Source organism: Marinobacterium arenosum (assembly GCF_019795155.1).
Taxonomy (GTDB): domain Bacteria; phylum Pseudomonadota; class Gammaproteobacteria; order Pseudomonadales; family Balneatricaceae; genus Marinobacterium_C; species Marinobacterium_C arenosum.
In genome coordinates this window covers 1-56,449 of the sequence record NZ_JAILYN010000016.1, presented here as the reverse complement: position 1 = coordinate 56,449, position 56,449 = coordinate 1, and the positions used below count along the sequence as shown (strand labels likewise).

The following is a 56,449-nucleotide window of genomic DNA, read 5'->3' as shown; positions in this document are numbered from 1 at the left end:
TCCTGGACCTTGTGCTTCAGCTGCTGCAGCGGCGGCGTCTGCGCCTGCTTTTCGTACAGTTCGTAGACTGCTCGGTGCTGGTGCATGATCCAGACCACGTGCTGGTCATGCTGCACGCCGTAGGCGGGAAACTGCAGGCTGATCACCCGGTCGATCTCGACCCCGTTCAGCCGGTTGAGATCCAGGGTTTCGGTATAGGCCATCAGCTGCTCGATATCGGCCTCGGGCGAGAAGCGGAACGGAAAACGGATCAACTCGACCTCGTGCCCCGCCCGTTTCAGTTCGCGAGCCACACCGTTGATATGGTAGTCGGCCCCGCCCGGCATGAAGGGTACGATATTCGCCGTCACCAGCACCTTCATGCCTGCACCTCCGGCTTGACCGCCATGATGGCGTAATCCTGCGGACCGCAGAGGTGGCCGTTGACCCGTTCGGTGAGCGGATCGATACCGGCCACTTTCGCCTCCTCCGGATAGGGGTGCAGGCGGATGATTTCGGCGTCCACGAAGCCGTGGTAGCGGGCCAGAAACTCGACCGAGGTCGGCGTTACCGGATTGCGATGGGTCGGATCATGGTAGAAGGTATGGCTACCCACCAGCAGGTTTTCCGGGTTCGGCGTTTCGAACAGGATTCGGCCGCCCGGCGTCAGCACCCGCATCGCTTCATTGAACACCCCGAACAGGGTGGCGAACGGCAGGTGCTCGATAATATGGAAACCGCTGATCAAGTCTACGCTGGCCTCCGGCAGGCTCTGCAGGTGAGCCAGCGCGTCGGCCTGGCTGACCTCCAGCTCCGCTTCCTGGCACTGCTGCACCATTACCCGGTTCATATCGATGCCCTGCACCTGCCAGCCCTGCTCCCGCATCAGCTGCAGCCATTCGCCACGGCCGCAGCCCAGGTCCAGCAAACGGGTCTCGCCACGCTCGGTGAGCGCCTGCAGGTAAGGCAGGTAGACCTCCATCGCCGCGCGGATCTGCTCCCGCGTGCCCCGGCAGGCATCCTCGAACGCCACGTAGTAGGCGTCCATCTGGTCGTCGGCATGTGCGGTCGCGACCGCCTTGGCATGCTGCAGGTTTTCCGGCTGACGCAGCTCGTCCAACATCAGGTTCAGGTTGCGCTGCTGGTAGCGCAGCTCCTGGCGTACCAGGGCAACGTCGGAAGCCACTGCGCCGGCAGTGTCCAGCCGCCCTTCCAGCCGGTCGATGCGCGCCAGGATACGGCCCATCTCCTGCTGCAAGCCGGCCATCAGCCGCTGCTGGTTTTCCACCGCCGCCATCTCGACCGCACTGATATCGGATAGTTGCGGACCGTCCTTCTTCCACGGCTTTAGCAGCAGATCGATCCGGTCCAGTACCACCCGCAGTACCCGGGCCAGCGGACCGGTCTTCTTCAGCAGCTTGTGGCGGGCGATCGGCCACTCCAGGCCATTGATCTTGACGCCACGCTGCTGCCCCTCTTCCGACATCAGCAGGTCGGCCAGCAGATGTTCCTTGCTGCCGCCGTTACGTAGGTAGGCGGTATAACCGTCCAGACCGGCATCGTCCGGTTCCCGTTGCAGGATGCCGCGAAAGGCGTTGGCGACAAACTGCATATCGTCGAACCGCAGCAGCTCGTGCAGCTGGTATTCGGATTTGATCACAAAACGGTTCAGGCTGGACAGCTTGGGCTCCGGCAGGCTGACCGCTTGCGACAGGTCAACCGGAACAGCCGCCTGGTCGGACTGTACCAGCTCCAGTTCGGCGGCTTCCTTACGCACGTTGTCGAGGATCTGTTCAATGTCCAGTTGCGGGGCTTGCTTAGTCATAGAGGTTGGCCACTCTATCCATCTTGTTAGATTCTATTTCCAGGGTGGGGTGTAGCCGGCAGACACCGGAGAAGTTGGCGCCCAAGACCCCAGCCACTTCGAAGCGCAGCAGGTTGTCGCACCAGTGGTAGCAGTCATCGATATGGTTTTCCTGGCTGTGCAGCGCCGCCGTCACGGTATATTTCCCAGGCGCGATATCCATCGGCAGGGTAAAGGCTATGGTCTGCTCCTCACTTTCCTGCAACCTCATCACTTCGCCCAGGTGGTAGCTGTTGGTGCCGAAAATATCCTGGCCGAAGCGGTCCCGAACCAGAATGCCGACCGTCAGGTCATCCACCGGTTCGTTGGCACGAATCTTCAGTTCGATGCGGGTGTTTTCACCTGCGGCGACCACATTGCTGGCCGAACGCTCACCCAGCAGCTGCGAGTCGATGATCTCTGCACTCAGCGAACCATAGGTTTCGGCACCGTTGGCCGCCTTGACCAGCTGCTGTTCCTGCTCGTCCAGCTCGGCCATGATCCGGTTGTAGTGGTTGACCGCGTCTTCCGGCGAGCCTTCGCAGACCACCCCGCCCTGATCCAGCACGATGGCGCGATCACAGAGCATCTTTACCGCGTTAAGGTCATGGGAGACGAAGATGATGCCGCCGCCCTGTTCGCGGAACCGCTTGATCCGCCGCATGCATTTCTGCTGGAAGTGGCCATCGCCGACCGACAGCGCCTCGTCAACCAGGAAGCAACTTGGGTTGGCGTGTATCGCGATGGAGAACGCCAGCCGCATGGTCATGCCGGACGAGTAGGTGCGGATCGGCTCATGGATGAACTCACCGAGTTCGGAGAAGGCGATGATATCGTCCAGCGACTGTTCGATCTCCTCGCGGCTCATACCGATCAGCAGGCCATTGCCGTAGATGTTCTGCAAGCCGGTCAGGCTGGCATCGAAGCCGGTGCCCAGCTCGAGCAGGCCGGTGATCTTGCCCTCTTTGCGGATCTCGCCCGCATCCGGCAACAGTACGCCGGTCAGGATCTTCAGCAGGGTCGACTTACCGGCACCGTTTTTGCCAAGCACGCCGAGCGTTTCGCCCGCTTTCAGCTCGAACGAGATCCCCTTCAGGGCTTCGAAGCTCTGATGATAGGAGCGCCGCATCAGCATCTCCTTCAGACGGTCCGAGGGCTTCCTGTAGAGTTTGAAGCGCTTGTGCAGATTTGAAACCTGAATCATAGTCATAGCGTTTAAATAAAGTCGCGAATATCCCGCTCAAGTTTCCTGAACATCCATACCCCCAGCATCAGCAGCAGGGCCGAGGTGGCAAACAGTATCGACAGCGCGGTCCAATCCGGCATCCGCTGGTACATCACCAGGTCCCGGTAAGCGGTAACCAGATGGTAAGCCGGGTTGAGCATGAAGAATATCCTTACCTTCTCGGGCAGGATATTGACCACATAGACGATCGGCGTCAGCCAGAACCAGAGCTGCAGGATCACGCTGACGAACTCCCGGATATCACGGAAGAAGACGCTGAGCACCGCACAGATGAACCCCAGTGCGTAGGCCATCAGCTGCTGTACCACGAAAATCAGCGGAATCAGCAGAAAATGCCAACTGAGCGGAAAGCCGATCAGCAGGATGAAAAACATAAAGAACAGGTAGGAAATTGCAAAGATGATCGTTTCGGTCAGCACGATATACACCGGCATCACCACCAACGAGATGTTCACCTTACCGATCAGCGACGCCTTGTCGCTGAACACATTGGTTACCCGGGAGATGGTATTGGACAGCGCGTTCCAACCCAGAATCCCGGTCACTAGGAAAATGCTGTAGCTGTATTCGGCAAACTCGGCGCCCAGTATCTCCAGCCTGGCCCCCATGATCTTCGAAAAGATCAGTACGAAGATCAGGATGTTTACCAGCGGCATGACAAAGGACCAGGCGCCGCCCAGCAGGGAGCCAGAGTAGCGGTCGATCAGGTCCTGCCGGACAAAGTTGATCAGCAGTGCTTTATTCACGCATTACTCCTACGCATCAGATTGCCAGCGCCAACGGCCAGGCAAAGGCCATGCCCAGCAGGTTTGCCAGCATGTCGTACCAACAGAAGCCACTGCCCCGGTAGTGATCCCATATCTCTTTCGCCAACCCGACCAGGAAAGTGGTGGCCAACGCCAGCGGCAGCGGTACAACCAGGGAACAGCCCAGCAGGATAAAAAAGCTGTACCAGAAATGCTGCTGTTTATCTTCTTCTCTAAGCTTTGCGATCATAACTTCGAACGATTCAATCCGGCCCGCCACTCTTCAGGCTTGGGCCAGTCGCTTGAACTCCGTCAACAGGGTTTCGCCGGAACGTTGCCAGGTATATTGGCTGGCGATGTCACGCCCGCGCTGTTCCATCTCCCGGCGTAGCCGATCATCTTCGAGTACGGTCAACAGGGCTTGGCTGATGTCATCACAATCGCTTGGATCCACCAGCCGTGCTGCGCCGCCAGCGACTTCCGGCATCGAACTGGTGTTGGAGGTGATGACCGCCGTACCGGACGCCATCGCTTCGGCGATCGGCATGCCAAACCCCTCGAAATACGAGACGTATCCCATACAGCTGGCCGCCGCGTAGATCAACGGCAGGTCCTGCTGGGCAACGTAACCCAGCCGAATCACCTCGCCCCGCTTGAGCATCGGAGCCAGCAGCGCTTCAAGCTTCTCGGTCATCCAGCCCTTGGCGCCTACCAGCACCAGCGGGAACCCCTGCCGCAGAGCAGCCGGCAAGGCCGCGTAGGCCTGGATCAGCCCTTCGACATTCTTGCGCGGCTCCAGTGTACCGACAGATAGTACGTACTGATCAGGCAGGCCGTAGCGCTGCCGTGCACCAGCCAATGCCTCTGTCGAATGCGGCAGGCGAAACGGATCGCCGACCGCAGGCGGCACCAGGGCGATCTCCGCTGCCGGGATATCGAACGCCTGCTCAATTTGCAGGCGGGTATACTCGGATACCGCCACCACCCGTTTCGCCTGCCGCAAGCTGTTTCCCAGCTGCTGATCCAGCAGCTTTACCCGCTCTGCGGGGTGGAACTGCGGATAAACCATATGGGACAGGTCATGAACGGTGGTGATTGCCGGATTGCTCACCGGCAATAGCAGGTAGTTCGGTTCCCAATACAGATAGCCATCGCACTCGGCGGCACGGCGCCGGGCGGTACGCTCGGCCAGCAGCTGCTTGGCGCGCCGGGCGAACGGCACCCGCCGGGCGACCTTCACCAGCTGGCCACGGATCGATTGGCGCAATAATCGCTTGGCGGGTTCGCTGTCAGAACCGGCGCAGCTCGAATCAGGCTCCAGTAACGTCGCCAACTGTTCCCGTTCATACCATTTAACCGGCGACATCCCCCGAATATCCTCGACCTCCGGATGCGTAAGCAGGAACGAAAGCAGTTCCCGGGTGTAGTGTCCGATACCGGTCAACGGGGGCATAAGCGATGCCACGTTGGTAATGATCTTCATTTCACGTCAGTCATTCGGTCAAAGATGGAGCGGGAAACAATACTGATGAGTGCTCCATGACTCACCACTGAATTTCATTCGTCTGCCGAACGCCCAATCAGCTGCAGGTAGTGTTCTCTGTAGGCATCCCCCATCCGCTGAGCGGTGAAGAGCGCCTCGTAGCGCTTACGCGCCGACAGCGCGAAGCGCTCGGCCTGCACCGGCTCCCCGGCCAGCTGCCGCATCGCCTGCGCCAATGCTGCCGGATCATCCGGCGCCACCACCAACCCGGTCTCGTCGTGCTGATTCACGAAGTTGGTGCCGGTGCCGATATCGGTGCTGATCATCGGCTTGCCGTGCATCGCCGCCTCCAGAAGGCCGACGCCGAACGCTTCCGAGCGCAGATGCGAGGGGAACACGAAGGCACCGGACAGCCTGAACAGGGCCGCCTTATCCTCCTCGGACAGAAAGCCGGTCCAGTGGATATTATCCAGCCCCGCCGCCTGCTGGCGCAGATCCGACTCGATGCCGCCGGCACCACCGATCACCACCGGCAAACCGGTCTGGCGGGCCGCTTCGATCAGCACGTGCAACCCCTTGTAGTAACGCAACGCGCCGATAAAGAAGAAGAAACCCTGGCCAACCCGCTTGCGCCATTGCTCACCCCGTGACTCGTCGGGCCGCGGATAACTGGCTTCGTCGATGCCCAGCGGCACCACGTGGGTCTTGTCGCGATAACGTTGCAGCACCTCGCTGCTGGCCACGTAGTTGTCGGAGGTGGCCACGATCCGCTCCACCGAGCCCAGAAAGCGGTGCATCAGCGGCGCATACAGCCGCTTGGCGATCTTCTGCTTGACCACATCGCTGTGATAGGTCACCAGCGACGGCTTGCCCGAATTGAACAGGCAATGCGCCAGGTCGGCAAACGGATAGGGAAAGTGGTAGTGGATCAGGTCGGCCCGCCGGGCCAGCTGCCGATAGTGACGCAGATAGGCCCAGCTCATCGGCGTGGAGAGCAGGTCCAGGCTGGCCGGTACGCAGTGCACCCGGGCTTCGGGCCGCTGGTGCAGCTCGTATTCCGGGCCATCGTGCAGAATCAGCACCTCATGGCCGAATCCCTGCTGACAGGTGCTCAGCGCCAGCTGGTAGATAACCTGCTCGACGCCGCCGAACGATTTCGGATAGCCGGTCTTGAAGACGTGCAGAATCTGGGGCATCAGCGGCAGCTCACCCCTGCGCCTCAAGCCACTGGTTGACCATCCGGATATCGGCTTCGGTCAGGCTGCCGCTCTTCTGCAGCAACTGCATCCGATAGATAACGAAGTCGTACTGGGACTGCTTGAAATCGCGGGTAAAGCGGTACTGTTCACGCAGCGCGTCCAGTACATCGACCACGGTGACGGTGCCGTATTCGAAACCGCGCTGCATCGCTTCATGAGACTTGCGCGCCGACAGCACCGCCTTGTGCGCCGCCCGGGTCCGCGCCCAGCTGGCTTCGGTATTCAGGTAGGCCTCGCGGATCTCCTTCAGGAACTTGCGCTTCTCCTCTTCGTAGGTCTGCTGGCTGACCACCAACTGCCCGTGCATCTCGTCCACCCGGGCACTGGTACTGCCGCCGCTGTAGAGCGGCATCGAGAAGTTCAACGCGGCAACGTAGGTCTCGGTGCGTGGCGCCGAGGAGTTCTCAAAGCCGATATCGCTTTTCTGCGCGCTGAGCTGCATCGACAGTGTCGGCAGGTGTCCGGCGCGCGCCTGGCGTACGGAGGCACGGGCTGCCTCGATCTCCTGCTGGAGGGATGCCAGGGTCGGGTTGTTTTTCAGGCCGTCGGCAATCCACTGTTCCAGCGACATGCCGTTTTCGACGTAGTCGATCTGGTCCTGCAGCCGTTCCAGTTCGCCCTCGATCGGGTGGCCGACCAGCTCGGACAGCGCCTCGCGGGCGATGCTGACCTTGTTGCGGGCAGCGATCTCGTCGGCATCGATACCATCCAGCCGAGCCTCGACCTCCAGCACATCGGTCACCACCGCCAGCTGGCGCTCGTAACGGGAACGCAACTGGGCCAGCTGCTTGGCGGTGGCCTCCCGCTCGGCTCGAATCAGCTGCAGGTTATCCTGCGCGGCCAGCGTTTCCATGTAACGGGTGACCACGTCCACCGCCACCAGGGCCTTGGTCTCGTTGAACTGCTCGACACGCTGCTGCGCCAGGTAGTCGTAGCGTTCGTTGTTCTCCCACTTGCTCTTGTCGAACAGCGGCTGCTGGACCACCAGGCTGTACTTCTCGCCCTTGAAGCTGTCGGAGGAGCCGCTATCGATCACGTCACGCTTGGTGTCGGTCAGCGTGCCTTGCATCGAGACCTGCGGCAACAGAGCACCGAACGCCTGCTCGGACTGGGCTTCGCCCACGTTCACCTGGGCCGCCGACCTGAGCAGTCGCGGATCGGCATCGATGGTTTCGTTGTACAGTTCCAGCAGGCTGACCGCCTGTGCCGGCATCGAGATGAGTGCGGCACAAACGGCGGTAAACAGGGACTTACGCATGATGTCCTATCAGTCCTCGATCATCGAACGGGCAAAGGCATTGGTGGCAGGCTGTACCAGGTATTCCAGCAGGGTACGGGCACCGGTATTGATCAGCACCTCGGCCGGCATGCCCGGCACCAGCTTCAAGTCACCCAACAGCTGTCGGCCCTCTTCAGTCACTTCGACCCGGGCCAGGTAATACGGCATGCCGGTCTCCTCATTGACCAGCCGGTCGGCCGACAGGTTGAGCAGACGGCCCTCGATTACCGGGGTGGTCGCGCTCTTGAAGGCACTGAAGCGGATATCGGCGGTCAGGCCCGGCGCGACCCGGTCGATATCGTTCGGCGATACCTGGGCTTCGACGATCAATTCTTCGTTATCGGGCACGATATCCAGGATCGGCCGCCCCGGCGAGATAACGCCGCCCACGGTGTGGATCTCCATCCCCAGTACCATGCCGGCTACCGGCGCGGTCACTTCAGAGCGGCGAACTCGGTCGGAGATCGCCGCGATCCGCTCCTGCAGGTCAAAGACACGGGTCTGGGTCTCGGTCAGCTGGTTGACCACCTCGGAGCGGAACTCTTTGTTCAACTGCAGGATCTGCAAACGGGTTTCGCCGATCTTGACCTTGATGCCCGCCTGGGAGGACTGGTGCTCGGCGATCTCACCAATCAGTGTCGCTTTGCGACGTTCACCGTCGCGCAAACGCTGCTTGTCGACGTAACCCTGCGACAGCAGTGCCTTGTTGTCGCCAATCTCTTCATCATAGGAGGCAACCAGTTGGCGCTTACTGCGGATCAGCGCATCGAGACCACGGCTCTGGGTCTCCAGCTGGCCGACACGCTGTTCCAGCACCTCGATCTCGCCTTCACGCTGCTGTTTGCGGGCATTGAACTGCTGATTCTCGTTCTCCATCGCCTCACGGGCACGAGCGTCGTCAACCAGCAGCAGATCCGGATAGGCCACCGTTTCCAGTCCATCACGTTCCGCAATCAGCCGCGCTTCCAACGCCTTGGCAGCCATATGCTGGCCGCGCAGGATCTCCTGTTCCGCCCGCGCCTGGGTATCATCCAGCACCAGCAGCAGATCGCCGGCCTGCACCTGTACGCCGTCACGCACCAGGATCTCCTTAACGATCCCGCCCTCCAGGTGTTGTACCGTCTTGCGATAGTTCTTGACCGTCACCACACCCGGCGCCAGTGCGGCACTGTCCAGCGGTGCCAAGGCGGCCCAGCTGCCGAACACACCGAACACCAGGAACAGGATGGTGAAGCCGATCGCACGGATCGGCATATCATTGGTTTCAACGACTTGCGCTTGCGTCATCTGGTTACCCACTGCCTCTGTCACTCTCTGCTACCTCTCTGATCAGTTGGAGGTAGACTGCCTGGAGCCACGCTCGCCAGACGCCTGGTTATCTGTTTCATCGGCCGCCAGCGCTTCCTTGGGCTGGGAGACCGCCTTGGGCTGCGCAATCGCCTGCACCGGTACCGGCTGAACCTTCGGCGCAGCCTGACGGGCCTGGGCCTGGGCCTGGGCCTGTGCCTGTGCCTGTGCCTGTGCCTGTGCCTGTTGACCAGCTTGCGGCTGCTGCAGTTTTTTCAGCACCTCGTCGCGCGGCCCGTACATCTGCAGCTGCCCTTCACGCAGTACCAGCAACTTGTCGACCTGGGCCAAGACGCTGATCCGGTGAGTGATGATAAACACGCTGGCACCGCGCTGCTTCATGGTCTGAATCGCCTGGGCCAGTGCGCGCTCACCCTGGTCATCCAGGTTTGAGTTGGGCTCGTCCAGTACCAGCAGCACCGGCTTGCCATACAGTGCCCGGGCCAGGCCGATCCGCTGGCGCTGGCCGCCGGACAGGCCGCCGCCGTGGGCCGCGATCACGGTGTCATAACCGTTCGGCAGCGCCAGGACCAGCTCATGCACACCGGCCGCCCTGGCCGCTTCAACCACCTTTTCCGGATCGACTTCGCCAAAGCGGGCGATGTTTTCGCTGATGGTGCCTTCGAACAGTTCGATATCCTGCGGCAGGTAACCGATATGCGGCCCCAGCTCTTCACGGTCCCAGGCAAATACGTCGGCACCGTCGAGGCGGACCTTGCCGGACAGTGTCGGCCAGATACCCAGCAGCGCCCGCGCCAGGGTAGATTTACCGGCCGCACTCGGGCCGAGAATACCGATCACGTCGCCGGAGTTGGCCGTGAAGGTAACATTACGAACCACCGGGTTACGGCTGCCCGGCGGCGCCACCATCACCGCTTCGACGCTGACATTGCCCTTCGGCGCCGGCAGCGACATCCGTTCCGGCTCGGCCGGCATCTTGGTCAGCACTTCGTCCAGTCGCTTGTACTGGCTGCGTGCCGTAACGAAGCCTTTCCAGGCGCCGATCATCTGATCGATCGGCGCCAACGCCCGGCCCAACAGAATGGAACCGGCAATCATCAAGCCCGGCGTGATCTGATTCTGAATGGCAAGGTAGGCGCCGGTGCCGAGGATCAGCGACTGCACCAGCAATCGGGTGGTCTTGGAGATCGACGTCAGCGCGGCGGCCCGTTCGCTGGCCTGGGCCTGCCAGATCAATACCTTGTTGTGGCGTTCTTTCCAGCGCTCGCGCATGCTGCCGAGCATGCCCATCGATTCGATCACCTCGGCGTTACTGAGGTTCTTGCTGACCGAGCCGTTGGCCGCGCTGGCCTCCTTGTTGGCCTGCTGCAGCAGCTTGCCGGTCAGTTTTTCGTTAACCACCGCCATGATCGCCAGCAGGATCACACTGAACACCGCGATCCAGCCATACCAGGGGTGGAAGATAAACATCACCGCGATGTAGATCGGCATCCAGGGGGCGTCGAAGAATGCGAACAGGCCGTTGCCGGTCATGAACTGGCGCACGCCGGTCAGATCCTGGATCGGCTGACCGGTATTGGCCGCGCCGCCGCTGTACAGAGACTGCTTGAAACTGGCGTTGAAGATCCGGTCGTTGAGCAACGAGTCGAGCCGGGCACTGATTCTTACCAGCATCCGTGAGCGTACCCACTCCAGACCACCCATCGAGATCATCAGCATCGCCATGATCAGGGTCAGCATCAGCAGGGTGCTCTCACTGCCGCTGGTCACCACCCGGTCGTAGACCTGCAGCATGTAGATGGCGGGAACCAACATCAGGAAGTTGATAAACATACTGAAGAAACCCACCGCCATAAACGAGCCCCGACAGGCCCTCAGCGCTTTGCGTAGCAGGTTCTGTTCTTCAACTTTCATAAAGTATCTCGGTCGAGTTAACGTTCAGGTGCAGCCGGTTACAGCGACTTAAACCAAGGCGATTCGCGTATCCGTTGGCCGGGAGGCGGGTTGCGTCCGATGCATACAGATCACATTCCAGCTGGCTTCCTGCCAACAGATGCCCCTTAAAGGCCTGCGAAATCTATCAAAAAAACGGATCCTACACCACTTGTCCGGGTAAATCTGTGCGCCTGCGCACAGTTATCGGGACGGAAGTTATATGGGAAGCTGTAAGCGGAAAGTTTCAAGCGGCAGAGGTTAGCCGAACCGGATTGCCCAGTGTGATGGCAATTGATTGGTAGCAGTCCGCTTGGAATGCACCTTGGGTACCGAGGGGTGACAGCCGCGGACCGTGCCAAGTGGCGGTCGCGGTCGGAGCCCGCTGCTACAGGGTTCCGTGCGTCGTAGCAGCCCGCTCCGAGGGCGACAATCACGGACTTCGAAAGAACTAACGAAGGTCGCGGTCGGAGCCCGCTGCTACAGGGGCCGTGCATCGTGGCAGCCCGCTCCGAGGGCGACGCCTTCCGACCACGCCAAGACCTGTCGCGGTCGGAGCCCTATGCTACAGGGCTCAGTCCTGCTCGTTTAGCGGTCCCCGCTCAGCGACCACAAAAGCAATCACCAGCTGTTTTTCATCGCTGTAAGAGAGGTGTAGCCGGCGGATGCCGAGTTGGCCGGCACGCAGGGCAGCGCCGCCACTGAGGCTCAGTTGCGGCTGGCCGTCGCCGTTGTGGCCGATCTCCAGATGCTGCCAGCTGACGCCGCGACCGATGCCGGTACCCAGCGCCTTGGCGGCGGCTTCCTTGGCGGCGAACCGCTTGGCCAGGAAACGGGGCTGGTCTTTGCTGGTCTGGTAGCGCGGCAATTCAGCCGGGGTCAGGATGCGCTCCGGCAGGCGGGGGGTGCGCGCGATCGCCTTGGCGATGCGCGCAATCTCGATAATATCGGTGCCGACTCCGGCGATCATCGGATCCGGGCCTGGGCATCCAGCATCAGCTTGCGCATCTCGACCACCGCCTCTTTCAAGCCGACGAACAGCGCGCGGGCGATCAGGCCGTGGCCGATGTTCAATTCGTTGAGGTGCGGGATCTCGGCAATCTGCTCGACGTTGTGATAGTGCAGGCCGTGGCCAGCGTTGACGATCAGGTCGCGATCATGGGCGTAGCGGGCGGCATCACGGATCCGCTCCAGTTCGGCGATCTGCTCCTCGCTGCTCTCGGCATCGGCATAAGCACCGGTGTGCAGCTCGATCACCGGCGCACCGCAGCGCAGGGTGGCGTCGATCTGGGCCGGTTCCGGGTCGATGAACAGCGACACCTCGATGCCCGCCGCCGCCAGCCGGTCGCAGGCTTCGCGGATCTTGTCCTCATTGCCGACCACATCCAGACCGCCCTCGGTGGTCAGCTCTTCGCGCTTCTCTGGCACCAGGCAGCAGTGGGCCGGCTTGACCTGCTCGGCGATCGCCAGCATCTCTTCGGTGACTGCCATCTCCAGGTTCATCCGGGTCTGCAAGGTCTCCTTCAGCAGGAACACGTCGCGATCCAGGATATGGCGCCGGTCCTCACGCAGGTGGATGGTGATGCCGTCGGCGCCGGCCTCCTCGCAGATCGCTGCCGCCTGCACCGGATCCGGATAACGGGTTCCGCGGGCCTGACGCAACGTGGCGACATGGTCGATATTGACACCTAACAGCAGGCGACTCGGTTCAATCACGGCTTACTCCTTGAGCTTCAGGAACAGTTCTCGGCTGCGCAGCGGTTTATCGCCCAGCAGCTGTTCGATCGCCAGCCGCATCAGGCGCTTGGCGGCCCGGCGCACTTCGGCAGAAGCATAATGATCCTGCCCTATCGCCTGCAACTGGTTTCCGGTGAAATAGTACATATCGGGCTTCTGCGGCGGCCGGCCGAGCGGCACCAAGCCCTGGCCGGCCCGGTAGCGATAGTGGCCGGCCGGGTCGATGCGGTCGAGGTCCAGCCCGTAGCCCATCTCGCCGAGCAGCCGGTGCTCGAAGGTACGCAAGGCGCCTTCGATATCCTGCGCCGCCGCCAGTTCGGTGAGCACGTACTGGTAGTAAACAAACAGCTTGGGATGGGGTTCGAACGGCTGCAGCACCCGCTCCAGCAACTCGTTGACGTAGAGCCCGCAGATCAGCGCCGAGCCGGTCAGGAACAGCATCTGACCGACCGGCTCGGCGCCGCTCATGGTTTTCAGATCCTGGCGGCCGCGCCAGCCGATCTGCAGCGGCACGAACGGCTGGATGGTGGCGCGCAGCCGGGAGTTGGGCCGACGGGCGCCCTGCACCACCGCACTGCACTTGCCATGTTCGAGAGTGAAGAAATCGACCAGCAGGCTGGTATCGCGATAGGGGCGACTGTGCAGCACGTAGGCCGCCTGCCCCTCCATCCGGTAATCCATCGGGCCAACCCGCCGTCAGTCGAGGTCGTCGTACCCGAGGCTACGTAGTGCCCGCTCGTCGTCAGCCCAGCCGCGCCGCACCTTGACCCACAGGTTCAGCATCACCTGGGTATCGAACATCGCTTCCATGTCCTTACGGGCATCGCGGCCGATGGTCTTCATCCGGCTGCCCTTGTCGCCGATCACGATCCGCTTCTGGCTGTCGCGCTCGACCAGGATCAACGCGCTGATCACCAGCAGGCCGTCCTCGTCGTAGTAGAACTCCTCGATCTCGACGGTGGTACCGTAGGGCACCTCGTCGCCGAGGTTGCGCATCAGCTTCTCGCGCACGATCTCAGAGCAGACGAAGCGCGAGCTGCGGTCGGTCAGCTGATCCTCGTCGTACATGTGCACGCCCTGTGGCAGGTGCTGCTCCACCAGCGCTTCCAGCTGATCGACGTTGTGACCATGCTTGGCCGACATCGGCACGATGCCGGCAAACTCCCTCTTCTCGGCCAGCTTTTGCAGCTGCGGCAGCAGGCTGGCCTTGTCGGTCAGCTGATCGACCTTGTTGACCGCCAGGATCACCGGACAACTGGCAAACTTGAGCTTGTCCAGTACCAGCTGGTCCTCTTCGGTCCAGGCGGTACGGTCGATAATGAACACCACCAGGTCGACACCACGCAGTGCTTCGCTGGCCGCCCGGTTCATGTAGCGGTTCAGCGCCTTGGTTTCGGTCTTGTGCATCCCCGGGGTATCGACATAGATCGCCTGCAGATCGCCCTCGGTCTTGATACCGACAATCTGGTGACGGGTGGTCTGCGGCTTGCGCGAGGTGATACTCAGTTTCTGGCCGAGAATCCGGTTCAGCAGGGTCGACTTGCCGACATTGGGGCGGCCGACAATCGCTACGAAACCGCATTTCTGATCCGGGTTGTCCGGCGTCAGCAGGTGGGACAGGTCTTTGGCCATCAGTTCTTACCTACCTGCAGGCTCTGCAGCGCCGTGCGGGCCGCCTCCTGCTCCGCCTGGCGGCGACTGCTGCCGATGCCAACCGTCGCCTCGTCCAGCACCTCGACATGGCACTGGATATGGAAGGTCTGGGCATGCGCCTCACCTTCCACCTTGATCAGTTCGTAGTTCGGCAACGCCTTGTGGCGGGATTGCAGAAACTCCTGCAGCCGGGTCTTGGCATCCTTCAACGATTCGTTAAGGTCCAGCCCATCCAGCCGCTGCTGGTACCAGGAGAGAATAAAGCGTCGCGCGGTCGTCTGATCGCTGTCCAGATAGATTGCGCCGATCAGCGCTTCCACCGCATCGGCCAAAATCGAATCACGGCGATAACCGCCGCTCTTCAGCTCGCCGGAGCCCAGTCGCAGGTAATCCCCCAGATTCAGCTCGCGGGCGATCTCGGCCAGCGTCTCCCCCTTGACCAGCTGGGCGCGCAATCGGCTCATCTGACCTTCGCGGGCTTCCGGAAAGCGGCTGAACAGCTCCTCGGCAATAACGAAGTTCAGGATCGAGTCACCCAGAAACTCCAGCCGTTCATTATTGCGCTTGCCGCAGCTACGGTGAGTGAGCGCCAGCTCACAGCGCGATTCATCCTTAAATTGGTAACCCAGCCGGCGGGTCAGTTCTGCAATCGGTCGTATCAAGGTGCTATAGCTTCGTAATTCTTTTCAAATTTAACGAGCGCATCGACGTTGAAATACATCGGCACCCGCACTTCATATTTAAGATCAAACCGGATAATTCCGCGGTCCCGGCTCACTTTCAGTGCTTCGGGCTGCAACTTGATCTGGTTGATACGGAACTTCTTGGTCAAATCCAACCGGATTCCGGACAGCGGCTTACGCAGCTCGTTCGGGTCATTGCTGACCGCAGTCAGCACCGAATCGATGGTTCGGAACTCAAAATAGGCTGGCGACAGTTTCAGCGCCATCGACAACGCGATGCCGCCGACTATCAGAAACAGCAGGATCGACAGTAGCGAAGCGCCACGCTGGCCATCAGGATGTTTGCTCATCTCCCCCTCCAAGCGTTAGAGCATCTCGAAACTGTTTCGAGATCCCCGTCACTGAATAAAGCGCGCCTCGCTGAAATCCGGAATGCTGAAGCGCTCCGGCCAGTATACCCAAACTGCGAAGGCTTTCCCTACCAGCAGCTCATCCGGCACGAAGCCCCACATGCGACTGTCGTTGCTGTTATCGCGATTATCGCCCATGACAAAGTAATGTCCTTCTGGAACTTCCACTTCGCCATCGATCCGCGGCCGGAACAGGTCCTGATAGATGCGGTGCTTTACTCCCCCCAGGGTTTCATTCAACAGCAGTTGCTGGGGTTCGGCCGGCGGCAACTGGGCAACCAGTTGCTGAGGCTGAGCTTCGCCATTGATATAGAGCGTCTTGTCCATATAGCGGATTCGATCACCCGGCAGGCCGACGACCCTCTTAATATAGTTAACGCTTGGATCCTGCGGATAACGGAACACCGCGATATCACCCCTTTTAGGATCGTTGATCGGGATGATCTTGGTATTCGACACCGGCAACCGAATCCCGTAGTGGTACTTGTTGACCAGGATGAAGTCGCCGATATTCAGGGTCGGCAGCATCGAGCCGGACGGGATCTGGAACGGCTCGATCAGAAATGAGCGCAGTACCAGTACCACCGCCAGCACCGGAAACATCGATTTGCCGGTATCGACCCAGCCGGGCTCGCGATTGAGCTGTTCGACAGTCTCCTGCGGCAGATTTCCGCCGGCCTGGGCCTGGGCGGTTTCCAACCGCTGGCGCCGTTGCGGCGCCAGCCAGACGCGATCCAGCAACCAGACGGCCCCACAGAGACCGGTGGCGACCACCAGGATCAGCGCAAAATCAAAGTTCATGGCAGTTCCTTAGCTATCAACCTTCAACACGGCCAGGAAGGCATCCTGCGGAATCTCCACACTGCCGACCTGCTTCATCCGCTTCTTACCCTCTTTCTGCTTCTGCAGCAGTTTCTTCTTACGGCTGACGTCACCACCGTAACACTTGGCGGTTACGTTCTTGCGCAGCGCCTTGACGGTGGTACGGGCGATCACCTTGCCGCCCAGCGCCGCCTGGATAGCCACGTCGAACATCTGCCGCGGGATCAGCTCTTTCATCTTTTCACAGAGCAGACGGCCACGGTACTGGGCGTTGTCGCGGTGCAGGATCACCGCCAGCGCGTCTACCTTGTCGCCGTTGATCAGGATATCCATCCGCACCAGCTGGGCCGGTTCGAAGCGGATGAAGTTATACTCCAGCGAGGCGAAGCCGCGGCTGACCGACTTAAGCCGGTCGAAGAAATCCAGCACCACTTCGGCCATCGGCAGTTCGTAGGTGACCTGCACCTGATTGCCAACGAAGTTCATGTTCTTCTGCACGCCACGCTTCTCGACACAGAGACCGATCACCTGGCCCAGGTAGTCCTGCGGCACCAGGATATTGGCTTCCACGATCGGCTCGCGCATCTCGCGGATCGAGCCCGGGTCCGGCAGCTTGGACGGGCTGTCGATCTGAATCACTTCACCGTTGTTCAACTCGAGCTCATAGACCACGGTCGGTGCGGTGGTGACCAGATCGAGGTTGTATTCACGCTCCAGCCGCTCCTGGATGATCTCCATGTGCAGCATGCCGAGGAAGCCGCAGCGGAAACCGAAGCCCAGCGCGTCGGAGGTTTCCGGCTCGAAGAACAGCGAGGCGTCGTTCAGCGTCAGCTTGTCCAGCGCCTCGCGGAAATCCTCGTAATCATCCGAGCTGGTCGGGAACAGACCGGCGTAAACCTGCGGCTGCACTTTCTGGAAACCAGGCAGTGCCGCCACGTCCGGCGTCTTCTGGTGAGTCAGGGTGTCGCCCACCGGTGCGCCATGGATATCCTTGATGCCGGCCACCACGAAGCCCACTTCGCCGGCCTTGAGTTCACCGGTCTCCGTGCGCTTCGGCGTGAAGATGCCGACCGAATCGACACCATGGCTCTGGCCGGTGGATTTGACCACAATCTTGTCTTTCTTGCGCAACGTGCCCTGCTTGACCCGCACCAGGGACACCACGCCGAGGTAGTTGTCGAACCAGGAATCGATGATCAGCGCCTGCAGCGGGGCATCAATGTCGCCCTCCGGCGCCGGGATGCTCTTGATCAGCGCCTCCAGTACGTCATCGACCCCCATGCCGCTCTTGGCGGAACAGGCCACGGCATCGGTCGCTTCGATACCGATCACCTCTTCGATCTCCATGCGAACCCGCTCCGGCTCGGCCTGCGGCAGGTCCATCTTGTTCAGTACCGGCAGCACTTCCAGGCCCTGCTCCAACGCGGTGTAGCAGTTGGCCACCGACTGGGCTTCAACGCCCTGCGCGGCATCGACCACCAGCAACGCGCCTTCGCAGGCCGCCAGTGAGCGGGACACCTCGTACGAGAAGTCGACATGCCCCGGGGTATCGATGAAGTTCAGCTGGTAGGTTTTGCCGTCCTGGGCGGTGTAGTTCAACGTCACGCTCTGCGCCTTGATGGTGATGCCGCGCTCGCGTTCGAGATCCATCGAGTCGAGCACCTGCGCCGCCATCTCCCGATCGGTCAGGCCGCCACAGACCTGAATGAAGCGGTCCGCCAGGGTGGATTTACCGTGGTCGATATGGGCGATGATGGAGAAGTTGCGGATGTGATCGAGGTTGCTCACGTATTGACTACCACTCGGAGATACATTGGACGGAAAGGCGGCAAGTTTACCGTATTTCCCACAGCGGAGCTATCTCGCTCCATTAACCGATAAAAGGCTACAAGCGTACGTAAAAAGGGGCCTGCGGCCCCTTCTCCATAGCAGTGGCGGCGCCGCTGATTCGGTCCGCTAGCAGTTCCGTAGGGAGGGCACGCTTTGTGTGCCCTCTCGCATACAGTCTTAACTCGGCCGATCAGCCAGCCGATGCTCAATCATTCAGCTTCAGCGGCACGAACAACGGACTGCCCCGCCGCACGATCCGCATCGGCACCGCACGGCCACTGGGCAGTTCGGCAACCAGCTCGTTGAAGCGCTCGACCGAATCGACCTGCGCGCCGTTCAGCATGGTAATCACGTCGCCGACCATCAACCCGGCACTGGCGCCGGCACCCTTCTGCACCCGCTGTACCACCACGCCGCTGCGCACGTTCCACTTGGCCTTACGCTCGCCATCCAGCTCCGCGACCACCACATCCAGCCGGTTGCCATGCGGCTGATCACGGTGCTGCTGCTGACCGGACGCCAGCTTGGGCTGCTCCTCCGGCAGCTCGCCGATCTCCAGCTGCAACCGCTTGCGCTCGCCCGCCCGCACCACGTCGAGGTTAGCCATGGCACCCGGCTTCACCCGTCCGACCATGTGCGGCAGATCGGAGGAGAGCACCACCTCACGGCCATTGAAGCGGGTGATCACATCACCCTCCTGCAGGCCACCGCTCTCTGCCGGACTCTCCGGCAACACCTTGGCAACCAGGGCACCGGCCGGGCGCTCCAGGCCGAATGATTCAGCCAGGTCCTTGTTGACTTCCTGGATGATCACACCAAGCCAGCCACGGCTGACGAAGCCCTGCTCCTTCAGCTGCTCGGCCACCTCCATCGCCACATCGATCGGGATGGCGAACGACAGCCCCATGAAGCCACCTGAGCGGGTATAGATCTGCGAGTTGATACCCACCACTTCACCCTCCAGGTTGAACAGTGGCCCGCCGGAGTTGCCCGGGTTGATCGCCACATCGGTCTGGATAAAGGGTACGTAGGTCTCGTTTGCCAGCGCCCGCTCCTTGGCGCTGACAATACCTGCCGTCACCGAGTGATCGAAGCCGAACGGCGAACCGATCGCCAGTACCCACTCACCCACTTCCAGATCAGCGGAGCTGCCCAGCTCGACAGTCGGCAGGTTACGGGCATCCAGCTTCAGCAGCGCGATATCGGTGCGCTTGTCGGAGCCGATCACCTGAGCCACCAGTTCGCGGCGATCTGATAACCGCACAATCACCTCGTCGGCACCATCGATCACATGGTGGTTGGTCAGTACGTAGCCGTCCCGGGAGAGAATGAAGCCGGACCCCAGCGACTGCGGCGAGCGACGGCGCTCACGCGGCTTGATATCGGGCATCTGGAAGAAGTGGCGGAAAATCTCCGGCATATCTTCGTAGCCGGGCCCATTGAACGGATTGAGCGCCCGCTCCGTTTCGGTCGATTTCTGCACGGCGCTGATATTGACCACCGCCGGCGAGGCTTCCTTAACCAGCGACTTGAAATCGGGCAGGCTGGCCGCCTGCGCGACAGAGGCCCAGACAAACAGACAGAAAACCCATAGGGATGCTCTGATGCTACGCATTTGGTTAGATCCTTCCTTTACGGCTATTCGGGGTCAGACGACCCGCAACAGTATTGGATGATAGTCGTGCGAGCGCTGCCAACGGCGCCCGACCAGGCGCACCAGCCCGAGCCCGAGTAACAGCCCGACCAATGCGGCGAGAATCACGAAGCCTTCCGCCACCCCGGCCTGGCTGACCAGCCCGGCCAGCACGAACAACGCGATTAGAGGTATCAGATAGAGCAGTAGCGAGGCCTTCATGAAAGCGCCTTCGGCGATGCCGATCACCACCGAGTCTTCGACCGTCACCGGCCGCTGGTGCGGGTTCTCGACACAGATCACCACCCGCTTGCCGGCGGTCGCCTCCGCCACCAGGCGCTGGCCGCAGCCTGCTCGGGCGCTGCAACTGGCACAGGCGCTCTGCTTATGCACCTCCACCCAGACGCCATCGGCATCCACGTCCACCACCCGACCACGCTCTTCAATCATCTGATGCTTAACTTAACTGCTGTTAGTTGGTTTTAACCGATGCGGCGATCCGCTCGGCAATCATCAGCGGCACATCGCCCACCACGGTAACGAACTTGTTACCCTGGCGCTTGCCAACGGCGATCATGCCGCCCACCTGGGCCACGCCTTCAGGCACCGACTGCCGACCCAGCTCTTCGATACAGACCGACACCGCGTGTCTGCCATCGCTGAACATCATCACCTCCGCCTGCGGCATCACCTCGTGACGCACATTACGGAAGCCCTCGGGCAGCCACTTGGCACTCCAGGCCGGTTTCTGTTCACTCAAAAGATGCTGGTGCTGGGCGATATAGTGCGCCAACCCCTGTGACAGGCGGATCACCTCCGGCTCCTGACCTGTATTGCCGCCCAGCACGGTACGATTGCCGAACTGCGCGGGCATCAGGCTGTCGTTGCCACCGGTGGCCGACGGCAGCGTGTACTGCGGCCGGCTGTCCGCCAGTTGAGCCGGGCTCTGCTGGCCGAGATTCTGCACGCCAAGAATCACCATCGCGGTGACCGATGCCGCCACCGCCATGCTGGTCAGCGGCTTCAAGAAGCGGTTGTGCAGGCGACGCTCATCGCTGGCCGGCGCCTGTTCCCGTGGCGCCGGATCAACCTCTAGAGGCGCTTCCGCCTCCACCGCGGCCATCACCCCGGCACTGATATCCACACCCACCCCCTGTATTGGCTCGCCGCGCAGTGCGTTACGTGCGACATGGAAACGACGCCACTGCTCGCCTATTTCAGGCGACTGTTCCAGCTGCTCAAGTGTGCGGCGCAACTCAAACTCGCTCGCCTCGCCATCCATCACAGCAGACAGGCTTTCGACGGCTTGCTCATTCATAGCCCTACCTCGATGCATTCCCTAAAAGTCCCAAATTCAGTCTGTCGATGCCATTATCGGCATGATCTCTTTATCTATCGCTTCTCGTGCCCGGAAGATCCGGGAGCGGACGGTACCAACCGGGCAGTCCATAACATTGGCGATATCTTCATAACTCAATCCCTCGAATTCGCGCAGCGTCAGGGCGACACGCAGGTCCTCCGGCAGCCGGTCCAGCGTACGCTTGACCACCTGCTCCAGTTGATCCCGATACAGGCTAGCCTCGGGCGATTCGATGTTTTTCAGTTCCGCGGCACTTTCAAAGTGCTGGGCGTCACTGACATCCACATCCACATCCGGTGGTCGACGTCCCTTGGCCACCAGGTGATTCTTGGCCGTGTTGATCGCAATCCGGTACAGCCAGGTATAAAAGGCACTGTCACCGCGGAAATTCGGCAGTGCGCGGTAGGCCTTGATAAACGCTTCCTGGGCCACATCCAGCGCCTCGTGATGGTCGTAAACGTAGCGACCAATCAGGCCGATGATCTTATGCTGATACTTCTTGACCAGCAGATCGAAAGCCCGCTTATCGCCGGCCTGCACCCGCTGCACGAGTCGCTTGTCGATCTCGGCCTGGCTCTCGTTAGACACTCTGATTCCTTATTACCGTCCCTAAAATCATCGTACCCGAACCGGATACGCCACCGCATGAAGTATTCAACTGCCTCTACCCCATTGCAAGCTTCAACCAGCAGAGTGCCTCGAACTACAGTGTTCGACAGTCGCTTGAATGAAAGTTCCCGGGCTTACGGAAAATTAAGGGGCATCCTCATTTTTTTGGATGAGAACAAGGCGCTCACGCTGGCGGATTCGGGCTAAAGAGGCCTCGATAGAGCTGGCCGGATAACAGAGAACGCACGCTGCTGTCAGCGAATTCCATAATTGCCGGCCCGGCGGCATAATGTTGCGGTCCGATGAACGGTCGCACGACCAGAACAATAGTTAAGGAACGGGATGACCAGATCAAACAGCCATGACGTACTGATTATCGGCTCCGGCTCCGCCGGCCTGACTCTGGCGCTACAGCTGGCCGAACACCACCGGGTGGCGGTGCTCAGCAAGGGGGAGCTGAACGCCGGCTCCACCTGGCACGCCCAGGGCGGTATCGCCGCGGTACTGGATGAAGCGGACAGCATTGCCGAGCACGTTGCCGATACCATGACCGCCGGCGCGTCGCTGAGCCACGAGGATGCCGTGCGCTTTACCGTCAGCCACGGCCGCGAGGCGATTGACTGGCTGATCGGCCAGGGCGTCCCGTTCACCCGTAATGGCGACGATGCTGAGGAGAGCTACCACCTGACCAAGGAGGGTGGCCACTCACAGCGCCGTATCATCCACGCCGCCGACGCCACCGGCAAGGCGGTCCAGCGAACCCTGATCGAGCGTGCCCGGGAACATAGCCAGATCGACCTGTTCGAGCACCATGTGGCGGTCGACCTGATCACCCGCGACAAGCTGCGGCTGCCGAACAACCGCTGCGTCGGCGCCTACGTGCTAAACAACAAGAGCGGGCATGTTGAGGTGTTCCAGGCCCCGTTCGTGGTACTGGCCACCGGCGGCGCCTCCAAGGCCTACCTCTACACCAGCAACCCGGACGGCGCCAGCGGCGACGGCATCGCCATGGCCTGGCGTGCCGGCTGCCGGGTGGCCAATATGGAGTTCAACCAGTTCCACCCGACCTGCCTTTACCATCCGCAGGCCAAGTCCTACCTGATCACCGAAGCGGTGCGCGGCGAAGGCGGCAAGCTGCGACTGCCCAATGGCGAGCGCTTCATGGACCGCTACGATGAACGCGGCGAACTGGCGCCGCGTGATATCGTCGCCCGCGCCATCGACCACGAGATGAAACGGCTCGGCTGCGACTGCGTCTACCTGGATATCTCCCACAAACCGGCCGAGTTCATCCAGTCACACTTCCCGACCATCCACAAGCGCTGCCTGAAGTACGGCATCGATATCACCAAGGAGCCGATCCCGGTGGTACCGGCGGCCCACTATACCTGTGGCGGCGTAATGACCGATCAGTACGGCGCCACCGACGTGGCCGGCCTGTACGCGATCGGCGAGACCGCCTTCACCGGCCTGCACGGCGCCAACCGGCTGGCCAGCAACTCGCTGCTGGAATGCATCGTCTATGCCCGCTCGGCCGCCGAACAGATCAGCCGTGAACTGGCCGGCACACCGGAACAGCCGCAGATACCGGATTGGGACGAGTCGCTGGTGACCGACTCCGACGAGGATGTGATCATCTCCCACAACTGGGATGAACTGCGCCGTTTCATGTGGGACTACGTCGGCATCGTACGCACCACCAAGCGGCTGCAACGCGCCAAGCACCGGGTCGACATGCTGCAGCAGGAGATCACCGAGTACTACAGCAACTACAAAATCAGCCGCGACCTGCTGGAACTGCGCAACCTGGCGCTGGTTGCCGACCTGATCATCCGCTCGTCGATGCTGCGCCACGAAAGCCGCGGCCTGCATTACACGCTGGATTACCCGGAGCCAGGACCGGAGCTGCGCGATACCGTGCTGACCCCGGTCAACTACCAGTGGCCGCGCCGCTGAGCCATCGATATTGAGAGATCGCCCAGGGTTCGAGCTGCCAGCAAACGCAAAAACCTGTAGCAGCGGGCTTGGCATGCCCTTTGGGTACCGACCGCGACAGGTCTTGGCACGGTCCGAGGGTGTCGCTCTCGGAGCGAGCTGCTACGAAGTACGCCCCTGTAGCAGCTGGCTTGGCATACCCTTTGGGTACCGACCGCGACGGACTTGGCACGGTCCGCAGATACCGCCCTCGGAGCGGGCTGCTACGGCAGGGCCCTGTAGGGCGCCACCCGGGGCGCCACCGCCGCAGGCGGTTGAAAACGCCTGTCGGCGTTTGGCCGGCCAGGTCCGGCACCTACCTGGGATCGTTGGGATTCGTACCTCATCCCAACCTACGGATTACGAAGCACGGCCCGTGTAGGAGGGGCTTCAGCCGCGACAGGGCCTTGGCACAGTCCGCGATGTTTTCCCTCGGAGAGGCTGCTACGAAGTATGACTCCTGTGGGAGCGGCTTCAGCCGCGACCAACGGCGATTTCTAGCCTCCCCATAACCCGTCGCCCTCGGAGCGGACTGCTACGAAGCAGGAAACCCCGTAGCAGCGGGCTCTGACCGCGACAGATCTTGGTACGTCCGACGATTTCGCCCTCGAGCGGGGTTAGATTCTTAACAAGAATCCTGCGGCGGCTTGGCGTGTCGGGCCAATACGCTGAGCCGGCGAAAGCCGTCGGCATCAACCGAATCGCGCCAGACCAACAACGGCAACGGCAGCAGCCGTTCGGCGACGCGCAACTGCATATAGATCAGCCAACGGCTAGCCAGCAACGCCCGGATCTCGGTGACCTGCAGCCAGCCATGCCGGCCCAGCAGACGCAGGTCGCCCTCGGCGGCCTGCCAGACCAGCCGCTCGATCCGCTCGGACGGGCCGATAAAGCTGTATAGCAGCGACATCACCAGCAGCAGTGAAAACAGCCATTGCAGGAAAGGAGATAGCGCCGCCAGCCAGATCGCCAGCAGCGCAACGGCGTGGACCAGCAAGCGCCAGCCACGCCAGAGACGGGAGGGTTTCAGCCGCAGATCAATCCGGCTGAACACGGTCGAGGATGATATTGACGATCCGTTTCAGATCCGGATCCTGCGGCTCTTCGCGCTGCATGAACCAGAGAAACAGGTCCTGGTCCTGCTCATCGAGCAGTTTGACGAACCGGTCCTGATCCTCTTCGCTCTGATCACGGAACGCCTGCTCCATGAACGGCACGAACAGCACATCCAGCTCCAGCATGCCACGGCGGCACTGCCAGGTCAGCCGGCGGATATCTTCTTCGCTGTACTTCATGTTACTCCTGCCCTCTATCGGACCGGACGGTTCCGGTCAGTCTTTGATACGGTACTCGGCCGAGCGGGCGTGAGCGGTCAGGCTTTCGCCACGGGCCAATACCGAGGCGACCTTGCCCATCTCGGAGGCGCCGTCGGCCGAGAAGTAGATCAGCGACGAGCGCTTCTGGAAGTCATAGACCCCTAGCGGCGACGAAAACCGCGCGGTGCCGGAGGTCGGCAGCACGTGGTTCGGGCCGGCGCAGTAGTCGCCCAGCGCCTCGGCGGTGTAGCGCCCCATGAAGATCGCACCGGCATGGCGGATCTGCGGCAACAGCTCTTCCGGGTTGTCGACCGACAGCTCCAGGTGTTCCGGCGCAATCCGGTTGCCAACCTCGACCGCCTCGGCCATATCACGCACCTTGATCAACGCCGCCCGCTCACGCAGCGACACTTCGATGATCGACTCACGCTCCATGGTCGGCAGCAGCTTGGCGATACTCTGTTCAACCCGGTCGATGTAATCGGCGTCCGGGCAGACCAGGATCGACTGGGCATCTTCATCGTGCTCGGCCTGCGAGAACAGGTCCATCGCCACCCAGTCCGGGTCGGTCTTGCCGTCGCAGATCACCAGGATCTCCGACGGGCCGGCGATCATATCGATACCGACGGCACCGAACACCGCCCGCTTGGCGGTCGCCACGAAAATGTTGCCGGGGCCGACGATCTTGTCGACCTTGGGCACCGTCTCGGTACCATAGGCCAGCGCAGCCACCGCCTGGGCGCCGCCGATGCAGAACACCCGGTCGACGCCGGCCAGTGCCGCCGCCGCCAGAACCAGCTCGTTCAGCTCGCCGGCCGGTGTCGGTACCACCATGATGATCTCGCCGACGCCCGCCACCTTGGCCGGCATCGCGTTCATCAGCACCGACGACGGATAGGATGCCTTGCCGCCCGGCACGTAGAGGCCGACCCGGTCCATCGGCGTCACCTGCTGGCCCAGCATGGTGCCGTCCGCTTCGGTGTACTGCCAGGACTCGCCCTTCTGACGTTCGTGGTAGGTGCGCACCCGCTCAGCTGCCGTTTCCAGCGCCTGGCGCTGCTCCGCCGGCAGGCCGTCCAGCGCCTGCTGCAGCCGTTCGCGGCTCATCTCCAGCTCGGCCATCGAGGCCACCGACATCCGGTCGAAGCGGTTGGTGTATTCCACCACCGCGGCATCCCCTTCCGCCTTGACCTTCATCAGGATCTCATCGACGATCTGGTTGACCTTGCTGTCGGAGACCGACTCCCAGGCCAGCAGCCGGTCCAACTGGGCGGCAAAATCGTCCTGGCTGCTGTCCAGCTTGAGAATGTTCAGCTCGCTCATCCGTTCACCTCCGCGCGACGCGCCGCGATAGCCGTGTCCAGCAGGTCGAGAATCGGCTGGATCTGGCGGTGCTTCATCTTCAGCGACGCCTGACCAACCACCAGCCGCGAGCTGATATCGGCGATATGCTCCATCGGCTCCAGGCCGTTGGCACGCAGGGTGTTGCCGGTGTCGACGATATCGACGATGCGGTCGGCCAGCCCCATGATCGGCGCCAGCTCCATCGCCCCGTACAGCTTGATGATGTCCACCTGCTGGCCCTTGCGTGCGAAGTAGTCACGGGTCACGTTGACGAACTTGGTGGCCACCTTCATCCGGCCGTTGACCGAAGGCGCATCCTTCATGCCCGCCACCATCAGCTTGCACTTGGCGATCTCCAGGTCGATCGGCTCGTACAGCCCCTCGCCGCCATGTTCCAGCAGTACATCCTTACCGGCCACGCCCATATCGGCACCGCCGTACTCGACATAGGTCGGCACGTCGGTGGCACGGATCACCACCAGCTTGATGTTGTCATGGTTGGTGTCGAAGATCAGTTTGCGGCTGCTAAAGATATCCTCGGCCGGTTCGATACCGGCAGCCGCCAGCAGCGGCAGGGTTTCTTTCAGAATACGCCCCTTGGACAGGGCAATAGTCAGATTCTGCTTCATCCTGATCTTCACTCACTCTCAGCCCGGCACGCGACGGATCCGCGCACCCAGCAGTTGTAATTTTTCTTCAATACACTCGTAACCGCGATCGATGTGGTAGATCCGGTCGATGGTGGTTTCGCCGTCGGCGACCAGTGCGGCGATCACCAGGCTGGCCGAAGCCCGCAGATCGGTCGCCATCACCGGCGCACCCTGCAATTTTTCAACACCTTCGATCACCGCGGTATTACCGTCGATGGTTACGTTGGCGCCCATGCGGATCATCTCCTGCATGTGCATGAAACGGTTTTCGAATACCGTCTCCTTCACTTTGCCGACACCTTCGGCAACGATATTGACCGCTGCGAACTGGGCCTGCATATCGGTCGGGAACGCCGGATAGGGGGCAGTGGTGATGTTCACCGCCTGGGCGCGCTTGCCCTTCATATCCAGGGTGATCCAGTCGGCTCCGGTTTCAACCTCGGCGCCCGCTTCGCGGAACTTCTGCAGCACCGCATCCAGGGTATCCGGCCGGGTGTTCTTGACCTTGATACGGCCGCCGGTGGCCGCCACCGCCGCCAGGTAGGTACCGGTTTCGATACGGTCCGGCAACACCGAGTAGGTGCAGCCGTGCAGCTTCTCGACACCGTTGACCACGATGGTATCGGTGCCGTGACCGCTGATATCGGCGCCCATGGCGATCAGGCACTCGGCCAGATCGACCACTTCCGGCTCGCGGGCGGCGTTTTCGATGATGGTCTGGCCTTCCGCCAGGGTCGCCGCCATCAGCACGTTTTCAGTGCCGGTTACGGTGACCATGTCGAAAAACACCGGCGCGCCCTTCAGGCGGCCGTTGCTGCGGGCATGGATGTAACCGCCGGTGACTTCCACCTCGGCACCCATCGCCTCCAGACCACGGATATGCTGATCGACCGGACGACTGCCGATCGCGCAGCCACCCGGCAGCGACACCCGGGCTTCGCCGAAATGCGCCAGCAACGGCCCCAACACCAGGATCGACGCCCGCATGGTCTTGACCAGCTCGTACGGGGCGTGGGTCTCGCGCAAGGTACGCGGATCCACTTCGACACTGAGCTTTTCGTCGACGGTCAGTTCAACACCCATGCGGCGCACCAGCTCCAACATGGTGGTGATGTCGTGCAGATGCGGCAGGTTGCAGACGGTAACCGGCTCGGAGGCCAGCAGGGTTGCCGCCAGAATCGGCAGCGCGGAGTTTTTCGCCCCGGAGATGCGCACCTCGCCATTGAGCTGGGCACCACCGGTAATAATCAGTTTATCCATCAGGAAGTTCGGACCTCGGCCGGGTTTATTTCTGCAGCGCTTGCCACTGCTCAGGCGTGTAGGCCTTGATGGTCAACGCATGGATGGTGCCGTTCTTGATATATTCGTTCAGGCACTGGTACACCAGCTGCTGTTTTTTCACCGGCATCAGCCCGGCGAAAATTTCACCCACCACGGTCACCTGGAAATCGCAGCCTTCACCGGCGGTATAGGCAGTGCAACCCTCCAGGTTGCTTTCCAGAATCTGCTTAACTTCGTCAGCGTGCATGCAAGACCCCGTACAATCGTAACTAATTTAAAGAATTTTAAAGAATTCAACTTATAAAGCGCAGCGCCCCATGATACCGGAGCGCCCCGCTCAACGCAGCTTGCCCTGCGCGGCCCGACCTGCGCGGCCCGACCTGCGCGGATTTATCAGGCCGGCAGCGCCTGGTCGACGGGCAGCGCTTCGGTCCACTCCCGCTCCAGGCCGACCAGCCGGCTCAGCGCGTGCAGTTTTTCCGGTACGTTCAGCGCATAGAGCCGCAGGCCGCGCCGGTCGGCCTGGCGCCGGATACAGAGCCACAACGACAGCGCGCTGCTGTCAGCGGCAGTGACGCCGGACAGGTCCAGCGTCAGTTCGCCTGCGGCCTGCGCCAGCTCGGCTTCCAGCAGCCGGCGCAGCTGCAACACGCTGTGGAAGGTTATCTCTCCGCTGATCCGGAGGGTCTGCGAATCCTGTCGCTGGACCTGCACCGCCATCAGGAGCTCTTCCCACCTTCCAGCGACACTTTCTCCTGCCAAAGGTCAATCACCTTGCCCACCTTGCCGTTAACATCCTGGGCCAGGCCGGCAAACTGGTTCTTGAAGGTCAGCCGCAGGTTGATGCCGTCCAGCGAGGCATTAACCAGTTTCCAGCGGCCATCGTCATGCAGCATGTAGTAAACCAGCGTGAACTGGGTACCGTTGGCCGAGGTGACCTGTACCGACACCGCCTGCTGCTCCGGCTTGGGGCTCGGCGCAACCGGCGGCACCATCTCGTAAGACTTGATCTGGAACCCCTGCAGTGCCTTGGCATAGGTCTTCAGCAGTGTCAGCTTGAAGATATCGCTGAACTGGGCCCGCTGGGCATCGCTGGCGCGGCGATAGTACTTGCCCATCACCCGCTTGGAGATGTAGTCGAAATCGACCACCGGCGACAGCACCCGATCAACCTCACCGACCAGATTGCCGAACGCCTCTTCCGATTGCAGCTCCTCGCTATTCAACAGCTGCAGTATATCGGCCGTGGACTTCTCCACCACCGCGGCCGCCTCGTCCCAGCCGGCCTGGGCCAGCGAAGCCATGGCCAACAGCCATATACCGATAACCGCCTGTACCGCTTTCTGATAATTTCGCATCACCGCACAGCCTCCGATTATTCACTCACCGAATTAAACAGGAACTTGCCGACCAGCTCCTCCAGAACCAGCGCCGACTGGGTATCCTCGATATAGTCGCCGTTCTTGAGGACCTCCTCCTCGGCGCCGACGGTCACGCCGATATACTGCTCGCCGAGCAGGCCGGCGGTCAGGATCGACGCCGAGCTGTCGGTCGACAGGAAGTCGACATTTTCATGGATATCCATCTCCACCCGCGCCATCAGTGTCTGCGGGTCCAGCGAGATGCTGCTCACCTTACCGATCAGCACCCCGGACATGGTGACCTTGGAGCGGGCAGTCAGCCCGCCAATATTTTCAAAACGCGCATAGAGCTTGTAGGTCTGCGGTTGATCGGCCAGCTTCAAACCGCTGACATTCAACGCCAACATCAACAGCGCCAGCGCTCCTACCAACAGGAACGCACCAACGCTGACCTCGATAACCCTCGTCCGCATATTCAGAGATCTCCAAACATCAAAGCGGTCAGGACAAAATCCAGACCCAGTACAGCCAATGACGAATACACCACCGTCCGGGTGGTCGCCTGGCTGATTCCCTCGGAAGTCGGTACGCAATCGTAGCCCTGGAACACCGCGACCCAAGTAACCACGAAGCCGAACACCATTGCCTTTATACTGCCGTTCAGCACATCTTCGCTGAAATCGACCGAATTCTGCATATTGGCCCAGAAGGCCCCTTCGTAAATGCCCAGCCACTCGATACCGACCATCGCGCCGCCCCAGACGCCGACCACGGCAAACACCGCCGCCAGCAGAGGCAAGCTGATAAACCCGGCCCAGAAACGCGGCGCGATTATCCGCCGCAGCGGGTCGACGCCGATCATCTCCAGGCTGGCCAGCTGTTCGGTGGCCTTCATCAAGCCGATCTCGGCGGTCAACGCCGAGCCGGCCCGCCCGGCGAACAGCAACGCGGCGACCACCGGCGCCAGCTCGCGCACCAGGCTCAGCGCCACCATCTGACCAACCGCCTGTTCGGAGCCGTAGTCCACCAAGATGGTATAGCCCTGCAAACCGAGCACCATGCCGATAAACAGCCCGGACACCATGATAATGATCAGCGACTGCACGCCGACAAAGTAGATCTGCCGGACCAACAGCGGCAGCATCTGCATCGGCGCCGGACGCGCTCGGCCAGCTTCAAACCGCTGACATTCAACGCCAACATCAACAGCGCCAGCGCTCCTACCAACAGGAACGCACCAACGCTGACCTCGATAACCCTCGTCCGCATATTCAGAGATCTCCAAACATCAAAGCGGTCAGGACAAAATCCAGACCCAGTACAGCCAATGACGAATACACCACCGTCCGGGTGGTCGCCTGGCTGATTCCCTCGGAAGTCGGTACGCAATCGTAGCCCTGGAACACCGCGACCCAAGTAACCACGAAGCCGAACACCATTGCCTTTATACTGCCGTTCAGCACATCTTCGCTGAAATCGACCGAATTCTGCATATTGGCCCAGAAGGCCCCTTCGTAAATGCCCAGCCACTCGATACCGACCATCGCGCCGCCCCAGACGCCGACCACGGCAAACACCGCCGCCAGCAGAGGCAAGCTGATAAACCCGGCCCAGAAACGCGGCGCGATTATCCGCCGCAGCGGGTCGACGCCGATCATCTCCAGGCTGGCCAGCTGTTCGGTGGCCTTCATCAAGCCGATCTCGGCGGTCAACGCCGAGCCGGCCCGCCCGGCGAACAGCAACGCGGCGACCACCGGCGCCAGCTCGCGCACCAGGCTCAGCGCCACCATCTGACCAACCGCCTGTTCGGAGCCGTAGTCCACCAAGATGGTATAGCCCTGCAAACCGAGCACCATGCCGATAAACAGCCCGGACACCATGATAATGATCAGCGACTGCACGCCGACAAAGTAGATCTGCCGGACCAACAGCGGCAGCATCTGCATCGGCGCCGGACGCGCCAGCAACGCCTGCATCAGCATCACCCCGGCACGACCGAACGCCGCCAGCCGGCCCAACCCGTAACGGCCGGTTGCCGCAATCAATTCAATCATCCCTTGCGCCCCTGCATCAGGTCGTCGTCATAGTCGCCGGCCGGGAAATGGAACGGCACCGGTCCGTCCGGCAGCCCCTGCATGAACTGGCGCACCTGCGGCGAGTCGGCCTCGGCCAGTTGTTTGGGCGTCCCCTGCGCCACCACCCCGCCCTCGGCGATCAGGTAGATGTAATCGGCGATCCCCAGGGTCTCCTGAATATCGTGCGAGACGATGATACTGGTGTGATCGGTCGCCTCGTTCAGCTGCCGGATCAGATTGACCAATACCCCCATGGCGATCGGATCCTGGCCGGTAAACGGTTCATCGTACATCAGAATATCCGGGTCCAACGCCACGGCCCGGGCCAGCGCCACCCGGCGCGCCATGCCACCGGACAGCTCGCTCGGCATCAGGTCGCGGGCGCCGCGCAAACCAACCGCGTGCAACTTCATCAACACGATGTCGCGAATCATCTCCTCCGGCAGCTCGGTGTGCACCCGCAGCGGGAAGGCGACATTCTCGAACACGGTCATGTCGGTAAACAGCGCACCGCTCTGGAACAGCATCCCCATCCGCTCACGCACCCGGAACAGCTCACGCCGACCCAACCGGGGAATATCCTGGCCATCGAGAAGAATCTCACCGCTATCGGGCTTGAGCTGCCCGCCGATCAGCTTCAACAGGGTGGTCTTCCCGGTCCCGGATGGCCCCATGATGGCGGTAATCTTGCCGCGCGGGATCTGGATATCGACATTACGATAAATCGGCCGGTCTCCGCGGCTGAAGCTCAATCCTTTGATATCAATAACAATGTCGTCAAACTGGGTCATCTGGCTCTCAGAATCTGTTGGCTCCAACACCGCCCGCAGGGCAGCCTGGACGCCGGTCAATAGCGCACGGAAATCGGGCATGTAGCCAGGGCGCTACCAAAAAGGGCGAGAACTATAGCATTGCGGCGGTGAAACATGAATATTCCCCGCTCCGGCAGGGCCACAACGCTGCGTTTTGCAAACCCGACCCAATTGACACTTAACTGCATCACGACCCGGCACGGCCAGCCGATCGACAGCCATCAATTATCCCGATCATCACTGAATATTTGATGACCAAGCATGGACTCACCCGATTGAATGATGCGATGAAATCCGCAGTTGCGATTGACCGCCTGCCCCATTCTGTTTAAATAGCGCCTTCGCAAATCACCTGCTCAGGTTTAAGGTCTTTCATGCTTTACCCCATTCTGGCCATCGTCATCGGCTTGGTACTGTTGGTCTGGAGTGCAGACCGGTTCGTTATCGGCGCCGCCGCCTGCGCCCGCAATTTCGGTATGTCGCCGCTGCTGATTGGTCTGACCATCGTCGCATTCGGCACCTCGGCACCGGAGATCCTGGTGTCGACCATGGCGTCGCTGGCCGACGCCGGCAACCTGGCGGTCGGTAACGCACTGGGCTCCAATATCGCCAATATCGCGCTGGTACTGGGGGTAACCGCACTGATCGCCCCGCTGCCGGTCAAATCCGGCGTGCTGCGCCGTGAGATCCCGCTGCTGATTGCCGTCACGGTATTCGCAGGCTTTATCCTGCTGGACCTCAAGCTGACCCGTATCGACGGGGTGCTGTTGCTGTGTACGCTGGCAACCTGCCTGTTCCTGTTCAACCGGTTCCAGAAGATGAACGGCAACGATGAACTGAGCGGCGCAGATGAAGAGGAACTGCCCGAGCTGACGACTGGTCCGGCGCTGCTTTGGCTGCTGCTGGGGCTTACCGTGCTGATCGTCAGTTCGCGTATGCTGGTCTGGGGCGCCACCGAAGTGGCCCTGGCACTGGGCATCAGCGAGCTGATCATCGGCCTGACCATCGTGGCGATCGGCACCAGCCTGCCGGAGCTGGCGGCTTCCATCACCAGCGCCCTGAAAGGTCACCACGATATTGCCATCGGCAACGTGGTCGGCTCCAACATCTTCAACCTGGCCGCCGTGATGGCGGTGCCGGGTCTGATCGCGCCGCTTGAAATGGAGCAACTGGTGATGCTGCGCGACTATTCGGCGATGCTGATCGCCACCCTGCTGCTGGCCGCCTTCGCGCTCTGGCAGCGGCCTCGCACCATCAGCCGGCTGGAAGGCGGCCTGCTGGGCGCCGCTTATGCAGGCTATATGGGTCTGCTGTACACTATGAGCGTTTAACCCTTAGCTATAGACAGGGCAGATCCAATTTCTATGTCTGATCAGATCGATTTTATCGCTTCCGCCAAGCGCACCATCCAGCTTGAAGCAGAGGCGGTGAGCGCACTGGAACAACATCTCAACGGCGATTTCAGCCAGGCCTGCGCGCTGATGCTGAACTGCAAGGGCCGGGTGATCGTCACCGGCATGGGCAAGTCCGGCCATATCGGCAACAAGATCGCCGCCACCCTGGCCAGCACGGGCACGCCCTCATTCTTCGTCCATCCCGGCGAGGCCAGCCATGGCGACTTGGGAATGATCACCGGCAACGACCTGGTGCTGGCACTGTCCAACTCCGGCGAAACCGCCGAGGTGGTCACCATCCTGCCGCTGATCAAGCGGATGAAGGCGCCGCTGATCAGTATCACCGCCAACCCCGACTCAACCCTGTCTCAGGCGTCCGACGTCAACTTGCATATCGGCGTCGACAAAGAGGCCTGCCCGCTGAACCTGGCGCCGACCTCCTCCACCACCACCCAGTTGGTGCTGGGCGATGCGCTGGCGATCGCCCTGCTGGAAGCGCGCGGTTTCGGTGCCGAGGATTTCGCCTTCTCCCATCCCGGCGGCAGCCTGGGGCGGCGACTTCTGCTGAAGGTGGAAGACGTGATGCACACCGGCGAAGACATCCCGCTGGTCAACGAGCAAACCCCGCTCAACGCGGCACTGATCGAAGTGACCCGCAAGCGGCTCGGCATGACCGCCGTGGTGGACGGCGCCGGCAAGCTGACCGGTATCTTTACCGACGGCGACCTGCGTCGCGCGATCGATCAGGACGTCGACCTCAAGAGCACTCCGATTCACCAGATAATGACCCGTAACTGCACCACCGTGCCGGCCGAGATGCTGGCCGCCGAAGCGGTACAGATCATGCAGAGCAAGCAGATCAACGCGCTGGTGGTGGTCGACCGGGACCAGCTGCCCGTCGGTGCGCTGAACATGCACGACATGCTGAAAGCGGGGGTGATCTGATGAGCTGGTCTTTCGAACTCGACGAAGTGCAACGCGCCAAGCTGGCCAACATCAAGCTGGCGGTGTTCGACGTCGACGGCATCCTGACCAATGGCCAGCTGCTGTTCCTGCCGGACGGCCAGGAGGTCAAACAGTTCAACACCCTGGACGGGCTCGGTATCAAGCTGCTGCAGCAGGCCGGGATTGAAACCGCGATCATCACCGGACGTCGCTCCCCCCAGGTGGAACTACGTGCCAAGGCACTGGGTATCACCTATCTGCAGCAGGGCCGCGAAGACAAACTGACCGCTCTGCAGGAACTCTGGCAGCGTAGCGGCCATGACGCCGAGGTTACCGCCTATATCGGCGACGACCTGCCGGACCTGGCGGCGATCCGCGCCGCGGCGTTCGGCGCCTGCGTACCGAATGGCCACCCGCTGGTCCAGCAGAAGGCCGACTGGGTCAGCAGCCGACGTGGCGGCGAGGGCGCCGGCCGTGAATTCTGCGAGCTTATCCTAGATGCTCAGGGTAAGCTGGCCCCGCTGCTGGAAAGCTACTACGGATGAGCAGTACCCGTCTGCGCCTGTTGCTTGCCGGCCTTCTGCTGCTACCGCTGCTGCTCTATTGGGGCTTTGGTGGTACGCCGCGTCAGCAGCCACGCGAGGCGCCGATGGAGCCGACCGCGGACTACTTCATGCGCGGGGTGCAGGTTGCCGAGTACGGCGACGACGGCCGGCTCAAGCGCCAGGTGAGCGCCAGCGAAATGAAGCACCTGCCGCAACTGGCCGAGCACCGCTTCAGCGACCCGCACCTGAAAGTCTACCGTGAGGGACGCCCGCCGATTCAGATCACTGCGCTGCACGGCTCCCTGGACGACGCCCAACAACAACTGGAACTTGAAGGGAAGGTGCGGGTTCATGATAATCCGGACACTGGCCGTGGCTCGCAGCTGGACACCAGCCGACTGACGCTGTTTCCACAACGCGACTTCGCCCAGACTGACGCCCCGGTGGTGCTGACCACAGCATTCGACCGGGTCACGGCCACCGGGATGACCGCAGACCTGGCGGCGGGCCGGATGGAACTGCTCTCCGACGTAAAAGGGCTGCATAATCATGCGCAATAAATTGACCACACTGCTGGCCCTCGGCCTGCTGTTGTTCTCCGGTAGCAGCCTGGCGCTGCCCTCCGACCGCGAACAGCCGATCCATATCACTGCCGACAGTGCCAGCATCGACGACCGTACCGGTATCACCCGCTACCGCGGCAACGTCATCATCCGCCAGGGATCCCTGGCGATCGACGCCGACGATGTCGAGATGCACCGCAACGACGACGGCATCCAGAAGATCATCGCCACCGGCAAACAAGCTCATTTCCGCCAGCAGCCCAGCGCCGATCAGCCCTATACTGATGCATATGGCGACCGTCTGGTGTACCAGGTGGGCGCCCAGAGCGTGACGGCAACAGGCAACGCCCGCGTCAAGCAGGGCGAAGACCAGTTCAGCGGCGCCCGCATCGTGTACGACATGAACCGCTCGGTGGTCGATGCCTTCGGTGGCGACGAGGGCAAGGGTCGCGTCCAGATGGTTATCCAGCCTAAGACGAAGAGTAAAGAATGAGCTGCCTGCAAGCGGTAAATCTGGCCAAGCAATACCGTGGCCGCGAGGTGGTCAAGGACGTTTCGCTGCACATCAAGCGGGGTGAGATCGTCGGCCTGCTCGGCCCGAACGGCGCCGGCAAGACCACCTGCTTCTACATGATCGTCGGGCTGGTACCGGCCGATAAGGGCTGCGTGCGGATCGACGACCAGGATATCACCCGGCTGCCGATGCACGGCCGGGCCCGTTCCGGCATCGGCTACCTGCCGCAGGAAGCGTCGATCTTCCGTAAGCTGAGCGTTCGCGATAACCTGATGGCTATTCTGGAAACCCGCGCCGACCTCAACCGCGCCCAGCGCGAGCAGAAAATGGAGGAACTGCTGGCCGAGTTCCATATCACCCATATCCGCGACAGCCTCGGCATGAGCCTGTCCGGCGGCGAACGACGCCGGGTCGAGATCGCCCGGGCACTGGCCACCGAGCCGTCCTTCATCCTGCTGGATGAGCCCTTTGCCGGCGTCGACCCGATATCGGTCAATGACATCAAGGCGACCATCAAGCATCTTCAGGAACGTGGTATCGGTATCCTGATTACCGACCACAATGTCAGGGAAACGCTGGATATCTGCGAACAGGCCTATATCGTCAGTGAAGGCACGATCCTGGCCAACGGCAGCCCGGCCGAGATCATGAGTAACGACGCGGTACGCGCAGCCTACCTCGGCGAACAGTTCCGGCTCTGAGCCGGCACACCGCGATAACGCTGACAGGAGTAACAGCTAGTACGCTTATGAAACAGGCACTGCAACTCAAGATCGGGCAACAGCTCACCATGACCCCGCAACTGCAGCAGGCGATCCGCCTGTTGCAGCTGTCCACGCTTGATCTTCAGCAGGAGATTCAGGAAGCGCTCGACAACAACCCGATGCTGGAAACCGGCGAGGACGACCACGAGGCCCCCGCCGAACAGGAACAACACCGCGACCAGCAGGCGGCGGACGACAGCGACAAACTGACCGCCAGTGCCAGTGACGACAGCAGCGAGCAGGACGACAGCCAGCTGACCGACGACAACTGGAAAGAGGATATTCCCGACGAGCTGGGCATCGACAGCAGCTGGGACGATACCTTCCAGAGTGCCCTGCCGAGCAGCGCCAGCCGCGACGATTTCGACCTGCCGCAGGAAAACGACAGCGCCGAAGAGACCCTGCAGGACCACCTGTTGTGGCAGCTCAACCTGACCCCGATGAGCGACAGCGACCAGCTGATCGCCCAGGCGATTATCGACGGCATCGAGCCGGACGGTTACCTGACCGTCAGCCTGGAAGAGATTCTCGAACATTTTCAGCAGAGCGAGCCGGAGCTGTTCGGCGAGGCCGAGCTGGACGAAGTGGAAGCGGTGCTGCACCGGGTCCAGCAGTTCGACCCGGCCGGTGTCGCCGCCCGCGACCTCAGCGAGTGCCTGCTGCTGCAGCTGGCACAACTGCCGAAAGAAACCCCACTGCTGAAGGAGGCCTGCGCACTGGCCAGCCAGCACCTGGCCCTGCTCGGCAGCCGCGACTACCGTCAGCTGATGCGCAAAACCCGACTCAAGGAAGCCCAGCTGCAACAGGTGATCAGCCTGATCCAGTCGCTGAATCCCAAGCCTGGCGCGACTATCGCCTCCGGCAAAGCGGAGTACGTGATCCCCGATGTGATCGTGCAGAAGATCCGCGGCGTCTGGACCGTGGCGCTGAACCCGGACATCTCGCCACGGCTGCGTATCAACAGCAGCTACGCCGACCTGATTCGCCGCGCCGACAACAGCGCCGACAACACCTACCTGAAGAATCACCTGCAGGAAGCACGCTGGTTCATCAAGAGCCTGCTAAGCCGCAACGAAACCCTGCTGAAGGTGGCCCGCGAGATCGTCAACCGGCAGAGCGACTTCCTGGAGCATGGCGACGAAGCGATGAAGCCGATGGTGCTGCACGATATCGCCGAAGCGGTGGAGATGCACGAGTCCACCATCTCCAGGGTGACCACCCAGAAATACATGCATACCCCCCGGGGTATTTTCGAGCTGAAGTACTTTTTCTCCAGCCACGTCAGCACCTCGGATGGCGGCGCCGCCTCGTCGACCGCGATCCGGGCGGTGATCAAAAAGCTGGTGGCCGCGGAAAATCCGGCCAAGCCGCTGAGTGACAATAAGATAACGCAACTGCTTGAAGAACAAGGAATCAAGGTCGCCCGCCGAACCATCGCAAAATATCGCGAGGCGATGGCGATTCCACCTTCTAATGAGCGGAAGCGTCTGGTTTAATGGAATGAAATCAAGACGAGCGATCGTCGCTGTCAGTAGGAGAGAGCTATGCAGATAAACATCACCGGACATCATGTAGAACTGACTGATGCACTGAATGATTACGTCCACAGCAAGTTCGAAAAGCTGGAGCGTCACTTCGAAAACATCACCAATGTGCAGGTGACCCTGAGCATTGAGAAGCAGCGACAGAAAGCCGAAGCCGATGTACATGTAGCCGGTGGCCAGGTCTTCGCCACCCATGAACATGACGATATGTATGCCGCGATTGATGGCCTGACCGACAAGCTGGACCGTCAGATCATCAAGCATAAAGAGAAACTCAAGAAACACTGATTCCGTCACATTCTAATGACGATAACCGACATCCTGACACCCTCAAGAACGCTCTGCGATCTTGAGGGTGGCAGCAAAAAACGCATCCTGGAAACCGTCGGCAATATCATTGCCGAGCAAACGCCCTCTCTCGACGCGGACGCGGTCTTTGCAGGCCTGATCAACCGTGAGCGACTCGGCAGTACCGGCTTTGGCGACGGTGTGGCGATCCCTCACTGCCGGCTGAGCAACTGCAATGAAGCGCTGGGCTACCTGATCAAGCTGCAGACGCCGATCGACTTCGATGCGATCGACCGTCAGCCGGTCGACCTGTTGTTCGTGCTGATCGTGCCCGAAGAGGCCTGCGAAGAGCACCTCACCACCCTGTCCAGCATTGCCGAACTGCTCAGCAAGTCCGAGGTGCGCGAGCAGCTACGCAACGCGCACACCGCCGAATCGCTGTATAAAGTTATTCAGCATCAGGCTGTCTGAGAGGCCGGCCGATGAAACTGGTGGTGGTCAGCGGCCGTTCCGGCTCCGGCAAAAGTACCGCATTGCAGGCGCTGGAAGATATCGGCTTCTACTGCATCGACAACCTGCCGGCCCGATTGCTACCAGACCTGGTCGAGCAGATGTCTGCCAACGCCGATCATCCCGCCCAGGTGGCCGTCAGTATCGACGCCCGTAATCTACGCTCCAACCTGCTGCAGTTTCCGCAGATCTATCAGCAGTTGTGCACTGCCGGCCAGGCCGCCCTCGAGCTGCTGTTCCTGGATGCCGGCGAAGCGACCCTGCTGAAACGCTTCAGCGCCACCCGCCGCAAACACCCGCTGACCGACAACCGCCAGGGGCTGCAGGAGGCGATCCAGCTGGAGAAGGAGTTGCTGGAACCGATCGCCAACCTGGCCGATATCCGCATCGATACCACCCGGCTGACGCTCTACCAGCTGCGCGACACCATCAAGCTGCGGATAGCCCAGCGCAAGGAACAGCAGATGTCGATCCAGTTCGAGTCGTTCGGCTTCAAGCACGGTGTACCGCTGGATGTCGACCTGGTGTTCGACGTGCGGGTGCTGCCCAACCCTTACTGGATTCCCGAACTGCGCGGCTTTACCGGCCGCGAGGCACCGGTGGTCGAGTTCCTCGACAACCAGCCGGAGGTCGCCGAGATGATCGCCGATATCCGGGGCTACCTGCAGAAATGGCTGCCCAGCTACGCCGCCAACAACCGCAGCTACGTCACCATCGGTATCGGCTGCACCGGTGGCCAGCACCGTTCGGTCTATATCGCCGAACGACTGACTTCTCATTTCGCCGACCGTATGGATAATGTCCATGTTCGCCATCGTGAGCTAGGGAGCGTTTCCGATAGTTCAGGCAGCACTGAATAATCGAGAAAGTCCCCCGACATCATCCGGAGGTTGAGTCATCGCTATGCTGGAAAAGCAGGTCACCATCATCAACAAGCTGGGGCTTCATGCCCGGGCCGCCGCCAAGCTGATCAATACCACCAGCCAGTTTTCCAGCGATATCAAGCTGGTCAAAGAGGGCCGCGAGGTGGATGGCAAAAGCATCATGGCGGTGATGATGTTGGCTGCAGCCAAGGGAACCGAACTGACCGTCCAGGCCCGCGGCGAGGACGCCGAACAGGCGCTGCTGGCGATCGAGACGCTGATCCAAAACCGTTTCGACGAGGCTGAATAACCCGGCGCACGCTTATTCCCGCCCTGCTATTTGGTTATAATGCCGGCGCCGCCACCCGGCACCTCCCTGTATATTCGTCTTCCTGAGCGGGTACCTGCATGAGCACGCAACCGACAAAAAGCCATCTCGACCGGCTGACCGAAGCACTGGAAGGCGGCGAGTTCCAGCAGATTCGCTATATCCTCAACAACAGCCTCAAACCGACCGAAGCTGCCCGGCTGATCGAAAAGACCCCGCCGAAGGAACGCCAAGTGCTCTGGGGGCTGATCAGCAAGGACAACGAGGGTGAGATCCTGCAGTATCTGGGCGACGATGTGCGTGCCGAGATTCTGCGCCGGATGGATGCCAGCGAAGTACTGGCGATCACCGAATCGCTCGACGTCGACGACATGGTGGATGTGATCCAGCAGCTACCGGATACGGTAATGCGCGAGCTGCTGCGGATCATGGACAAGCAGAACCGCAAGCGGATCGAGAAAGTCCTCTCCTACCCGGAGGATACCGCCGGCGGCCTGATGAACATCGATACCGTGACGATCCGACCGGACATCACGGTAGAAACCGCGCTACGCTATATTCGTCGCCACGACGAGATCCCGGAGATGACCGACAGCCTGATCGTAGTCAGCCGTAAGGACGTCTACATCGGCTTTCTGCCACTGACCAAGCTGCTGGTCTCCGATCCGAGCATCACCGTGCGCGAGATCATGACCACCGATGTCGAGCCGATTCCGGCCGATATGCCGGACGACGAGGTGGCGCGCTTGTTCCAGGAGCACGACCTGGTATCGGCCCCGGTGGTGGACACCAAGGGCAAGCTGCTCGGCCGTATCACCATCGATGACGTGGTTGACGTAATCCGCGAGGACGCCGATCACTCGCTGATGAGCATGGCCGGTCTCGACGAGGATGAAGACACCTTTGCGCCGATCATGCGCACCACCCGCCGACGGGCGGTCTGGCTCGGTATCAACCTGTTGACCGCCTTCCTGGCCGCCGGGGTGATCGGGATCTTCGAGGAAACCATCGACAAGGTGGTGGCGCTGGCGGTACTGATGCCGATCGTCGCCAGCATGGGCGGCATCGCCGGCTCGCAGACCCTGACCCTGGTGATCCGCGGCCAGGCACTGGGCCATGTCGAGCGCTCCAACGCCGGCTGGCTGCTAAACCGCGAATTGGTGGTCAGCTCGCTGAACGGCCTGCTGTGGGCGGCGGTGGTCGCCGTGGCGGCGATAGCCTGGTTCCAGGACACCACCATCGGCATCGTCATCGCGATGGCGATCGTAATTAACCTGGTCGCCGGCGCGATGGCCGGAACTCTGCTGCCACTGGGCCTGAAAGCGATGGGGATCGACCCGGCTCTGGCCGGCAGCGTATTGCTGACAACCATTACCGACGTGGTGGGCTTTTTCGCCTTTCTGGGGCTGGCCACCCTGTTCTATACATAGGGGGCGCTCTCAAGTTATTCAGTGCACGCTGTTGCCCCTGAAAAATCGCCAGACAAGGCGTGAGGAGAGACGTTTGGTTGCTCCAAATGAATGACGAACAACGCAGTATGGCGCTTTTTTCAGGGGCAACCGGAAGGCCGGGCCCCTTTTCTCCCACAGCGGCGTTATCATTCGCTTATGTAGAATGACTAACAGCACTCATTCTGCCTTGCTGTACGGGAAAAGGGGCTCCGGCAGCGTTGGCTGAATAATTGAGAACGCCCCCAAGACAGAGACGACGTGACAGAACATAATGATTTCGAACACGGCCAGGGGCCGGAGTTTGACGAAGAGTGGGTCAGTAAGACCGAGATCAAGCGCCAGGTGCACGAGCTCAAAGCATTGGGCGAAAGGCTGCTGGAGCTTAACGTCCAGCAGCAGGCCAAGGTGCCGATGAGCGACGAGCTGCGTGCCGCGCTGGAGGAAGCCACCCGCATCAAGCCCCGTAGCAACGCGATGAAGCGCCACCTGGGCTTTATTGGCCGGTTGATGCAGACCGAAGATGCCGACCAGATCCGCCAGGCACTGGAACGGTTCGAAGCCGGCAAGCAGGCCCACACCGCGCTGTTCCACAAACTGGAGCGTTGGCGCGACCAACTGATCACCGGCGGCAACGATGTGCTGCAGGCCTACCTGGCGGAATACCCGCAGGCCGACATCCAGCACCTGCGCCAGCTGATCCGCAATGCCAAGAAGGAAGCGGACAAACAGCAGCCGCCGGCCAGCGCCCGCAAGCTGTTTAAATACCTGCGCGAACTGGCCGACGTCTAATCGTCAGCTCGATCTGCAATCCAGCCGCACCGGATCCGGTCGCGGCTGAGCCTGCCCGGCCTGAGCCCCTCCTACAAGGTTTCGCGCTGCGCAGCCGCCCGCTCCGTGGACGACACCCTCGGCACCGCCAAGCCATCGCGGTCGGACGGGCCTGTCGTAGCAGCCCGCTCTGAGGGCGACAGCCTCGTACGGTGCCAGACCGGTCGCGGTCGGAGCCCGCTGCTACAGGGTTTCGCGCTGCGTTACAGCCCACTTGGTATGCCCCTTGGGTGCAGCGGGCGACATCCGTAAAAACTAAAAACCGGCCTGCTGGCGGTGCGCCAGTACCGGCATCCGCCGGCGCAGCTCGTCCAGCGCCGCCAGGTCGACCGGTGCCGTTACCACCCCGGCGCCCTGCGCCCGCTGGGCCAATACCGTACCGTTGCCATCCACCACCATGCTCTGGCCCCAGGTCTCCCGGCTGGCGCTGTGCCTGCCGCCCTGGTTGGCACCGATCAGATAGCACTGGGTCTCGATCGCCCGCGCCCGCAGCAATACTTCCCAGTGTGCCTGACCGGTAACGTAGGTGAATGCCGAGGGTACCGTTATCAGCTGTGCGCCCTGCTCGCGCAGGCGCATGAACTGCTCAGGAAAACGCAGGTCGTAGCAGATGGTCAGGCCAAGTTTGCCCAGCGGCGTCTCCACCAGTACCAGCTCATCACCAGCCTCCACCAGGTCGGACTCCCGGTAGGCGCCATGGGCATCATCCACCTGGACATCGAACAGGTGAACCTTGTCGTAGCGGGCCTGCAACTCGCCGTCGCTGTCCAGCACCAGGCAGGCGGATCGCACCCGCGGCGCAGCCACCTCGCCCCGGCCGGCATCCAATCTCGGCACGCTGCCGGCGACGATCCAGATCCCCAACTGACGGGCCTGTTCTCTCAGGAAGCGCTCAATCCCCTGCTCCTCCTGCTCATGTTCGGCCAGTGCCCGCAACGCCGGTGAATCCAGCAAGGCGAAGTTTTCCGGCAGCACCGCCAGCGCGGCCCCCTGCTCGGCGGCCTGCTTCAGCAACTGGCTGACCTCCCGGAGATTGGCCGTCAGGTCACTGCCCGATACCATCTGAATTGCTGCCACAGCCCCCATAATTCACCTCCGCTAACGATCACCCGCCGGCATAGCCGGCTGGGCCGACTCCGACGGTTTCTCTTTATACAGCTCAATTGTAGGATCACCCCAGTCACCGGCAAGGTGATAACGGATAGTGGTGAATTTCTGCAGCTTGTCGCCGATCAGCTTGTCGATCAGGAATACCGCGCCGGCCACATGAGGCTGACCCAGCAGTACCCCCATGATCGGCAGGTTCGAGGTCACCGGCAGGGTAACCTCCATATCCTGATCGATGGTTTCGTTGGCCAGATCCAGTTTGCCGATCAACGTCATATCCATCGATGGGCCGGTCATCTTGAACGGTTCGACGGTTTCCGCCACCCCCTGCCTGATCTCGTAGCTGGCCGCCATCCGGTCGAAGGCGACCCCTTTTTCAAACAGGTCACTGAAGTCGAGCCGCAGCCGCCGGCCGATCGAGTTCAGGTTCAGGATACCGAACAGCCGCAGAAAGTTACTGGATGTACCGCTCTCGACGATCCGCCCCTGCTTGGCCACGAACTCAACGGTACCGTCTGCCGCCGCCATCCTGTACTGCCAGGGCGCACCGGGCCACTCCAACTGCAGATAGGAGACCAGCTCTTCATTCTCCATCGCCCGGCCATGGCCCCAGGCCGCCAGCACATTGCCGAGGTCGCCGCCATTCAGCTTCAGGGTCAGCGCGGACCGGTGTGAGTCACCGTCATCCCAGCGGATCTCACCGTTCAGCACGATACCGTGCAGGTCGCCCTTCAGGTCACGTACCGTGGCGCCACGCTCATCCGGCAACAGCGCGAACGACCAGCTGCCCATCGGTTTGCCGTTCAGCTCCAGCGCCTGCAGCCGCACATTACTGGCCGGCAACTGGTTGGGGTCGATCGGGCTCGGCGTCGACGCCTGCGATGAGTCGTCCGAAGCACTATCGCGCTGCAGCTTCAGATGACGAATATCCACCTCGTAAGGGCGCTCATTGGCCGGAAACAGGATCGATCCGGCCAGCTTCTCGCTGTCGACGCTGAGGTTCCAGCCCTCGTCGACCGGCCGCAATGCGGCAGCCAGGCCGCCGAGTGCAAAGTCATCCAGGGAAAAGCTGCCAAGCTTCAGCGCCACCGACCGCAGCAGCGGCTCGGCGTCGGCTTGCCCGCCGCCCTGCAGCAACTCGGCCTTGTCCAGGAACTGCATCAACTGGTCGTAATCCAGCTGTGCCAGTTCGCCCTCCACCACCAGTCCCGGCCGGGCCGGCAGGTTGATATCCGCCTGGTTAAAGCCCAACAGTCCCCGCTCCAGCGTACCGTCTCTCATCAGGAGTAACGCCCGCAACTGTTCGCCGTAGCGGATATCGAAGCGCTCTTTGCCCGCAGCGAGGTTGGATCGTAACGAGAATGCGGTTTCGCTATCGGCCTGTTTGGCCAGCGGCACAGGCGCCTCGACGGACACCCCCTGTAGCGCGGAACGCACCGTCAAGCCCGTGCACTTTGGCTGACTGGCGGCACAGAGATCCAGCTGCGCCCGATACCAGGTTTCGCCATTGGCGATCTTAAGCAGCGGCAGTTGCAGCCAGTCGCGCAGGGTCGCCATATCGATCCGGCTGTCCAGCCGGATACGGGTACGCGGGACATTGCCGAACGCCTCGGCCGGACCGCTGCTGATCTGAGCGCTGGCCGGTCGCCCGAACAGCTGTGCCTTCAGATCCTTGGCATGCAGGCCGTGCGGGCTGTCGTAGCGGACAAGGCCATTGATCTTGCTGAAATCGAGCCGCTGCCGTTCGGAGTGGAAACGACCGTCGCGGATCTGCGAGCCCAGATGCAGATCGGGTCGCCCGCCCTCCAGCGGAATAGCCAGCGCCACCTCGGTGACCACCGGCCCGGTCAACTGCCAGTTGGCCAGCTCATCCCCCACTTCGGCCCGCAGCGGCGACTCCAGCAGCAACCGATGAATGTCGCCGGCATCGCCCTGCAGGCGACCACTGATCTGCAGCCGAGATTCACCAGGCGGCAGATAAACGCGGGCATAGTCGATCTTCGAATCCAGCAGGCGGGCCCGGTCGACATCGACCAGCAAGGCACCATCCTTCAGCAGCATGAACAGCCGGCCATCGGTAATCGCCGGCCAACCTGGCTGGTAGGCGAATTCGGCCTGCTGGACATCGAAAAACATCTGTACGGTGGGCCGCTGATGGTCGTCCAGCCGCGAGCGGGTGCCGCCATGCAGCAGGAAACCGCCCTGGTTGACGCTACCCGCCCTGATCGCTTCCACCAGCCAGCGGTGCAGATCTTCACCCACCTCGGCCGGCGGCACATAGCGGCCGGTCACCCGGCCGTCGGCACTGCGGGTGCCGATCATCAGGGTCAGCTCGGTCTGCTGGTCACGCGAATAGGGCAGCCGGATGCTGAATCGCCCCTCGGCCTCGATATCCTGCTGCTCCAGATGCAGCAGACCGGAGTTGACCACCACCGCCTGCTCGTCCAACCGCCAGCGGATGATGCCGTCAGCCTGCTGGTACTGCCAGCCATCGGGAAAGAGGTCGGGAAAATTCATCACGAAGTTCTGGCTGCCCAGATGGATCGCCCCCCCCATGGCATCGGCGGTCAGTCGGCCGTCGATACCGAGCAATTGCGGTACACCATCCCAGTCATCGACCGCCAACTGGTCCAGATCGGCCTGCAGCTGGAAGCCGGCCGGATCGCGCCCCGGCCAATCAACCTGCAGGTTACGCAGCACGCCACGCGGCCGCAGGCTGGTCAGCGCCTGCTGGCCAATGTCGCCCAACCACGGCTGCTCACGCAGCCAATCGGTGATCGGATCGAGCGCCAGCGCCGCCAGCTGCAGCTGCGCCAGTCGCCAGCCGGTTGGCGCGGCCGGTACCAGATTGAACGACAGCGCCGGTAGATGCAGGGTCTTGTCGCCTTGAGTCAGCCGACTGTCATGCAACTGAAGCTGATAGCCCTGTGGTCGCTTCAACAGGGTGGCCGAAAGCCGGCTGTCGCTGAACATCAGCTGATCGCCCAGCTGCAGTTCGGCAATATCGGTCTGCGCCTGCAACCGCTCCAGCTGGCCGCCTTGCAGGGTCGCCCAGATCCGCTGGTTCAGGCTCAGGGCCTTGAGCTGCTGGTTCTCAGGCAGATAGGGGTTGAGCAGTGCCGTCGGCAGGCCGTCCAGTTCGGCAAACAGCTGTACCGGCTGGCGGGTCGGATCGCCCTGACCCCGGGCCGATATCTGTACCCGGTGGCGCTGTTCGCCGACCACCAGGTCAGCCGTGAGCCGCAACTGATAGCGCTGGCCCTCGGCCTGCAGACCGGCCTGCAACTTTTGCAGCTGTATCGTCGGTTGGCCCGGTCGCAGCAATGCAACGGCGCCCTGTTCGATGGTCAGCGGCTGATCGAGCAACCAGAGCGGTATTTCGGGGAGGGTAACGGCTGTGGAGGCCGGCGCCTCGACAGCCGGTTGGCCGGACTGCCAGCCGATATAGGGTTCGCTGACAGTCAACCGGGAGAATACCGGCCGGCCGCCGAGCAGCGAGCGGCCAACATCGAGGCCGACCTGCAGGCGGTGAACCGACAGGGTCAACGGCTCATCCGGCTGACGCACCAGGCGCAGATCGCGCAGTTCAATGGTCGGATAGCTGCCCTGCCAATAGCCCTCGATCTCACCGATCTGCAACTCGCGACCGAGCTGCTCACTGAGCAGCTGTTGCAGCTCCTCGCGGAACGCGCCGACCTGCGGCAGCGTATAGCGGGCCACCACCACCAGCAGGGCGGCCAGGAACAGCAGGCAGACCAGCAGCCAGTAGGCCCACCAGAACAGCCGTTGGCTTGTACACAGCATCAGCTCTGTCCGTCAGCGCAGCACCACATCGAAATGTTCGGCGCTGTACATCGGCTCCACCTGGAAACGGATGGTCTTGCCGATAAAAGTTTCCAGCTCTGCGACATGGTCGGAGGCATCGTCCATAAGGTAGTCAACCACCGACTGCGCCGCCAGCACCAGGTAGGTTTCGGTATCGTAGGCGCGATGCTGGCGCAGGATCTCGCGGAAGATCTCGTAGCAGACCGTTTCCGGGGTCTTGATCGAGCCCCGGCCCTGGCACTGTATACAGGGCTCGCAGAGCACCTGTTCCAGGCTTTCGCGGGTACGCTTGCGGGTCATCTCGACCAGCCCCAGCTCAGACACCCCGGTCACCTTGCACTTGGCGTGATCCTTCTCCAGCATCCGCTCGAGGGTACGCAGTACCTGGCGCTGGTGATCCGGGTCTTCCATATCGATGAAATCGATGATGATGATGCCGCCCAGGTTGCGCAATCGCAGCTGGCGGCCGATCGCGGTGGCCGCCTCGAGGTTGGTCTTGAAGATCGTCTCTTCCAGATTGCGATGGCCGACGAAAGCGCCGGTATTGACGTCCACCGTGGTCATCGCTTCGGTCTGGTCGAAGATCAGGTAGCCGCCGCTTTTCAGCTCCACCTTACGGCCCAGCGCCTTCTGGATCTCCTCCTCGACGTTGAACAGGTCGAAGATCGGCCGCTCGCCGGGATAGTACTCCAGCGCGCTGTTGATCTCCGGTACCAGCGCGGCGCAGAACTCCCGCGCCTTCTGATAGGTCTCGCGGGAATCGATACGGATCCGCTCCACGCCACTGTGAGCCATATCGCGCAGCGCCCGCATGTTCAGCGGCAGGTCTTCGTAGATGATCGCCGGCGCCTTGGCGGTGCTGATCTTGCCCTGAATCGCGTCCCACAACCGCTGCAGGAACTGGATATCGCCCTTGAGCTCCGTTTCGCTGGCCCCCTCCGACACCGTGCGCAGGATAAAGCCACCGCTGCGCACCGGCTCGCCGTCTTCGTCTTGGTTGACCGCCAATGCCTGCTGGATCACCGAGCGCAGCCGTTCGCGCTCCTCCGGATCCTCGATCCGCTGGGAGACGCCGATATGCTGGTTGCCGGGCATATGGACCAGATAGCGGGAGGGGATCGACAGATGGGTGGTCAGCCGGGCGCCCTTGGTGCCGATCGGGTCCTTGGTGACCTGCACCAGCAGCGGCTGGCCCTCTTTCAACACCTGGGAGATCGAGGTATTGCCTTTCTCTTCAGGCGCACTCTGCTGCGGCAGCACGTCCTCGACATGGATAAAGGCGGCCCGCTCCAGGCCGATGTCGACGAAGGCGGCCTGCATGCCGGGCAGCACTCGCACCACCTTGCCCTTGTAGATATTGCCGACGATACCGCGCCGGCGGACTCGCTCGACGTAGATCTCCTGCGGCATACCGTTTTCGATCACCGCAATCCGGGTTTCCATCGGGGTAAAATTGATTAGTATCTCTTCGCCCATCACTGTTCCATACTCGTAAAACCCGGCTCTTGACTGTCGAATCAGCCGTTCATTGCGCCGCCACCGGTTGCCAGATCGGCACATCGAATTCGGCCAGCAGCGCGGCCGTCTCGGCCAGCGGCAAACCGACCACCGCCGAATAACTTCCATTGATCGCGGCGACAAACACCGCCCCCAACCCCTGAATACCATAGCCGCCGGCTTTGTCACAAGGCTCGCCAGTCGCCCAGTAGCGGCGGCACTGCGCTTCACTGAGGGTGTTGAAACGGACCTCGGTGCTGACCACCCGGGCCAGGGCGCGGCGGCCATCCACCACGGCAACACCGGTCATTACCTGGTGGCTGCGACCGGACAGCGACATCAGCATCTCCACCGCACCCTGTTCGTCACGCGGCTTACCCATCACCCGATCGCCCAGCACGACCGCGGTATCCGAACCCAGCGCCGGCAACCGGCCGCCGGCCTGCCGGAAGCCCGCCTCGGCCTTCTCACGTGCCAGCCGCTCGACGAACACCTGCGGCGATTCATCCGGCAGCAAGCGCTCTTCCAGATCAACCGGGCAGGTAAGAATTCGGACGCCGATCTGTTGCAGAAGTTCACGCCGACGCGGCGATGCCGAAGCCAGTACCAGATCTGCCATACGCTCTCCTCTCCCAGACGGGTCAGCCGATACGGAACAGCTGACGAATACCGTTCAAAACCAGAAACAGCCAGGGCCAGATCAGCGCGCTGACCAGAGACGGCAACAGGAACAACAGACTGTCGCCGGTCATGCCGAACAGCGCCTGCATCCAGTGAAAGATCAGCTGATTGATGCCGACCAGCACCAGCACCAGGAACGCCTGCTGCCAGAGCGGATACATCAGCATCCGTTGGTGCAGCAGGTAGGCCAGATAGGCGATGGTGACCAGCGACAGCGCATTGAGTCCGAGCACCGAGCCCTTGATCAGGTCCAGTGCCAGGCCAACCAGGAAAGCGGTGCCCATACCGATCCGGTGCGGCAATACCAGCACCCAGAAGATCAGGATCATTGGGATGAACTCCGGCCGCGCCCAGAGCAACGCATTGGGCAGCGGGATCTGGCTGAATACCAGGCCGACCAGGAAAGTTCCGATGATGATCAGCGATCCGCCCGAGCGGCTAGTGGCCATCAGTGGCCTCCGGCCGGGCCGCATCGGTTTGAGAGGAATCGGGCTTGACCACGCCCGCTTGGCTGCCAGCGGGCCGCGCCTCCGCCGGGTCGGCGGCCAGAATCAACGGTTGCGGCATGGTGACCAGCAACAGGTGGCGACTCTTGTCCATCCGGGCGGTCGGCACCGCCCTGACGCTGGCAAAGGGCTGGCCCGGATCACGCACCACCTTGCTGACCTCGGCCACCGGGTAGCCACGCGGGAAACGACCGCCCAGGCCGGAGGTGACCAGCAGATCACCCTCGCGGATATCGGCAGTGTCGGCGACATGGTCCAGCACCAGTTCGTCCATCTCACCGGTGCCCAGCGCAATCGAACGTACGCCGTTACGATTCACCTCCACCGGGATCGCGTGGCGGGCATCGGTAATCATCACCACCCGGCTGGTGTAGTGGGTCGATTCGACCACCTGGCCCATCACGCCGCCGGCATCCAGCACCGGCTGGCCTTCGTAAACACCGTCTTCCAGCCCCCGGTTGACGATCACCTGGTGCTGGAACGGATCAGGATTGACGCCGATCAGCTCGGCCAGCATCACCTGTTCATCGATCCGCGCCCGGCCGTTAAGCAACTCACGCAGCCGCACGTTCTCGGCGGTCAGCGCCGCCACGTGCTGTACCTTGCGCTCCAGCAGCAGGGCGTCGGCGCGCAACTGCTCGTTCTCTTTCAACAGCAGACGGCGATCGACCACCAGGTCGGAGACCTCACCGGCGGCCCGGCTGGGAATATCCACCAGCCATTGCAACGGGGTGATCAGCAGCGACAGATAGGCCCGCCCCTGACGCATCTGGGCGGTATAGAGATCGGCCACGATCAGCGCAACCGCCAACAGCAGCAGGAACAGGAAACTGTAGCCGGGTGAACGGCCACGGAAGATCGTTTTAATGGGACACCTCCCCACCATCCATCCGGCAGGTCAGGCATCCCTCAAACAGCAAAATAGCAGATGCCGGACCGACGCCCGGCAGCCGATCAGTCATGGGCAACCAGTTCGAAACCGTGTTTATCCAACATCTCCAGCGCCTTGCCACCGCCACGGGCGACACAGGTCAGCGGATCTTCGGCCACGATCACCGGCAGGCCGGTTTCTTCACCGATCAGCCGATCGATATTGCGCAGCAGCGCACCGCCACCGGTCAGCACGATGCCACGTTCGGCAATGTCGGACGCCAGCTCCGGCGGGCACTGTTCCAGCGCGCTCTTCACCGCCTGCACGATGGAGGACAGCGGCTCCTGCAGCGCTTCCAGAATCTCGTTGCTGTTCAGCGTGAAGCTGCGCGGAATCCCCTCCGCCAGGTTACGGCCGCGCACGTCGATCTCGCGCACCTCGGTGGCCGGATAGGCGGTACCGATCTCCTGCTTGATCCGCTCGGCGGTGGCATCGCCGATCAGGCTGCCGTAGTTGCGGCGCACATAGGTGACAATCGATTCGTCGAAGCGGTCGCCGCCAACCCGGACCGATTCGGCATAGACGATGCCGTTCAGCGAGATCACCGCGATCTCGGTGGTACCGCCGCCGATATCCACCACCATCGAGCCGTTCGCCTCTTCGACCGGCAGGCCGGCACCGATCGCCGCCGCCATCGGTTCGTCGATCAGGTAGACCTCGCGGGCCCCTGCGCCCAGCGCGGATTCCTTGATCGCCCGGCGTTCCACCTGGGTGGATTTGCAGGGCACGCAGACCAGTACCCGCGGGCTCGGTGTCAGGAAGCTGTTGTCGTGCACCTTGCTGATGAAGTACTGCAACATCTTCTCGGTGACGTGGAAGTCGGCGATGACGCCATCCTTCATCGGCCGGATCGCGGTGATGTTACCCGGGGTCCGTCCCAGCATCCGCTTGGCATCCGAACCGACCGCCGCGACCGACTTCTGGTTACCGGTCTGGCGGATCGCTACTACGGACGGTTCGTTAAGGACAATATCCCGGTCACGCACATAGATCAGGGTATTGGCCGTGCCCAGGTCGATGGACAGGTCGCTGGAAAAGATGCCACGGATTTTCTTGAGCATTGGGTCGGGAATCCTAAGATTTTGCAGGTAAATACCGCTGTATCCTGAAAACACGTAACTCTAACAACGGCATATTCTTTCGGCAAGAAAGAAAGCGGCCTGAGCGGCGCCATTTTTATGCTTCAGCACGATGGCCGGCAGCACTTCAGGCAGGATGGCGGTTATGGTACCTTATTCGCCTTTATTTGTGTGCCGCCCGATGGTATTCCGGGTCCGGCCACAGGCGTCAAAACGACCTTCAATTCAGCGAGAAGCGACTATGGCTCTAGACCGCTCTGATGTGGAAAAAATCGCCCATCTGGCGCGCCTGCAGATCGATGAGCAGGACATCCCCGAGTACACCCAAAACCTGTCCAACATCCTGGATCTGGTCGACCAGATGCAGGCGGTGGACACCCGCGATATCGAACCGATGGCCAATGCCCTGGACGCAGTACAGCGGCTGCGCAAGGACGAGGTCAGCGAGCCGAACCGCCGCGAGGCGTTGCAGGCGGTAGCGCCGGCTGTGGAAAACGGCCTGTTCCAGGTCCCCAAAGTGATCGAGTGATCTTACCCCGTTCACCCCATCGGAATTCTGAAGGACATCTACTCCCATGTTTGACAAGACGCTAGCCGAACTGGCCCAGGGGCTGCAGAACGGCGACTTCAGCAGTGTCGAGCTGACCCAGGCCTACCTGGACCGGATCAAGGCCGAAGACGGCAAGTACAACAGCTATATCACGCTGACCGAAGAGCAGGCGCTGGCCCAGGCCAAGGCCGCCGACCAGGCCCGTGCCGCCGGCAATGCCGGTGCCTTCACCGGCCTGCCGATCGCCCACAAGGATATCTTCTGCACCGAGGGCGTGCGTACCAGCTGCGCCTCCAAGATGCTGGATAACTTCATCTCGCCTTACAACGCTACCGTGGTGGAGAAGTTCAACGCCGCCGGCGCAGTGATGCTGGGCAAGACCAATATGGACGAGTTCGCCATGGGCTCCTCCAACGAGAGCAGCTTCTACGGCCCGGTCCATAACCCCTGGAACACCGACTGCGTGCCGGGCGGTTCCTCCGGCGGTTCCGCCGCAGCGGTCGCGGCGCGGCTGGCGCCGGCAGCCACCGGCACCGATACCGGCGGCTCGATCCGCCAGCCGGCGGCGCTGTGCGGCATCACCGGCCTGAAGCCGACCTACGGTCGGGTGTCCCGCTACGGCATGATCGCCTTCGCCTCCTCGCTGGACCAGGGCGGCCCGATGACCCGTAGCGCCGAAGACGCCGCACTGATGCTGAACGTGATGGCCGGCTTCGACGAGCGCGACTCCACCAGCATGCAGCGCGAGGTGCCGGACTACACCGCCGACCTGAGCAAGCCGCTGAACGGCCTGACCATCGGCCTGCCGAAAGAGTACTTCCCGGCCGACCTGAATCCGGCGATCGCCCAGCAGGTGCAGAACGCCATCAAGGAGTACGAAGCGCTGGGCGCCACCGTCAAGGAGGTCAGCCTGCCGAACACCCACCTGGCGGTACCGGCCTACTACATCATCGCGCCGGCGGAGGCGTCCTCCAACCTGTCCCGCTTCGACGGCGTACGCTACGGCTACCGCTGCGACAGTCCGGTCGACCTGGAAGACCTCTACAAGCGCTCCCGCGGCGAAGGTTTCGGCCCGGAGGTGAAGCGTCGCATCATGGTCGGCACCTACGCGCTGTCGGAAGGCTTCTATGACGCCTACTATAAAAAGGCACAGCAGATCCGCCGCCTGATCAAGCAGGACTTCGTCAATGCACTGAACGAAGTGGACGTGATCATGGGCCCGACCACGCCGCACCCGGCGTTCAAACTGGGCGAGAAGACCGCCGACCCGATCGCCATGTACATGGAAGATATCTTCACCATCGCGCTGAACCTGGCCGGCCTGCCGGGCATGTCCATTCCGTGCGGCCAGACCGACGGCCTGCCGGTGGGCCTGCAGATTATCGGCAACTACTTCGCCGAGCAGCAACTGCTGAACGTCGCGCACCAGTTCCAGCTGGCGACCGACTGGCACAAACAGGCTCCCGAAGGCATCTGACAGAGGTTAACGAATAATGGAATGGGAAGCGGTAATCGGGCTTGAGATCCACGCCCAGCTCGCCACGAAATCCAAGATCTTTTCCGGTGCCGGCACTGCCTTTGGCGCCGAACCGAACACCCAGGCCTGCGCGGTCGACCTGGCGCTGCCGGGCACCCTGCCGGTGTTCAACGAGGAAGCACTGCGCATGGCGGTGAAGTTCGGCCTGGCGATCGACGCCGAGATCGGCCGTACCTCGGTGTTCGACCGTAAGAACTACTTCTATCCGGACCTGCCGAAAGGCTACCAGACCAGCCAGCTGTTCCACCCGATCGTCGGCAATGGCCACGTCGATATCCAGCTGGAAGACGGCACCGTCAAACGGGTCGGCGTCACCCGCGCCCACCTGGAGGAAGACGCCGGCAAGTCGCTGCACGACGAGTTCCCGGGCATGACCGGCATCGACCTGAACCGCGCCGGCACGCCGCTGCTGGAGATCGTCTCCGAGCCGGATATGCGCAGCGCCGAAGAGGCAGTGGCCTACGTGCGCAAGATCCACTCGATCGTCACCAGCCTCGGTATCTGCGACGGCAATATGGCGGAAGGTTCGTTCCGCTGCGACTGCAACGTCTCCGTGCGCCTGAAAGGCGAACAGGAGTTCGGCACCCGCACCGAGACCAAGAACATCAACTCGTTCCGCTTCATCGAGAAGGCGATTCTGGGCGAGATCGAGCGCCAGATCGACCTGCTGGAGGATGGCGGCCGGGTGGTACAGGAAACCCGCCTGTACGACGCCGGCAAGAACGAGACTCGTTCGATGCGCTCCAAGGAGGAAGCCAACGACTACCGTTACTTCCCATGCCCGGACCTGCTGCCGATCGTGATCGAAGAGGATTACATCGAGCAGATCCGCGACAGCCTGCCGGAACTGCCGGATGCCCGTAAGGCACGCTTCATCGAGCAGTACGGCCTGAGCGACTACGACGCGATGGTGCTGTCCGGCGATCACCATCTGGCGGGCTACTTCGAGACCGTCGCCAAAAACGCCGATGACGCCAAGTTGGCTGCCAACTGGGTGATGGGCGAACTGTCCAAGCATCTGAACGCCAACGATACGGCGATCGGCGACAGCCCGGTTTCCGCCGAGCAGCTGGGTGGCCTGCTGGTCCGCATCAAGGACAACACCATCTCCGGCAAGATCGCCAAGCAGGTGTTCGAGATCATGTGGGCGGAAGGCGGCAGCGCCGATCAGGTTATCGAAGCCAAGGGCCTCAAGCAGGTGACCGATACCGGCGCCATCGAAGCGACCGTCGACGAGGTTATCGCCAACTGCGGCGCTCAGGTCGAGCAGTACAAGGCGGCCGAGCCGGACAAGCGCGGCAAGATGATCGGCTTCTTCATGGGCCAGGTGATGAAAGCGACCGGCGGCAAGGCCAACCCGGGCGCGGTTACCGGCATCCTGAAGAAGAAGCTGGACGCACTGTGCGATTGAGCCGACCGTTCTGATAGATAGCCAAAAGCCCGCTACCGCGTAATGCCAGTCAGTTAAGCCAACTGACTGGCATTTTCTTGTTTCTTCGCTGCTTGTTAGGAAATTTCTACGTTAGCCATAAGCTTGCCGCTGGCACCCCTGTCTACGCCGACTCTGAGCGTCC

General features: G+C 61.7%; 58 protein-coding genes (1 of these 58 cut by a window edge). 17 read left to right on the top strand and 41 right to left on the bottom strand.

Going from position 1 to position 56,449, the window contains the following annotated elements; genetic code table 11:
- From K6T12_RS09350 to rpoE, 22 genes are all read right to left on the bottom strand, one after another.
- Positions 1–362, bottom strand: partial view of a glycosyltransferase family 4 protein gene (locus K6T12_RS09350; RefSeq protein ID WP_222221752.1) — the beginning only. The gene continues 664 nt to the left of window position 1, outside the view; the window shows 362 of its 1,026 coding nt (coding positions 1–362); it begins with the start codon at positions 360–362; the stop codon falls past the left edge of the window.
- Positions 359–1,804 (bottom strand): class I SAM-dependent methyltransferase, encoded by a 1,446-nt coding sequence (locus K6T12_RS09345; protein WP_222221750.1) that lies wholly within the window; start codon positions 1,802–1,804, stop codon positions 359–361. The genes K6T12_RS09350 and K6T12_RS09345 overlap by 4 nt, the downstream gene beginning before the upstream one ends.
- Positions 1,797–2,951: an ABC transporter ATP-binding protein gene (locus K6T12_RS09340; RefSeq protein ID WP_255611647.1), complete on the bottom strand. Its 1,155-nt coding sequence runs from the start codon at positions 2,949–2,951 to the stop codon at positions 1,797–1,799. The genes K6T12_RS09345 and K6T12_RS09340 overlap by 8 nt, the downstream gene beginning before the upstream one ends.
- Positions 2,952–3,037: 86 nt before the next feature.
- On the bottom strand, positions 3,038–3,814 hold the full coding sequence (locus K6T12_RS09335) for an ABC transporter permease (RefSeq protein WP_222221746.1): 777 nt from the start codon (positions 3,812–3,814) through the stop codon (positions 3,038–3,040).
- A 16-nt stretch (positions 3,815–3,830) separates the two neighbouring features.
- The gene (locus K6T12_RS09330; protein ID WP_222221744.1) at positions 3,831–4,064 is read right to left on the bottom strand and encodes a YfiM family protein; all 234 of its coding nucleotides are present in this window, start codon (positions 4,062–4,064) and stop codon (positions 3,831–3,833) included.
- A 33-nt stretch (positions 4,065–4,097) separates the two neighbouring features.
- Positions 4,098–5,297: a glycosyltransferase family 4 protein gene (locus tag K6T12_RS09325; RefSeq protein WP_222221742.1), complete on the bottom strand. Its 1,200-nt coding sequence runs from the start codon at positions 5,295–5,297 to the stop codon at positions 4,098–4,100.
- Positions 5,298–5,371: 74 nt separating this feature from the next.
- Positions 5,372–6,493: a glycosyltransferase gene (locus K6T12_RS09320; RefSeq protein ID WP_222221740.1), complete on the bottom strand. Its 1,122-nt coding sequence runs from the start codon at positions 6,491–6,493 to the stop codon at positions 5,372–5,374.
- A 10-nt stretch (positions 6,494–6,503) separates the two neighbouring features.
- Positions 6,504–7,814 carry a TolC family outer membrane protein gene (locus tag K6T12_RS09315; protein ID WP_222221738.1) on the bottom strand — a complete coding sequence of 437 codons (1,311 nt, stop codon included), beginning with the start codon at positions 7,812–7,814 and terminating at the stop codon, positions 6,504–6,506.
- A gap of 9 nt (positions 7,815–7,823) precedes the next feature.
- A complete protein-coding gene (locus K6T12_RS09310; RefSeq protein ID WP_222221736.1) occupies positions 7,824–9,122 on the bottom strand; it encodes an HlyD family type I secretion periplasmic adaptor subunit in 1,299 nt (432 codons plus the stop codon).
- A 42-nt stretch (positions 9,123–9,164) separates the two neighbouring features.
- Positions 9,165–11,057 carry a type I secretion system permease/ATPase gene (locus K6T12_RS09305; protein ID WP_222221734.1) on the bottom strand — a complete coding sequence of 631 codons (1,893 nt, stop codon included), beginning with the start codon at positions 11,055–11,057 and terminating at the stop codon, positions 9,165–9,167.
- A gap of 592 nt (positions 11,058–11,649) precedes the next feature.
- A complete protein-coding gene (acpS, locus tag K6T12_RS09300) occupies positions 11,650–12,045 on the bottom strand; it encodes a holo-ACP synthase (RefSeq protein ID WP_222221732.1) in 396 nt (131 codons plus the stop codon).
- The gene (gene pdxJ / locus K6T12_RS09295; protein ID WP_222221802.1) at positions 12,042–12,788 is read right to left on the bottom strand and encodes a pyridoxine 5'-phosphate synthase; all 747 of its coding nucleotides are present in this window, start codon (positions 12,786–12,788) and stop codon (positions 12,042–12,044) included. Before pdxJ ends, acpS begins: the two co-directional genes overlap by 4 nt.
- A gap of 6 nt (positions 12,789–12,794) precedes the next feature.
- A complete protein-coding gene (gene recO, locus K6T12_RS09290) occupies positions 12,795–13,493 on the bottom strand; it encodes a DNA repair protein RecO (protein ID WP_222221730.1) in 699 nt (232 codons plus the stop codon).
- Positions 13,494–13,508: 15 nt separating this feature from the next.
- Positions 13,509–14,444: a GTPase Era gene (gene era / locus K6T12_RS09285; protein ID WP_222221728.1), complete on the bottom strand. Its 936-nt coding sequence runs from the start codon at positions 14,442–14,444 to the stop codon at positions 13,509–13,511.
- Positions 14,444–15,127 (bottom strand): ribonuclease III, encoded by a 684-nt coding sequence (rnc, locus tag K6T12_RS09280; protein WP_222221726.1) that lies wholly within the window; start codon positions 15,125–15,127, stop codon positions 14,444–14,446. Before rnc ends, era begins: the two co-directional genes overlap by 1 nt.
- On the bottom strand, positions 15,124–15,498 hold the full coding sequence (locus K6T12_RS09275; protein WP_222221724.1) for a DUF4845 domain-containing protein: 375 nt from the start codon (positions 15,496–15,498) through the stop codon (positions 15,124–15,126). The genes rnc and K6T12_RS09275 overlap by 4 nt, the downstream gene beginning before the upstream one ends.
- A gap of 48 nt (positions 15,499–15,546) precedes the next feature.
- Complete coding sequence (gene lepB, locus K6T12_RS09270) at positions 15,547–16,359, bottom strand: signal peptidase I (protein ID WP_222221722.1); 813 nt, start codon at positions 16,357–16,359, stop codon at positions 15,547–15,549.
- A gap of 9 nt (positions 16,360–16,368) precedes the next feature.
- A complete protein-coding gene (gene lepA / locus K6T12_RS09265; protein ID WP_222221720.1) occupies positions 16,369–18,168 on the bottom strand; it encodes a translation elongation factor 4 in 1,800 nt (599 codons plus the stop codon).
- A 247-nt stretch (positions 18,169–18,415) separates the two neighbouring features.
- Positions 18,416–19,825: a DegQ family serine endoprotease gene (locus tag K6T12_RS09260; RefSeq protein WP_222221718.1), complete on the bottom strand. Its 1,410-nt coding sequence runs from the start codon at positions 19,823–19,825 to the stop codon at positions 18,416–18,418.
- A 33-nt stretch (positions 19,826–19,858) separates the two neighbouring features.
- The gene (locus K6T12_RS09255) at positions 19,859–20,293 is read right to left on the bottom strand and encodes a SoxR reducing system RseC family protein (RefSeq protein WP_222221716.1); all 435 of its coding nucleotides are present in this window, start codon (positions 20,291–20,293) and stop codon (positions 19,859–19,861) included.
- Between the two features lie 22 nt (positions 20,294–20,315).
- The gene (locus K6T12_RS09250; protein ID WP_222221714.1) at positions 20,316–21,161 is read right to left on the bottom strand and encodes a MucB/RseB C-terminal domain-containing protein; all 846 of its coding nucleotides are present in this window, start codon (positions 21,159–21,161) and stop codon (positions 20,316–20,318) included.
- Between the two features lie 36 nt (positions 21,162–21,197).
- Positions 21,198–21,791: an RNA polymerase sigma factor RpoE gene (rpoE, locus tag K6T12_RS09245; protein ID WP_222221711.1), complete on the bottom strand. Its 594-nt coding sequence runs from the start codon at positions 21,789–21,791 to the stop codon at positions 21,198–21,200.
- Between the two features lie 363 nt (positions 21,792–22,154).
- On the opposite strand from rpoE, the gene nadB reads away from it, so the two are divergent.
- A complete protein-coding gene (gene nadB, locus K6T12_RS09240; RefSeq protein ID WP_222221709.1) occupies positions 22,155–23,768 on the top strand; it encodes an L-aspartate oxidase in 1,614 nt (537 codons plus the stop codon).
- Between the two features lie 643 nt (positions 23,769–24,411).
- Here nadB and K6T12_RS09235 read toward each other — a convergent pair.
- The 12 genes from K6T12_RS09235 to K6T12_RS09180 all read right to left on the bottom strand — a co-directional run bounded on the left by K6T12_RS09235 (position 24,412) and on the right by K6T12_RS09180 (position 32,604).
- Positions 24,412–24,840, bottom strand: a complete 429-nt coding sequence (locus K6T12_RS09235; protein ID WP_222221707.1) for a protein YgfX — start codon at positions 24,838–24,840, stop codon at positions 24,412–24,414.
- Positions 24,824–25,081, bottom strand: a complete 258-nt coding sequence (locus K6T12_RS09230; RefSeq protein ID WP_222221705.1) for an FAD assembly factor SdhE — start codon at positions 25,079–25,081, stop codon at positions 24,824–24,826. The genes K6T12_RS09235 and K6T12_RS09230 overlap by 17 nt, the downstream gene beginning before the upstream one ends.
- Positions 25,082–25,117: 36 nt before the next feature.
- On the bottom strand, positions 25,118–26,425 hold the full coding sequence (hisD, locus tag K6T12_RS09225) for a histidinol dehydrogenase (RefSeq protein ID WP_222221703.1): 1,308 nt from the start codon (positions 26,423–26,425) through the stop codon (positions 25,118–25,120).
- Positions 26,422–27,075 carry an ATP phosphoribosyltransferase gene (hisG, locus tag K6T12_RS09220; RefSeq protein ID WP_222221701.1) on the bottom strand — a complete coding sequence of 218 codons (654 nt, stop codon included), beginning with the start codon at positions 27,073–27,075 and terminating at the stop codon, positions 26,422–26,424. Before hisG ends, hisD begins: the two co-directional genes overlap by 4 nt.
- An 18-nt stretch (positions 27,076–27,093) precedes the next feature.
- Positions 27,094–28,356: a UDP-N-acetylglucosamine 1-carboxyvinyltransferase gene (gene murA / locus K6T12_RS09215; protein WP_222221699.1), complete on the bottom strand. Its 1,263-nt coding sequence runs from the start codon at positions 28,354–28,356 to the stop codon at positions 27,094–27,096.
- 25 nt (positions 28,357–28,381) lie between these two features.
- Positions 28,382–28,624 carry a BolA family protein gene (locus tag K6T12_RS09210; RefSeq protein WP_222221697.1) on the bottom strand — a complete coding sequence of 81 codons (243 nt, stop codon included), beginning with the start codon at positions 28,622–28,624 and terminating at the stop codon, positions 28,382–28,384.
- A 146-nt stretch (positions 28,625–28,770) separates the two neighbouring features.
- Positions 28,771–29,097 (bottom strand): STAS domain-containing protein, encoded by a 327-nt coding sequence (locus tag K6T12_RS09205; protein WP_222221695.1) that lies wholly within the window; start codon positions 29,095–29,097, stop codon positions 28,771–28,773.
- Positions 29,097–29,735 carry an MlaC/ttg2D family ABC transporter substrate-binding protein gene (locus K6T12_RS09200; protein WP_222221800.1) on the bottom strand — a complete coding sequence of 213 codons (639 nt, stop codon included), beginning with the start codon at positions 29,733–29,735 and terminating at the stop codon, positions 29,097–29,099. The genes K6T12_RS09205 and K6T12_RS09200 overlap by 1 nt, the downstream gene beginning before the upstream one ends.
- Before the next feature lie 17 nt (positions 29,736–29,752).
- On the bottom strand, positions 29,753–30,211 hold the full coding sequence (gene mlaD / locus K6T12_RS09195; protein WP_222221693.1) for an outer membrane lipid asymmetry maintenance protein MlaD: 459 nt from the start codon (positions 30,209–30,211) through the stop codon (positions 29,753–29,755).
- 2 nt (positions 30,212–30,213) lie between these two features.
- Positions 30,214–30,888, bottom strand: coding sequence for a lipid asymmetry maintenance ABC transporter permease subunit MlaE (gene mlaE, locus K6T12_RS09190; protein ID WP_222221691.1), 675 nt, complete (start codon positions 30,886–30,888; stop codon positions 30,214–30,216).
- Positions 30,889–31,009: 121 nt separating this feature from the next.
- A complete protein-coding gene (gene mlaE / locus K6T12_RS09185; protein WP_222221689.1) occupies positions 31,010–31,792 on the bottom strand; it encodes a lipid asymmetry maintenance ABC transporter permease subunit MlaE in 783 nt (260 codons plus the stop codon).
- Positions 31,789–32,604, bottom strand: a complete 816-nt coding sequence (locus K6T12_RS09180; RefSeq protein ID WP_222221687.1) for an ATP-binding cassette domain-containing protein — start codon at positions 32,602–32,604, stop codon at positions 31,789–31,791. Before K6T12_RS09180 ends, mlaE (K6T12_RS09185) begins: the two co-directional genes overlap by 4 nt.
- 395 nt (positions 32,605–32,999) lie before the next feature.
- On the opposite strand from K6T12_RS09180, the gene K6T12_RS09175 reads away from it, so the two are divergent.
- The 13 genes from K6T12_RS09175 to yjgA all read left to right on the top strand — a co-directional run bounded on the left by K6T12_RS09175 (position 33,000) and on the right by yjgA (position 43,123).
- Entirely contained in the window at positions 33,000–33,956 is a 957-nt protein-coding gene (locus tag K6T12_RS09175; RefSeq protein WP_222221685.1) for a calcium/sodium antiporter, read from the top strand.
- 33 nt (positions 33,957–33,989) lie between these two features.
- On the top strand, positions 33,990–34,964 hold the full coding sequence (locus K6T12_RS09170) for a KpsF/GutQ family sugar-phosphate isomerase (protein WP_255611645.1): 975 nt from the start codon (positions 33,990–33,992) through the stop codon (positions 34,962–34,964).
- Complete coding sequence (locus K6T12_RS09165) at positions 34,964–35,509, top strand: KdsC family phosphatase (RefSeq protein WP_222221683.1); 546 nt, start codon at positions 34,964–34,966, stop codon at positions 35,507–35,509. Before K6T12_RS09170 ends, K6T12_RS09165 begins: the two co-directional genes overlap by 1 nt.
- Positions 35,506–36,069 carry an LPS export ABC transporter periplasmic protein LptC gene (gene lptC / locus K6T12_RS09160; RefSeq protein ID WP_222221681.1) on the top strand — a complete coding sequence of 188 codons (564 nt, stop codon included), beginning with the start codon at positions 35,506–35,508 and terminating at the stop codon, positions 36,067–36,069. The genes K6T12_RS09165 and lptC overlap by 4 nt, the downstream gene beginning before the upstream one ends.
- On the top strand, positions 36,059–36,565 hold the full coding sequence (gene lptA / locus K6T12_RS09155; RefSeq protein ID WP_222221679.1) for a lipopolysaccharide transport periplasmic protein LptA: 507 nt from the start codon (positions 36,059–36,061) through the stop codon (positions 36,563–36,565). The genes lptC and lptA overlap by 11 nt, the downstream gene beginning before the upstream one ends.
- A complete protein-coding gene (gene lptB, locus K6T12_RS09150; RefSeq protein WP_222221677.1) occupies positions 36,562–37,287 on the top strand; it encodes an LPS export ABC transporter ATP-binding protein in 726 nt (241 codons plus the stop codon). The genes lptA and lptB overlap by 4 nt, the downstream gene beginning before the upstream one ends.
- Positions 37,288–37,334: 47 nt before the next feature.
- Positions 37,335–38,846: an RNA polymerase factor sigma-54 gene (locus tag K6T12_RS09145; protein WP_222221675.1), complete on the top strand. Its 1,512-nt coding sequence runs from the start codon at positions 37,335–37,337 to the stop codon at positions 38,844–38,846.
- A 48-nt stretch (positions 38,847–38,894) separates the two neighbouring features.
- Positions 38,895–39,182, top strand: coding sequence for a ribosome hibernation-promoting factor, HPF/YfiA family (gene hpf, locus K6T12_RS09140; RefSeq protein WP_222221673.1), 288 nt, complete (start codon positions 38,895–38,897; stop codon positions 39,180–39,182).
- 15 nt (positions 39,183–39,197) lie between these two features.
- A complete protein-coding gene (ptsN, locus tag K6T12_RS09135; RefSeq protein ID WP_222221671.1) occupies positions 39,198–39,653 on the top strand; it encodes a PTS IIA-like nitrogen regulatory protein PtsN in 456 nt (151 codons plus the stop codon).
- An 11-nt stretch (positions 39,654–39,664) separates the two neighbouring features.
- Positions 39,665–40,552, top strand: a complete 888-nt coding sequence (gene rapZ, locus K6T12_RS09130) for an RNase adapter RapZ (RefSeq protein ID WP_222221669.1) — start codon at positions 39,665–39,667, stop codon at positions 40,550–40,552.
- A 43-nt stretch (positions 40,553–40,595) separates the two neighbouring features.
- Positions 40,596–40,865, top strand: coding sequence for an HPr family phosphocarrier protein (locus K6T12_RS09125; protein ID WP_222221667.1), 270 nt, complete (start codon positions 40,596–40,598; stop codon positions 40,863–40,865).
- Between the two features lie 98 nt (positions 40,866–40,963).
- The gene (mgtE, locus tag K6T12_RS09120) at positions 40,964–42,313 is read left to right on the top strand and encodes a magnesium transporter (protein ID WP_222221665.1); all 1,350 of its coding nucleotides are present in this window, start codon (positions 40,964–40,966) and stop codon (positions 42,311–42,313) included.
- A gap of 279 nt (positions 42,314–42,592) precedes the next feature.
- The gene (gene yjgA / locus K6T12_RS09115) at positions 42,593–43,123 is read left to right on the top strand and encodes a ribosome biogenesis factor YjgA (RefSeq protein WP_222221663.1); all 531 of its coding nucleotides are present in this window, start codon (positions 42,593–42,595) and stop codon (positions 43,121–43,123) included.
- 294 nt (positions 43,124–43,417) lie between these two features.
- Here yjgA and K6T12_RS09110 read toward each other — a convergent pair whose 3' ends face one another.
- The 7 genes from K6T12_RS09110 to K6T12_RS09080 form a co-directional block, all read right to left on the bottom strand.
- Positions 43,418–44,248, bottom strand: a complete 831-nt coding sequence (locus K6T12_RS09110; protein ID WP_222221661.1) for a carbon-nitrogen hydrolase family protein — start codon at positions 44,246–44,248, stop codon at positions 43,418–43,420.
- Positions 44,249–44,260: 12 nt separating this feature from the next.
- A complete protein-coding gene (locus K6T12_RS09105) occupies positions 44,261–48,073 on the bottom strand; it encodes a YhdP family protein (RefSeq protein WP_222221659.1) in 3,813 nt (1,270 codons plus the stop codon).
- Positions 48,074–48,085: 12 nt separating this feature from the next.
- Positions 48,086–49,570 carry a ribonuclease G gene (gene rng, locus K6T12_RS09100; protein ID WP_222221657.1) on the bottom strand — a complete coding sequence of 495 codons (1,485 nt, stop codon included), beginning with the start codon at positions 49,568–49,570 and terminating at the stop codon, positions 48,086–48,088.
- A gap of 49 nt (positions 49,571–49,619) precedes the next feature.
- Positions 49,620–50,210, bottom strand: coding sequence for a Maf family protein (locus K6T12_RS09095; protein WP_222221655.1), 591 nt, complete (start codon positions 50,208–50,210; stop codon positions 49,620–49,622).
- Between the two features lie 22 nt (positions 50,211–50,232).
- Complete coding sequence (gene mreD / locus K6T12_RS09090; RefSeq protein ID WP_222221653.1) at positions 50,233–50,721, bottom strand: rod shape-determining protein MreD; 489 nt, start codon at positions 50,719–50,721, stop codon at positions 50,233–50,235.
- Positions 50,711–51,661, bottom strand: a complete 951-nt coding sequence (gene mreC / locus K6T12_RS09085; RefSeq protein ID WP_315853587.1) for a rod shape-determining protein MreC — start codon at positions 51,659–51,661, stop codon at positions 50,711–50,713. Before mreC ends, mreD begins: the two co-directional genes overlap by 11 nt.
- 71 nt (positions 51,662–51,732) lie before the next feature.
- On the bottom strand, positions 51,733–52,770 hold the full coding sequence (locus K6T12_RS09080; RefSeq protein WP_222221649.1) for a rod shape-determining protein: 1,038 nt from the start codon (positions 52,768–52,770) through the stop codon (positions 51,733–51,735).
- Between the two features lie 259 nt (positions 52,771–53,029).
- Here K6T12_RS09080 and gatC point away from each other — a divergent pair, with 259 nt between their 5' ends.
- Genes gatC through gatB form a run of 3 tightly spaced genes read left to right on the top strand, consistent with a single transcriptional unit; the run spans position 53,030 to position 56,286 of the window.
- Positions 53,030–53,317: an Asp-tRNA(Asn)/Glu-tRNA(Gln) amidotransferase subunit GatC gene (gene gatC, locus K6T12_RS09075; RefSeq protein WP_222221647.1), complete on the top strand. Its 288-nt coding sequence runs from the start codon at positions 53,030–53,032 to the stop codon at positions 53,315–53,317.
- 46 nt (positions 53,318–53,363) lie between these two features.
- Positions 53,364–54,815 (top strand): Asp-tRNA(Asn)/Glu-tRNA(Gln) amidotransferase subunit GatA, encoded by a 1,452-nt coding sequence (gene gatA, locus K6T12_RS09070; RefSeq protein WP_222221645.1) that lies wholly within the window; start codon positions 53,364–53,366, stop codon positions 54,813–54,815.
- Between the two features lie 16 nt (positions 54,816–54,831).
- Positions 54,832–56,286, top strand: coding sequence for an Asp-tRNA(Asn)/Glu-tRNA(Gln) amidotransferase subunit GatB (gatB, locus tag K6T12_RS09065; RefSeq protein ID WP_222221643.1), 1,455 nt, complete (start codon positions 54,832–54,834; stop codon positions 56,284–56,286).
- Positions 56,287–56,449 lie beyond the last annotated feature (163 nt).

What these genes read in the sequence shown, in the direction of transcription:
- acpS (WP_222221732.1), bottom strand. Translation starts at nt 12,045, where the DNA reads ATGATCGCCGGAGTCGGCACCGATATTATCGAGATTGCGCGCATCGCC.
- gatB (WP_222221643.1), top strand. Translation starts at nt 54,832, where the DNA reads ATGGAATGGGAAGCGGTAATCGGGCTTGAGATCCACGCCCAGCTCGCC.
- K6T12_RS09230 (WP_222221705.1), bottom strand. Translation starts at nt 25,081, where the DNA reads ATGAAGTACAGCGAAGAAGATATCCGCCGGCTGACCTGGCAGTGCCGC.
- rng (WP_222221657.1), bottom strand. Translation starts at nt 49,570, where the DNA reads ATGGGCGAAGAGATACTAATCAATTTTACCCCGATGGAAACCCGGATT.
- mgtE (WP_222221665.1), top strand. Translation starts at nt 40,964, where the DNA reads ATGAGCACGCAACCGACAAAAAGCCATCTCGACCGGCTGACCGAAGCA.
- K6T12_RS09310 (WP_222221736.1), bottom strand. Translation starts at nt 9,122, where the DNA reads ATGACGCAAGCGCAAGTCGTTGAAACCAATGATATGCCGATCCGTGCG.
- K6T12_RS09345 (WP_222221750.1), bottom strand. Translation starts at nt 1,804, where the DNA reads ATGACTAAGCAAGCCCCGCAACTGGACATTGAACAGATCCTCGACAAC.
- K6T12_RS09105 (WP_222221659.1), bottom strand. Translation starts at nt 48,073, where the DNA reads ATGCTGTGTACAAGCCAACGGCTGTTCTGGTGGGCCTACTGGCTGCTG.
- K6T12_RS09175 (WP_222221685.1), top strand. Translation starts at nt 33,000, where the DNA reads ATGCTTTACCCCATTCTGGCCATCGTCATCGGCTTGGTACTGTTGGTC.
- mlaE (WP_222221689.1), bottom strand. Translation starts at nt 31,792, where the DNA reads ATGATTGAATTGATTGCGGCAACCGGCCGTTACGGGTTGGGCCGGCTG.
- K6T12_RS09260 (WP_222221718.1), bottom strand. Translation starts at nt 19,825, where the DNA reads ATGCGTAGCATCAGAGCATCCCTATGGGTTTTCTGTCTGTTTGTCTGG.
- K6T12_RS09340 (WP_255611647.1), bottom strand. Translation starts at nt 2,951, where the DNA reads ATGCGGCGCTCCTATCATCAGAGCTTCGAAGCCCTGAAGGGGATCTCG.
- K6T12_RS09205 (WP_222221695.1), bottom strand. Translation starts at nt 29,097, where the DNA reads ATGGCGGTGCAGGTCCAGCGACAGGATTCGCAGACCCTCCGGATCAGC.
- rapZ (WP_222221669.1), top strand. Translation starts at nt 39,665, where the DNA reads ATGAAACTGGTGGTGGTCAGCGGCCGTTCCGGCTCCGGCAAAAGTACC.
- era (WP_222221728.1), bottom strand. Translation starts at nt 14,444, where the DNA reads ATGGCCAAAGACCTGTCCCACCTGCTGACGCCGGACAACCCGGATCAG.
- K6T12_RS09165 (WP_222221683.1), top strand. Translation starts at nt 34,964, where the DNA reads ATGAGCTGGTCTTTCGAACTCGACGAAGTGCAACGCGCCAAGCTGGCC.
- murA (WP_222221699.1), bottom strand. Translation starts at nt 28,356, where the DNA reads ATGGATAAACTGATTATTACCGGTGGTGCCCAGCTCAATGGCGAGGTG.
- K6T12_RS09325 (WP_222221742.1), bottom strand. Translation starts at nt 5,297, where the DNA reads ATGAAGATCATTACCAACGTGGCATCGCTTATGCCCCCGTTGACCGGT.
- lepB (WP_222221722.1), bottom strand. Translation starts at nt 16,359, where the DNA reads ATGAACTTTGATTTTGCGCTGATCCTGGTGGTCGCCACCGGTCTCTGT.
- K6T12_RS09210 (WP_222221697.1), bottom strand. Translation starts at nt 28,624, where the DNA reads ATGCACGCTGACGAAGTTAAGCAGATTCTGGAAAGCAACCTGGAGGGT.
- K6T12_RS09330 (WP_222221744.1), bottom strand. Translation starts at nt 4,064, where the DNA reads ATGATCGCAAAGCTTAGAGAAGAAGATAAACAGCAGCATTTCTGGTAC.
- hisG (WP_222221701.1), bottom strand. Translation starts at nt 27,075, where the DNA reads ATGAAGCAGAATCTGACTATTGCCCTGTCCAAGGGGCGTATTCTGAAA.
- K6T12_RS09095 (WP_222221655.1), bottom strand. Translation starts at nt 50,210, where the DNA reads ATGGCAGATCTGGTACTGGCTTCGGCATCGCCGCGTCGGCGTGAACTT.
- K6T12_RS09110 (WP_222221661.1), bottom strand. Translation starts at nt 44,248, where the DNA reads ATGGGGGCTGTGGCAGCAATTCAGATGGTATCGGGCAGTGACCTGACG.
- K6T12_RS09080 (WP_222221649.1), bottom strand. Translation starts at nt 52,770, where the DNA reads ATGCTCAAGAAAATCCGTGGCATCTTTTCCAGCGACCTGTCCATCGAC.
- K6T12_RS09125 (WP_222221667.1), top strand. Translation starts at nt 40,596, where the DNA reads ATGCTGGAAAAGCAGGTCACCATCATCAACAAGCTGGGGCTTCATGCC.
- nadB (WP_222221709.1), top strand. Translation starts at nt 22,155, where the DNA reads ATGACCAGATCAAACAGCCATGACGTACTGATTATCGGCTCCGGCTCC.
- mlaD (WP_222221693.1), bottom strand. Translation starts at nt 30,211, where the DNA reads ATGCGGACGAGGGTTATCGAGGTCAGCGTTGGTGCGTTCCTGTTGGTA.
- mreD (WP_222221653.1), bottom strand. Translation starts at nt 50,721, where the DNA reads ATGGCCACTAGCCGCTCGGGCGGATCGCTGATCATCATCGGAACTTTC.
- K6T12_RS09180 (WP_222221687.1), bottom strand. Translation starts at nt 32,604, where the DNA reads ATGACCCAGTTTGACGACATTGTTATTGATATCAAAGGATTGAGCTTC.
- lptA (WP_222221679.1), top strand. Translation starts at nt 36,059, where the DNA reads ATGCGCAATAAATTGACCACACTGCTGGCCCTCGGCCTGCTGTTGTTC.
- lptB (WP_222221677.1), top strand. Translation starts at nt 36,562, where the DNA reads ATGAGCTGCCTGCAAGCGGTAAATCTGGCCAAGCAATACCGTGGCCGC.
- K6T12_RS09255 (WP_222221716.1), bottom strand. Translation starts at nt 20,293, where the DNA reads ATGATTGAAGAGCGTGGTCGGGTGGTGGACGTGGATGCCGATGGCGTC.
- K6T12_RS09315 (WP_222221738.1), bottom strand. Translation starts at nt 7,814, where the DNA reads ATGCGTAAGTCCCTGTTTACCGCCGTTTGTGCCGCACTCATCTCGATG.
- gatC (WP_222221647.1), top strand. Translation starts at nt 53,030, where the DNA reads ATGGCTCTAGACCGCTCTGATGTGGAAAAAATCGCCCATCTGGCGCGC.
- K6T12_RS09320 (WP_222221740.1), bottom strand. Translation starts at nt 6,493, where the DNA reads ATGCCCCAGATTCTGCACGTCTTCAAGACCGGCTATCCGAAATCGTTC.
- recO (WP_222221730.1), bottom strand. Translation starts at nt 13,493, where the DNA reads ATGGATTACCGGATGGAGGGGCAGGCGGCCTACGTGCTGCACAGTCGC.
- K6T12_RS09275 (WP_222221724.1), bottom strand. Translation starts at nt 15,498, where the DNA reads ATGAGCAAACATCCTGATGGCCAGCGTGGCGCTTCGCTACTGTCGATC.
- mlaE (WP_222221691.1), bottom strand. Translation starts at nt 30,888, where the DNA reads ATGCAGATGCTGCCGCTGTTGGTCCGGCAGATCTACTTTGTCGGCGTG.
- ptsN (WP_222221671.1), top strand. Translation starts at nt 39,198, where the DNA reads ATGACGATAACCGACATCCTGACACCCTCAAGAACGCTCTGCGATCTT.
- gatA (WP_222221645.1), top strand. Translation starts at nt 53,364, where the DNA reads ATGTTTGACAAGACGCTAGCCGAACTGGCCCAGGGGCTGCAGAACGGC.
- lptC (WP_222221681.1), top strand. Translation starts at nt 35,506, where the DNA reads ATGAGCAGTACCCGTCTGCGCCTGTTGCTTGCCGGCCTTCTGCTGCTA.
- K6T12_RS09170 (WP_255611645.1), top strand. Translation starts at nt 33,990, where the DNA reads ATGTCTGATCAGATCGATTTTATCGCTTCCGCCAAGCGCACCATCCAG.
- K6T12_RS09145 (WP_222221675.1), top strand. Translation starts at nt 37,335, where the DNA reads ATGAAACAGGCACTGCAACTCAAGATCGGGCAACAGCTCACCATGACC.
- hpf (WP_222221673.1), top strand. Translation starts at nt 38,895, where the DNA reads ATGCAGATAAACATCACCGGACATCATGTAGAACTGACTGATGCACTG.
- K6T12_RS09200 (WP_222221800.1), bottom strand. Translation starts at nt 29,735, where the DNA reads ATGCGAAATTATCAGAAAGCGGTACAGGCGGTTATCGGTATATGGCTG.
- K6T12_RS09305 (WP_222221734.1), bottom strand. Translation starts at nt 11,057, where the DNA reads ATGAAAGTTGAAGAACAGAACCTGCTACGCAAAGCGCTGAGGGCCTGT.
- hisD (WP_222221703.1), bottom strand. Translation starts at nt 26,425, where the DNA reads ATGAGCGAGCTGAACATTCTCAAGCTGGACAGCAGCCAGGACGATTTT.
- K6T12_RS09250 (WP_222221714.1), bottom strand. Translation starts at nt 21,161, where the DNA reads ATGAATGAGCAAGCCGTCGAAAGCCTGTCTGCTGTGATGGATGGCGAG.